Genomic DNA, 54,350 nt, shown 5'->3' with positions numbered 1-54,350 from the left:
TCTCCTTCTCCTTCTCCTTCTAAATTTACACATTAATCACTTCAAAAAGCTGTATCAGGAAATTAGTGAGATCGATAACACCACCAGATTTCTGCTCAAAAAAACTATTTTAGGTCTCGGTTTCACGACATTTTTGTATATTAATATAAATGATAAACTTTCGGCGTAATGGATAATTTCTTAGCGACTTGTATAAAGCAATTTCAATATTATAAATCATTGGGTGATAAAACATTTACTCAACTAAGCACTGAACAGCTCTTTTGGCATCCAAATGATTCAAGCAATAGCATTGCATTAATTGTAAAACATTTAGGTGGAAATATGCTTTCCCGTTGGACGGATTTTCTCAGCACAGATGGTGAAAAAGAAAATAGGAACCGGGATCAGGAATTTGAGAACAACTGGACAGATCGCGACGAGCTTATTACCTATTGGAATGCTGGATGGGCTTGTCTATTTCAAGCAATTGAATCTCTCGGAGAAGAAGATCTCGTTAAAATCATCTATATCCGTAATCAAGGACATACCGTCATGGAAGCGATCTTGCGGCAACTCGCACATTATCCTTACCACATCGGGCAGATTCTCTATATCGGAAAAATATGTTTGGATGATAAATGGTCCACCTTATCGATACCCAAAGGTCATTCGGCTTCCTATAATAGGGAGAAATTTAGCCACGAAAAACAGCAACAACATTTCACCTCCGAGTTTCTAAAAGGAAATCACGAGAATATGTAGTAAATAGGCTTTTACCCTCCATTAGCACGAGTAATTACTTGAATGAAAGCATTGGATTTTAACCTGTTTTTCGCAAACTTTTAAGTATATTTGTCATACATACAACTATTCTTTTTTAGTTGATTTCATTAGTAAGTACGTTGTTTTAAGACTATGAAAAATTCGATTAAGATCATCAACAATTACGAGTACAAAAAGTTATTTCTACCTGATGTTTCTGAGCACAATTTATTCAATGAAAATAAAATTCAAGTCTATCGAATTGAGAATTACCTACGCAGTATCCTGATGCCTGTCATCCCCTATCGTACAACGTTTAATTTTCTCATTTTTGTAACGAAGGGATCCCTAACCCAACATCTCGAAAGCGCATCTTACACATTAACTGAAAATCAAGTCATTAACATCAAACAAGGCAATATCACGGCCACACTGGCAATCTCTGATGATGTAGAAGGTTTTTTTGTGGTCTATGAAAATGAAATTGTGACTGATATTGAACTCGGTATAAACGATATTAAATTTTTCAATTCCCATCCTTTTACCACACTAAAAGCCCATGTAGCACATTGGATCCAACAAATGTTGGTATTATTGGAAGAAGAACTTTTTACTGAGGGCCGTGTGATGGAAGTCTGCATTTCAATGATGCAGTGTATCTTATTAAAGGTGATAAAATCGGATATTGAAACAAAGGCCCCGATGAGCCGACAGCTAGATATTGCTTTCCGTTTTCGCGAATATGTACAAAAATTCCATATCGATCATAAAAACGTATTATTCTATGCCAATTTATTGCATATTTCAGAAAACTACCTCAATAAATGTGTTAAAGAAGCGACCAATAAACCACCGAAGCAATGGATTAGCGAAATAAGTATCTTACATAGCCAGATTCTGCTGCAGGATGCTACGAGAGATATTGCCGGTATAGCCTTTGAATTGAAATTTCAATCGCCTTCGTATTTCACTAGGCTGTTCAAAAAAATCACTGGGTATTCACCCAGTGACTATAGAAAACATAAGTTTATGGCGGGCTAATGTTTTTTACTGTAAGGTAGATTCCAGATTAAATCTACGGCCAAATAATGAACGCCAAAATCTACTTTGTCATAGCCTTTAATTAAGTCGTTCATATACCCCAGATCCAATCGTAAAGGTGTTTTTGGAATATCAGTCATGTAATAGAAACCCAGACGGCTCTCTTTATAATCAAAGCTAGACCATGCACTAGCAGGTTCGTATAGCTTACTGATTGCAAAAAGCCCTTCTGCGCTCAAAGCCAATTCTTGTTTATTTTTAGCCGAAATTTTAAAATTTAGCTGCGACTTCAAGCGGGTCCTAAATTGAAAATTCTCTTCTGTTTTCTGAAAATCAGCTGTAAAGAACTTTCGAAACTCTTGCCTTAAGGTATTTTTCCATTTCAAACGATCATTCAGGGTAAATGTATACGCATATCGTCCATATAACCTAAATTCTTGCTCGACACCTTCATTATGGTAGGGTGCTGCCTCATCATAAACGTTTTGGCGACGATAGCTCAATGCATAGCTATATTGTTGATTTTTGGCAAATTTATGATAGACCTCATGGTTTAACACCCAAATGGCCTGCTTATGAAATGGATTTGAATCGTCAGGCGTACTTTTGGTTCCCAGACCGATGTAGGTTAGTGCCTCTTTGGTTCCCGCACTATCCAGTTTCCGGCGTAGGCCCAGAACAGACCAAGATGCGGTCCTTGCTTTTCCTAATCCCGGCGGACTGACTTGCCCGTAGACCGTATTTACATGAATTCCCAATAAGAGCATTATTGGGAATAGTTTTATTAAACGAAATTTAAACATACATAAAATTTTAGTTCACAAAAAGGACTAGGAGGTCCCTTCGGCTGATGAAAATTTATTCACCAACCATTTATCCACAAGTTTGACCGGTTGCATCGCCCACATCGCAAAAACAAATGGGAAAGTCAATGTCGTCCACCCATGGTGAATCAAAAAGTGATCGAAATATGTGGCGATAATTACAGCAATTAATACATATACGCCATCACGAACACGTGGGCCGCTCAGAGCGATTCCAACCAAGACCGCATTGAAGCTAAAAATGCCATTATTGGTCATATCTGCAGATTCATGGCCATGATGCGAAATATAAACACTGATGATAACAGCAGCGAAACCGTAAAGTGCTCCCATGGGATTGCTCAGGAAAACCCCAATGAAAAAGATCAATCCAGCAATTAAACTACCCTGAAAAATAACCTGACCAAAGGCATGGCCTTCGATTAAGAAATCATCCATTTCCTGAATATCAACAAAATGCTCGGGTACCGTCCGTAAAGCCAATTCTGGAATACTCAACACATACAATGCGATCCAGGTAATTAAGATAAAAGGAAATGTAAATACCGGCAGGTTTTTCTTTAATGCAAAACCCATCAAAATGGTGGTCAACGCAGATCCGACGATTAAAGCTCCCCATACCCAGACGTTTGTCTGAAAATAGAAAACCAAAGCAATACCATAAAGCGTAGCATTAAATCCGAAGAGTCCATCATTGATATGATCCTCATCAAATTTCATCAACTTGGCAGTCAATACCCCGACGATATTGGCGAGGATTCCCGCAAAGCCCATTAGTGCCGAATCATAAATAATGGCGCCTATAAATAAAATACCCGTCCAAATGTTACCCTGTAACATAATTTGCCCAAATCCTTTAAAAAAAGCTTTTACAAAAGCTAGGATGTTATTTTTCATTGGAATATAATTAGTTGTTATTCAAAAATATGTTGTCCCATAATGCGCTCTGCATTTCTTTAAAAAGAAGATAAAGCTGCTCGGCACCGTAACCTAAAACGCGAACCATAAAACCGTCGTGCTGCAATTCACTAATACCAAACGCAACGTCTTTAGTTTCCCCGTATTGTTCATGGAAAGTCTCGATCCAGTCACTTGGATTCAAGCCGGCACTATTAAGGTAGATCAAAGTTCCCTGATGCGTATAGCCTTCCAAAATACCCAAGCCTTGTATAGGCATACGATCTGGCTGCAGCAATACATTATCTTTCACTACAAGCCTACCATTGACATAACATTCTGTCAGATTTTGAAAGTGATTGTACATAAACTCTTCTCCGGACATTTTCCGACCACAAGTCACGATTTCACTAAGCAATAAGTGACAATTAGAAGCAAGATGTACAATGTTATGGCTCAAAAAATGAGACGAATGTTGTGGTACTACAGGATGGGGCACATAAGAAAAAACCGCATTTTCACCGATATTCACTTCCATAGTTTGGGACGAATGGCCTTTCATATGAAACAAACGCTGGTAAGCTTGCGTTTGTAACTGCAGCTTAGCCCCCGGAGCAATATCAACTTGAATACGATGGTCATCTCCATCCAACAAACCAGGCGATGAACTCATAATCATCAGATACGCTGCATTGTCTTTTTGATATTGTCCAACTGGAACGATACGAAACGGTTGTGTCGCATATGCATCTTTTAAAAAGGATTTTCCTTCGCGATGTGCTATTTTAATATCTAAAGAACAGATCATAACTAACGTAGTAAATTAGGTTCCTCAACATCTTGAAGGAGTGCGTATTTTTTAATCCAGCCTACAATCTCTTCCAAACCATCTCCGGTTTTTAGATTTGAAAATAAGAATGGAGAACCTTTACGCATTTTACGTGCATCATGCTCCATTACTTCTAAGCTTGCGCCTACATAGGGTGCCAAATCTTTCTTATTGATCAATAAAAGATCAGATCTTGTAATTGCTGGACCACCTTTACGAGGCATTTTTTCACCTTCGGCAACATCAATTACGAAAATGGTAATATCGGCCAGATCCGGGCTATAGGTAGAAGTTAGGTTATCACCACCACTTTCAATCAAAATCAACTCTAAATCCGGGAAGCGGCTTGCTAGTTCATCTACAGCTTCTAGATTCATACTCGCATCCTCCCGTATGGCCGTATGCGGGCAACCACCGGTTTCTACACCGATAATTCGTTCACGGGGCAGCAAACTATTTTTAGCCATGTACTCCGCATCTTCCTTCGTATAGATATCATTTGTAATTACTGCAAGATCAATTTCATTCATCAAACGTCTGCTCAATCTTTCCAATAATGCTGTTTTACCAGACCCTACTGGTCCACCAACTCCTATTTTAACATATTTTCTATTTTCCATTGTAATTGTTTTTTAAGAAATATAAACTCTAGAATATAATCGTTCGTGTTGCATGCAACGGATGTCAAATCCAATGTTGCATAAGCCCACTAAATTCCGTTCAACTGTTAAGGTCTCTTTGCAGAGATCAAGTATATCATCATGTAAACCAAAAAGTATATCTTGGCCATCCAACTGCCCTAATGGCACCAGTTTAACAGCATTGGTCACCATTGTAATAGCGGCATTATAATAAAAGCCGTGTAACGCTTCTTCCAAAGGAATTGCTAAAAGTGACGCCAACATGCCATACATCAAACAGTAATGACTATCTACTTCCTTCTTTTGGATTAATTCACCCCAGGACAACATAAAATCCTGCTGTTGATACCGACTGAATATTTTATAAATACGGACGCCCAGTTTTTTACTGGCATCGCGAATTTCTCTTGGACTTTTTAATGCTGTACATTCTTGATCTAGGGCGATCAATGCATCCATGTCCTGCGAAGAAGTTGCTTCATAGGCCAATTTCATCAAAGCAGCATCATTGTACTTCAGATTATACCAGAGGTTATGACGCACATAATTGTCCGCCGTAGCCTTATCACAGACCAAGCCCTGTTGCACATAGGTCTCCAGTCCATTGGAATGGGTAAACCCACCAATTGGCAATGTAGGATCTGCTAGATGAAGTAACTTGCCTAGAAATGTATTTTTCATTGACATTATTTTTTATTGTAAGTATATATCTTCAAGGACCAATCAGCCCCTTGCGTAGTCTTCGCTATCATTGGGCATTCAAGCTGACCAAGTTTTTCCTTTGATCCCTATTTTTCCCATTAAGGCATCAATGCGCTCGCTACGTTCGGTTATTGGACAGAAAGGATCTTCAATCTCCGTTCATAGCTGCTGGCCCTTGCGAATTCATGAAGGCTTTATCGCTGATTAAGAGCGGTATATTCTTCGTCGAAAACTTCATCTTCTGATGATGTTTTGGGTCGACATTTGCGTTGAGCTGACGTAAAAGTTGGCGTTCGCAACGTTGCGGGTCAAACCCCTGTTTCGCTAACCACTCGTACATGGACCTTTCATAAGGCATAAGCAATTCATTTGCCTCCACAAATAGAGGCAAATGTTTGTTTCCAATTTCACTGCTTACAAAAGCGATTCGAAGGAAATCAATTGCCATGACACGGATGACTTCACAAGGTTTGATCGTTACCACAACAATTTTCTCTTCATCTTCGTACAAGATATCGCCATCCTGCAAACTGGATGTATTACCCAACAATTTGACGGCAATATCCATTCCCTCCGCTGTACGTAAACGTTGAATACGTTTGGTCGACTCATACCATTCAATAGCGAGCGAATCAAGACGCTTATTGATCTGCTCACCCTGAATATTCCTTGTGATTTCCGTGATTATCATTTTTTAATTTTTAATAAATAGATTTTTAGATAAGCCTAAACCTACTGTAGACCCATTGATTCCCGTAATAACTTCGTGATCACTGGGAATAGCGGCATCTTTACTAGTTTTCTTTTTATAAGACAATTCTGCCACTTTAGCTTTTAATGCCCAACCTTTTCCCAAGGCGATACCCACAAGCGGGTACACCCTGAATAGATACCCATTGTATTTACCATCGACCATAGTACCACCGGTAACGACATGTTGATCGCCCCACAAATAATGCACATCAACCTGGCCAATTAACATGAAATGCTCACTCAGAGGCCAAGTATTACTATAGAAAGGTCCTATTTCATGCGAATGATCTGTAAAATCCAGTGCTTTATCCTTAGCAGAATTGAATCCATAGTTTAGCCCCGCATTCATGTTGTCGGTGAAAAAATAGGCAGCACCTACCGGAGCGGCACTAAATTGATGCCCCGCTGTTGTTTCGTGGTAATTCAGTGACCCATAAACCATGATACCCCCCTTTTGCGCATAGGCCGATTGTATCGTAAAGCATGCTATTGCTATACAACAGCCTAAAAATGTCTTCAAATTTTTCATTAGCGTAAATCGTATTTTAGCAGTAATGAAGCATCATGAGCAGTCATTATTCCCTCTCTTTATGCGCTTTTGATAAGCCCATGATGATTTCATCAACATATTGTTTTTCATAGTTTATGGCGTGATATCGGATCACGCCATAAAAAAGTAGTATAGGGTTAAAACAAGAAGTATCGTTGTCCCAACGAAACTGTATCAACCGGTTTTGATCGCAAGATCTCACCGTCAAGACTTACCTCATAATTCTCTGGATTAACGATAATTTCAGGTGTAGCGTCATTGTGGATCATATCTTTTTTGGAGATATTCCGACAATTTTCTACAGCAAGTAAGGTTCTTTCTAATTTATACTCTTCTTTAATTCCTTTTTCCAATGAAATTTTAGAGACAAAGTCAAAACAAGTTTGGTGAACAGCTTTACCTAAACCACCGAACATTGTTCTTAAAATAATTGGCTGTGGCGTAGGAATAGAAGCATTCGCATCACCCATTTTTGAAGCGATAATCATCCCGCCCTTAATAATCATTTCTGGTTTTGCGCCAAATAAAGCAGGACGCCAGATCACCATATCGGCAATTTTACCGGGCTCGATTGAACCAACATATTTGGAAATACCATGAGCAATTGCTGGATTGATCGTGTATTTCGCTACATAGCGACGTGCACGGAAATTATCGTTGTCCTTGCCTTCGTCTTCAGGTAATGGGCCTACTTGTTTCTTCATTTTGTCTGCAGTCTGCCAAGTCCGTGTGATGACTTCACCTACACGTCCCATTGCCTGCGAATCCGAGCTCATGATACTGAATACACCACGATCTTGCAGTACATCCTCAGCAGCAATCGTTTCTGGACGGATACGAGAGTCAGCAAAAGCGACGTCTTCCGGAATTTCTTTACTCAAGTGGTGACAAACCATCAGCATATCCAAGTGCTCGTCAATCGTATTTTTTGTGAATGGACGCGTTGGATTTGTCGATGCTGGCAAAACATTTGGATACATCGCCGATTTGATGATATCTGGAGCGTGACCACCACCAGCACCCTCTGTATGGAATGTATGGATGACACGTCCATTGATAGCTTGAATCGTATCTTCTAGGAAACCCGCTTCATTCAATGTATCTGTATGGATTGCAACTTGCACATCGTATTGATCTGCAACAGTCAAAGCTCTGTCGATTGTTGCTGGTGTAGCACCCCAATCTTCGTGGATTTTAACGCCTAGCGCGCCTGCTTCAATTTGCTCCACAATAGGTTGTTCCGTACCTACGTTTCCTTTACCAAAGAAACCGAAGTTCATTGGAAGGTCTTCAACAGCTTGCAACATGCGGCGTAAATTCCATTTACCCGGTGTTACTGTAGTTGCATTTGTTCCATCCGCTGGACCTGTACCACCACCAATCATTGTTGTAACACCACTATACAAGGCCGTTTCAACTTGTGTTGGGCTGATATAGTGAATATGGGTATCAATACCACCTGGAGTTAAGATATATCCCGATCCACCATGTACCTCAGTAGAAGCACCGATAATCATATTTGGTGTAATATTGTCCATTGTATCCGGATTTCCAGCACGACCAACACCAACAATTTTACCATCCTTAATACCAATATCACCTTTCACGATACCCCAGTGGTCAATGACGATAGCATCAGTGATCACCATATCCAATGTACCTTCATCACGTGTATGAACTGAAGATTGGCACATCCCGTCACGGACAGTCTTACCACCGCCAAATTTGGCTTCATCGCCGTAGTAAGCATAGTCTTTTTCGACTTCAATAATGATATCTGTATCTCCTAAACGGATTTTATCTCCACTTGTAGGGCCAAAGATGGCGCTATAATTTAATTTGCTAACTTTTAAACTCATGATACTTTGTTTTTAAAGCCTTGTTCTTTTACTTTTTTCATTGCATTTGCTTTCGCAACTTCGGTTTCGGTATCTCCATTTGCCAAATCATTGTGGCCATAGATCCTTCTTGCACCTGCATAAGGGACCAATTCGACGTCTTTTGATTCACCTGGTTCAAAACGAATTGCTGTACTGGCGATAATATTCAACCGTTTGCCAAATGCTTTTTCACGATCAAACTCCATCATTTTGTTCACCTCAAAGAAATGAAAATGTGAACCTACCTGAATTGGTCTATCACCTGTATTTGTCACAGTGATCGTTGTAATTTCTCTACCTTCATTGCAGATAACATAGCCATCTGCAATAAAAAATTCTCCTGGGATCATAGATTATATTTTTAACAATTAGCGAATCGGGTTATGAACAGTAACCAGTTTTGTACCATCTGGAAATGTAGCTTCAATCTGTACATCATGAATCATTTCAGGGACACCTTCCATGACATCTTCACGTGTCAACAACGTTGCACCATACTGCATTAAATCCGCAACAGTACGTCCGTCACGAGCAGCTTCCAAAAGTTCACTACTGATCAATGCAATAGACTCCGGATAGTTTAATTTAAGTCCTCTAGCTTTACGTTTTTTCGCTAGTTCGCCGGCAAGATGAAGCAATAGCTTCTCTGTCTCTCTAGGTAATAAATGCATATAAATATTATTTAAATTGTTGTTATTCGAATTAAAACAAGTCACGGTGAGTACAGGTCACGACAAGGCCATACGACTTAAAAAAATCGTTCAAAATCGTGATGAATAGGACAGATTACACCCCTACGCAGCGTAAGGTCTATCTTTTCTCAACCGTTGTAAGAAATGGAAATTTTTACCCCAGAAACGGGATCTTTAAACTTTGGAAAAGAATATATTTTGGCGGAAGGATCAATCGATCCATATAAGGCCTTCTGTTATTCTGAATTTTGAGACGTACAGGATAGCAGAATACAAAAAGACAAATTGAAAGCACTCCCCAATAGAGCAGCTTGCTCCATTCATCTTTGAGGTCCATCTGTTCGGTGATATCATAGACATCATGATCTTTAACCGCAGCGACCAAATTTTCCCGCTCGGAATTTCCTGAACCTTGTTCTACATGAGTATGGAAAGCCGCCAGGCTTATCCGGAAGACGGGTAAACTTTGGACAGTAGAATGCGTCGGTATAGCTATTCCTTTCATGAGCAGGGTGCTCAAAAGGAAAACTAAAAAGACTAAACTATACCTCATTCTTGTGTTCACAATTCTATTATTTGTTGTTCAAATTTACAACCAAAGCGGGCTACTTGACTAGCACAAATCTTGAATTAAATAGTCCAAATTTGTTGAAAAAGCCCGCTTTGGAGATTTTAGATCAATCTTTCGAATTTAAAAAGAGTAACCAACTGATACCATGATATTTCTCGGTGCACCAGCAAAGGCTCTCGTGTAGTCAAAACCACCTAAAAAGTAATATTTATCGAATACATTGTTCAGGTTTACGGCCATTTTCATAGCACCGATGTGGTAATAGGCCGCTGCATTAACAGTTGTATAAGATGGCCATTGTCCCCAGAGTGCATTTCCATCGCTATCCTTTCCGATACTATTGTCCATCCGCTTACGGTCTACATAATAAACACCAGCACCAAAACCTAAGCCTTTTAAGGTACTATTTGAAAACACATATTTTAACCAGGCACTCGCCATATTTTTGGGTGCTCCCGGCAGGGACTGTCCTATTTCAGAAGGAACCGAGGATGATTTCACCTCCGTATCATTATAGGTATAATTGGCCATAACCTGAAACTCCCGTGTCAACTGCCCACGCACATCGAGTTCAACACCCTGCGATAGCGCTTTGCCGGATTGTCTATATTCCGGCAGCCCTGAATCATTGATAGCCCCTGTGGCAATGAGCATATTCCGTCGTTCAATTCGGAATAAGGATAGATCAACCTGCAATTGTTCCTTAAAGAAACCCGTCTTCACCCCTGTTTCCACCTGGAAACTCCGCTCGGCATCAAAGGGTTTATCAGCACCATAATCTTTATAGTTTTGAATAAAATTGGCGCCTACAGGCACAAACCCCTGTGAATAACTTGCAAAATAGTTAATCTGCTTATTAATTCCATAGGTTACACCAAAACGAGGTAATAAGGCATTTTGTGTCGCATGAAACCGATTTTGTCCATCAAGTGTCTCAGAAGAATAGTGTTCATGACGTAGACCTACAATAAGTTTAAGTCGGTCGTCAATGCTGATTTGATCCTGAATATATTTACCCGTTGTTTTATAAGGGCTCAAAAAAGGATAAGCGACTCCCGTACGCCATACATAATTCGTCAGATCATGAGTCGTATAAGTGGGATTGTTCAAATCAAAAGTCAAAGGAACAACTTTACCATCTATAGTTTGCTGCCTAGCCTCCCGCAATTGGTTTTCTTTGTCGCCCCGATATTGGGCAAAATCAATCCCAGCAACCAAATGATGATCAACTCTATCGCCCAAAAGATCCCACTTGACATAACCGACAACATTATCGGTATAATCACGCCCATGGCGATCAAAAAAGCGCATATTCATAATGGTATTATGTGGTGCATCAGCAAACGTGTTCATTGTCCGGTGTTCATTGACATCCTCCTGATAGATGGATTTCATGTAACTCAGATTCAAACTAACATGTTCTGCCAGACGCTGAGACAAGCGGCCGCTTAACGAAAAAGTTTTGGAATTATAAAAATCGGAAGGCTGGCTCAACGTAAATGATCTGGGCAAAGCATAAAAGTTATTTTCCTTAATACCCATTCCCCGATCAAGATAACCGTTGAACTGATTATAGACCATGTCAATATCAACCACCGTGCCTTCAGCTGGTTTGAAGGTGAAGGAAGGAGCAATCATCATTCGTTTCTGACGATTTACGTCACGGAAAGTCTTCGTATCTTCATAACCCGCGTTAAAACGATATAAAATACGCTTGGCACTATCCAATGGTCCACCGAGATCTACAGTCGTTCGCATCGTTTCAAAACTACCGCCGGCAAAATTCACATGCCCCTTAAAATCTTCCAAAGGCTTCTTTGTCGTCATATTAATTGTACCACCCGGCACAATATCCCCAAACAAAGATGCCCCAGGCCCTTTCAAAACCTCGATATTTTCAAGATTGATCGTTAACGGTGAATTATAATAACTGTTACCATAACCATACCCCGAGCGTAAACCATTGACAAGTCGAACACCCGTTTCGTAACCGCTTTTGAAACCGCGGATAACAACATCATCATAGGAAGATGCTTCTGTCACACCAGCCAGGTCCTGTACCAGCGCTCCAGTAGTAAAAGCCTGTTTATCTTCGATAAATTCCTTACTGAGTACAGCGACAGATTGCGGTAGATCCTTTAATTTTCCTGCAAATTTACCCCCCAGCTCCATATTATTTGTCAGATATGAATTGTTGCGTCTACCCGTAACCAATACTTCATCCAATGTATTATCACCGGCTACCATAAGCAATCGAACTCCCGTTTTTGCATTCCAGTTGGCCGTATTCAAATCCAGCAATACAGGTTTATACCCGATTGCAGCTGCACGTAACTGTACAGGAAAAGATGTTATTCCGGTAAAACTAAATTCGCCCTGAGCATTAGAACTTGTCTGTTGTTGTCGATCTGCCAGAGTTAATGTAACCCCTGAAATTGGATTACCGTTTTCATCCTGGATCTTACCAAATAGTGCCACACCTTGTTGTGCATACACCGCTCCCGATACGGAAGCACTTGTCAATAAAGCGAAAGCTAGCGCTTTCATTACGTTGTTCATTCGAATAAATTATATATTTTTTGGCTTATCCACTTTTAGGGTTAAGCAATACGATCTACGAATAATTCCATGTGTATCGTTGGAAAATTCGATTCATTACAAAAGTTTTTCAATTGAAATCCCTGTTTTCCCCAAAACTCATAGGCTCCAGTCAGGAATGGGTGGGTATGTAAATAAAGCCTTTCAATACTTTTCTCCTTAGCTACAGCCACCAACCCCTTGAATAAGGCCGTTCCCAAACCTGACCTACGGTAACTCGGGTCCACAAAAAGTCGAGCAACTTCCACCGTTTTCCTTTTATCAATATCCAAATGCGGAAAACGGTAGTCATAAGCCAGCATGCCAACGACGCCAATCAGTTTACCCTGCTGATCTTTTGCCTGCAAGAATGCACCAGCTTCAGCCTCAAGATACACGGCTGAAAATGCCAGTAGATCTTTAGGAAGTTTATGTGCATCCAACATCGGGAACAACTGTTTTCGAAATTCAATGACATAAGGTAATACCACATCAATATCTTCCTTTTCAACACGAGATATGCTGATATTTTTCAAATGGGGCTGCGTGGGAAAACATCGTTTGCTTATCAGTTGATTATTAATCAATATATTGCCGCTGTCTTTGATGGTATTCATATCGTTATAGCTATTTTTAAAATATTTGCACAGTAAACTGAGCATCTCAGGTACAAACCATGATTTTTCATTAAGACACCTATTTAGGCAGCTTAGTCATGGCGTATTCATTTCAGTTTTGGCTTCGGCGTTATGCGCTGAACCCGCAATGGTGTCAAATGCCCTATCCGCACCCAGCATCGGAACAAACATCCATTTCTTTTGATTTTCTAAACTGATCAAAGGAAGTTGATAGGTCTGTTCCAATAATTCCCGTACTTGCTCCTGCTCCAGACCGTGCAGATCCACGAGCCTATTGTCCTTCATCAGATAAAACTGATCACCAAAAAGATACGCCATGTTGGGGTCGTGCATCACACATAACACGGTTGTCCCCTCTTTGACCAGCTCCTTGGCTGTCTGCAGAACCGCAATCTGGTATTTCAGATCCAAGTGATTGGTGGGTTCATCAAGCAATAATAAATCGGGTTGTTGTACCAACACGCGACAAAGTAATACCAATTGTCGCTCTCCTCCAGACAAAGAGGTATAGGGTTTGTCTTTTAAATGTGTGAGGTTAAATCTATCCAAGATCTGTTCAACTGCCTCGAAGTCTTCCTTACTTGGTGAAAAACGAGAAAACGAGGCTCGTCCCGTCAGAATAACATCAACAACGCTAAAAGGAAATGTGGTCTGATGGAACTGGTTGAGAAAACCCAATTTCAATGAATTGGCCCGACCAACCTTCCAATCGCGACGTTCCGTTTCACCGATAAGAACTGATCCATTATATTTTTTTTCCAGCCCGGCAATAATATTAAACAGAGTCGATTTACCACTTCCATTTCGACCAAGAATAACAGAAAGCTTTCCTTCCGGAAATGACATGTTTACATCATTTAAAATGATATCCTTACCATAGGCAAAAGAAAGTTTTTTGATATGAATCGAATTACTCATGAATTCCAGTTGATTTCGTTACGGCGCATCAGATAAATAAACAAGGGAGCACCAATAATCATTGTAAAAACACCGATCGGAATTTCAAATGGCATAACAGCCCTAGAAAAATCATCGATAAGTAATAAGAAAGTACCTCCAATACTGATATTTGCCCACACAATAATATTGTTATTGGGTCCAAAGATCATGCGGCTGATATGTGGTACAATTAATCCAAATAAACTAATTACGCCTACAGCTGCCACGGCCGACGCTGTAATTAGTGTTGCTACAGCAATGAAGACCAATTTCAATATTTTCGGGTTAACGCCAACAGCAATTGCTTCTTGATCACCAAGAGCGAGAAGATTCAGCTTCCAGCGCAAAAGGATCAGGATCCCCAATCCTATTGTGATCGGCAGGAACGCTTGCTGTACTTTCGACCATGATGCTGTATGTAGGTTTCCCATTGTCCATTGCACAATAGCTTGTAATTTATAGGGATCACTAATGTATTGTAACAGGGTTAACATTGCTGTAAATACACCGGAAATAACCATTCCAGCTAACACCATCCCAACAATCGAGGTTTTCAAGCCCGCATTTGAAACAAAATAGGTCAAACCTACAGCACATACACCGAACAGAAATGCCGATAGATTGACTGACAATAAAGGGAACAACATGGCCAATGCGGCCCCAAAAGCAGATCCCGAAGAAATACCCAATGTAAAGGGATCAACGATTGGATTCCTAAAAATGGCCTGCAAAATTCCACCAGAAGACGCTAAAGCAGCTCCGACCATAAAGGTCAACAGAATCCGTGGTAAACGTACCTGCCACAATATTGTGTCCATGTTATCTTTCAATACAGCATTATGGTCTCCGATATAAATCCCCACTTCCAATCCGATGCGTTGACAGAGCTCGACAAAACCAATGTGCTGACTCGATCCTACAAGTAAGGAAAGCAATAAAACCAACAGTGGTAAAACAACTAGCAGAAACAGCTTTTTTAATTGATGTATCATTGAAGTAGTCCTTCTTTACCGTATAGTTTTTCAAAAGCTATGGTCATATCCTGATCAAGCTGCTGTTTCGTATAATCCGAAAAACACCAATGCCTAATTTGTTTGGCAAAAAGCATAAATTTGACGGTATGTGGATCGTATGGGAACGACGGTGACATCACAAATACCTGTTTATTTTTCACTGCAGGTAATGCCGCGAGTTCCTTCAGATTATATACGTCTGCCAGTTTAGAATTCCAAAGAATAATGAGGTCCGGATTCCATTTATAGATCGTTTCTGCACCGACATTAGGGGCTTCCATTTCCAACGGGCAGGCATTAGCTGCGCCCGAAAGCCGGATCGCCATATCAATCAAACTACCACGACCGGATGTCGAAAGTACTCTACCTTTAGACCAGGCATAATAAACCTTCTTCTGTATTTGATCCTTGGGAGCAGTCATTTTTTTGATCTCCGCCGAAACAAATTGAACAATTTCTTCCGCTCGCGCTTTCTTTCCGAGTAAGGCTCCCATCCCTATCAGTTCATTAAAAATACTTTTTTCATCCTGCGAAGAAAAAGTAAAAACGGGAATTCCAAGATCTTCTAATTGAGAAATATTATCCTGATCGGTATTGAACGTCAAAACAAGATCAGGGTTCAAGCCAACTATGCTTTCCACATTATTTGCCTGGCCAGCGAAGGTAGGCGTTGCCAGTTCTTTTTTTGCAATTCTTTGATCCAATTTGGATAAAAAGCTATAGGTATCTTCGAGCTGATAAACCTGTTCAGGAATACCTACAAGGCTATTTTCAGCGCCCAACATATACACTTCATCAACAAGCGAAGGGAATAAAACAACCACACGCTTTGCCACATGCGCCAACACAACTTCCTTCCCTCTACTATCGACTGCTTTCACTTGACTGTTGAGCGTGTCGGATTGCCGATTTTGGCAGGCACTCCATATACCACAACATACCAAAAGCAATACAACTATAATTCGATTCACTTTCATTTAATTATTTTTTCGAACTTGTTCACCCAAACTGATATGCCCGTCTATTCTTTTTAAATCTGGATTCTTCATATTTTTAGCCTGCAAACGAATCAAATCTTCGGATAACAACAAGGCTTCCTCCAACTGAATCGACGTTCCATATTTTGCTAGAACCTGTTCATAAAGTCGTCCATCGTAAGGAAGACGAAGCGATTCGGCATCTGTTACGTTGAATATCGGCAGATGTCTATTTCCGATGAAATAACCGAAATCTGCAAGCTGAACCAAATCCGTTGGATTAAATCTTATCGTCAACGAAGGCTTGACAAACAGGATCGCTTGTAACGCTTCCTCATGAAATAAACCATCACCATGGTGCCATTCCGCACCCTGGTCCAATTGCATAAGGATTGCTTTTCCGTTTATTGTATTGCGCGTCAGGCGTCTTTTATGGACTTCATACCACTCAAGATGCACTTGATCGACGTCGCTAAGGGCAAACGCCTTGTTTGCGACAATTTTATCTATTGGTATAGGCAGCTTATTCATTTTTGTAAACTTATCTTCATCACACGTTAACAGCACTATTTGGCTTTGTTTTCAGTGCTATTTATTTCCTCAAAAAACAGCACTATTGCGTCAACATTGAACAGGATAACAATAAAACATGGATCATTATTATCCTATTCATTTTATCTGTTGTTCACTATTTTACTTCAAGCGCTTTATATTGATCTTTTTTTGCCTGAACTCTTTCTTTCAACCAATCACACCAGGTATCAAGGCCGTCACCATTTAATGTACTGATTGTAATAACTTCCAGATTGGGATTTACCTCGCGGGCGTCTTTCGTGACCGCATCTACCGAGAAAGGTACATATGGTAATAAATCCGCTTTGGAAACCAACATCAATTCGCTTGTTAAAAACATACGTGGGTATTTTTTTGGTTTATCATCCCCTTCTGTTGTCGCCAATAAGGTTACGCGGTAATCTTCACCCAAATCAAATGCTGATGGACACAATAAGTTTCCGACGTTCTCAATAAACAACAGATCTATTCCTTCAATATCAATATGATCCAGGGCTTGTAAGATCATTTGTGCCTCAATATGACACATTCCTCCAGTGACAATCTGCAAGGCATTGATGCCTACATCGCGCATACGTACCGCATCGCGTTCAGTTTCTGGATCGCCCACTAAAACAGCAATATTCAAATCCTTCGACAAACGTTTACCGGTTTCTTGCATCAAGGTTGTTTTGCCCGAACCCGGGGAAGAGCATACATTGATCACACAGACATCTTTCAGTCTATCGCGGATGGCTTTTGCGACGAAATCATTTGCTTTTAATAAATGTAGTGTTGTATTTTCACATTGAACCGAACCTACACGGTTACCTAAACTTTTAGGATTTGGAGTATTGTCTGACATGATAAACGATTTTTTAGTCTTGTTTAAAAATTACTTTTGAAATATAGAGTTCATTTCCTTGAACAATTGTGCTGGAGGGTTGTCCGCAGTCACAGACAAATCGATGAAAATGAACAGGGAAATTTTTCTGACAATGTTCACAATATGCAATGATATCGTTTACAACGACCTCCATTTCCATATCTTGATATTGCGTATTTTCAGCAATAAAAGCATCAAATGCATTTTGAATCAATACAGGCTGAACGTTGGATAACAATCCTGCTGTAACCTGAATTTTTTGAATATCATCTACCCTAGCCTCATAATGCGAGGTCAGCGTATCAAAAATATCCTTTACTATACTTAGCTCGTGCATTGGTATATTTTAAGAAATAAATAAATTGAGAAAAGAAATGGCAGATTTCTTTGCCGGTCTGATGTGAAGAAAAGCTTACGCTTTAGCATGGAATTTTGATTTGCTCAAACAGCAAAAATCGAGCTATGGGTATAGGCTCTAGATCTAAGGTATGTTCATACCGATAGTCTTTCTGCAATGGGGATGGCAGTAGTTCATGCCAAAGCAAATCAACAGTTACCAACCAACGGTCCATTAACCAATCTTGTGCCACTTCCACGTCCATTTCCGCAACAATGGATTGAAGCGATGGGTAGAGCGAACAAAAGTGACTATGATCTTTTGGAAAATGGGTTATGCGTGAATCTCCCGCGTTTTGTGAAGGACTTTTTGAAGATAAATACGAGGATTTAAAACTATCACTTTTCAGTACAAGACTGTTTGCATTTAAAATTTTAAATGATATTAACAGTGCTGCAAACAGAAAAATAAAGTGCTTCCACATAGCTTTAACCTAACAAAGTAGCAAAGATTCCTTTGAAACCAATACAAAGTTACTACCGATCAAAGAAGAAAAAGTAGCACAAATCTTGAATTTTATTTCACAAAATAGGAAACACCCAAAGAAAATTCCATAATTCTATATATATTAAATTAAAATTTGGTTAAAGTGAGATTAAAATGATATTAGAGGCAAAAATTGGGTATTTTTTGTCGCAGCTAAATACAAGATATTTTCTCCTATAGCAAAATCATAAAAAGCCAGCCTCGATAGGAGACTGGCTTTTTGAAAGGCTTAATTTTTATTCATTAACGATGCAAATCGAAGCGATCCAACTCCATCACTTTATTCCATGCCTTCACAAAATCTTGTACAAATTTTTCGTTTGCATCGGCACTACCATATATTTCGGCAACGGCTCTTAGTTCAGCATTTGAACCAAAAACAAGGTCTGCTCTTCCTGCTTCCCATTTTTTAATACCAGTTTTACGATCTGATCCTTCAAAAACTTCCCGATCCGGAGAGATTGCTTTCCAAGCTGTTCCCATATCCAATAGATTAACAAAAAAGTCATTGGTCAGTTGGCCAGGTCGGTCAGTCATTACCCCTAGTTGAGAACCATCAAAATTGGCTTGAAGAACACGCATACCGCCAATAAGGACAGTCAATTCAGGAACCGATAAGGTCAGCAACTGCGCCCTATCAATCAATAACGATTCCGTAGACACGGTATAAGCCCCTTTGCGATAGTTTCTAAATCCATCCGCAATTGGCTCAAGATAGCCCATGGATTCCACATCCGTTTGCTCCTGTGTAGCATCCATACGTCCAGGATGGAACGGTACTTTGATATCATGTCCAGCAGCACGGGCTGCCTGCTCTATCGCGGCAACACCGCCCAAGACAATTAAGTCTGCCAATGAGATCTTCTTTCCGCCCTGTTGCTTTCCATTAAAATCCTGCTGAATCTGTTCCAGCGCAGTAAGAACTTTTTGCAATTGCGCCGGATTATTGACTTGCCAATACCGCTGCGGAGCCAGACGAATTCTAGCACCATTTGCACCACCTCTCATATCCGACCCACGGAATGTAGAAGCTGACGCCCAAGCTGTCGTTACGAGCTCGGCAGAGCTTAGTCCCGCGTTCAATAGGGCGGATTTCAATGTACTAATGTCATCCGCATCGACCAAAACATGATCGACAGCCGGAATAGGATCTTGCCACAATAATTCCTCAGCAGGAACTTCAGCACCTAAATAACGCTCTCTTGGCCCCAAATCACGGTGTGTTAATTTAAACCAGGCACGAGAAAATGCATCAGCAAACGCATCTTGATCTTCGTAAAATTTACGGGAGATCTTTTCATAGATTGGATCAAAACGCAACGATAAATCTGTCGTCAGCATCGTTGGCCTACGCTTTTTATTTGGATCAAAAGGATCTGGAACATTCGAATCGGCTCCTTTGGCGATCCATTGGTGTGCTCCTGCAGGGCTTTTTGTCAATTCCCATTCATGCTCAAACAGATTCTTAAAAAAGAGGTTGGTCCATTCCGTTGGTTTTTGTGTCCAAATGACCTCCAGTCCACTAGTAATCGCATCAGCACCTACTCCACTGCCGTAAGTACTTTTCCAACCTAATCCTTGTTGTTCTATACCGGCAGCTTCAGGCTCTTTTCCGACATTGTCGGCAGGTCCAGCTCCGTGAGTTTTTCCAAAAGTATGCCCACCTGCAATCAAAGCGACAGTTTCCTCATCATCCATAGCCATCCGACCAAAAGTATCTCGTATATCTTTTGCAGCCGCTATAGGATCAGGGTTTCCATCCGGTCCTTCTGGATTAACATAAATTAACCCCATCTGTACCGCTGCCAACGGTTTTTCAAGATTACGTGAGTGTTGCTTACCATCTGCATTATCATCGGCAGACAAAACACCATGTGCTTCAACTACGCCTTCTGAACCATGTGCATAACGAATATCACCGCCTAACCATGTTGTTTCAGAGCCCCAATACACGTCCAATTCTGGTTCAAAAGCATCCACCCGACCACCAGAATAACCAAAAGTTTTGAAGCCCATAGACTCCAAAGCGACATTACCGGTTAAGATCAATAAATCTGCCCAGGAGATATTTTTACCATATTTTTGTTTGATAGGCCACAACAGGCGACGCGCTTTATCTAAACTCACATTATCAGGCCAGCTATTCAAGGGTGCAAAACGTTGCTGACCAGACCCAGCTCCGCCTCGACCATCACTTACCCGATAGGTACCGGCACTATGCCAAGCCATCCGGATGAATAATGGTCCATAATGACCAAAATCTGCCGGCCACCAATCCTGTGAATCGGTCATCAATGCATGCAAATCTTTTTTTACAGCTTCTAAATCCAACTGCTTAAATGCTTCTGCATAATCAAAGCCTTCGTCCATCGGATTTGACTTGCTCGCATGTTGTCTCAACAGATCTACACGAAGTCTATTTGGCCACCAATCCTGATTCTGAGTTCCCCCTCCCGCAACGGCGTTGCGCATAGTACCATTGTGAAATGGGCATTTGCTAATGTCTTTTTCGTTGTTGTCCATATGAAAAGAAAGTTTATTTATATAATACCTTAAGTGATCAAATTGTTTGACTTCCACTTTCATAAAATTACACAAATGCGCTCCCACTTGTACATCGAATGATTTGATACACTATAATCAAAATCTATATACACCATCATCAGGTATATAAAAACTTGAAAATCATCTTTTAGCGAGAATCCAGAAAACGCGGATTTTTAGCATTGCTAAAACAAAAGCCATTCTTTTATTATTCTACAATTAGGTTGTATCAAAAAATATCGGCCATGAGTGAACTTTCTACATTTTTGGTGAGTGCATTTATAGGAGTGAGTTTGGCAGCAGCCACTGGCTTCCGAATTTTCATGCCCTTATTTTTATTGAGTCTTGGCTGTCGGCTGGAATTGTTCCAAGTCGGCAATGAATTAGCCTGGGCGGGTTCTCCTCTTGTTTTAGCGGCAACAAGTATAGCCATGATTTTGGAAATAGCGGGGTATTACATCCCTTTTATAGACAACATATTGGACAGCCTATCCATCCCCTTAGCGACCATAGCCGGTACTTTACTTTTCGCTATACAGTTTACAGATATTTCTCCTTTTTTCCGCTGGGCTATGGCCATAATCGCCGGTGGCGGTACTGCAGCAACCATTAGCACGGCCCTGGCAGGCACCCGAGCTGCCTCTTCGATAGGAACGGCCGGTTTTGGTAATTTTATGATTTCGACAATGGAAACCATCGGTTCTACGATCTTAACTATACTCGCCATATTTGTGCCTTTTATGGCTATAATCGTTGTTATTGGCTTGTTTTACTTCTTTTGGCGATTTGGCAGAGAACAACTACATAAAAAACTTAAAAGAACTGAATAGCTGTCATAACATCTAAATAAACTTGACACAGCGCTATACAATCTACAATAACAGCAAGCCTCACCTACACAGGCAGAAGCCAATTTAGCAGATGCACAAACCAACTAGGAATATTGTCTCCATCTTAATAGACCTAAGCTGATCAATATCTGCATAAAATCATAATCCCTAACCTTTATACCTGTCAATCAAACGAAGATATGATGGTAATCAAATTATATCTTTCAACAGTACTTGTTCAGTGCTCGTTCAGTGCTTGCTCAGTGATTACTCAGTGTAGACTGAATAAATAGTGACTAATTACTGTCTAAAAACTGATTAAAAATTGTTATTAGGTATAATTTCGTATTAGTTTTTTTCCATTTAGTAAATATATATGCTGCTTTGGGTGGAGGCCGGAGGTAAACCATAAAAAAAGGACAGCAAAATTCGATGCTGTCCTTTTTCAAAATTAGCCCTTATGCTGATTTAAGTTTACGCACATAAGCAACCTTTACTTTGATGTGCGCCCAAATCAAAAACTGGCTTTTACTAATCAATAGCAACTTCTTGTGGTCGTATTACTTTTTCAAGATCTTTTGGAAGAATGACAGTCAATACCCCATCCTCGAAGCTCGCATGCACATTATCTGTAAGCACTTGTTCATTCAATTGGAATTCACGTTCAAATGCCATTCCATCGTACTCTTTATAAATATAATCTATGGCATTGTCCTGTGCATTCTCTGTACATGAAATTTTTAGTATTCCGTCATTTATACTGACTTGGAATTGTTCCTTCTTACGGCCAGCAGCAAAAAGCTGTACTTCATAGAATTCTTGATTCTCTACAATATTTACAGGAACAGATTGCTGTCCGCCACCACTGTGTGCGGTTTCATCTTCAAAAAAATGTTGTTGAAATTTTTCAAAACGGTCTTTAAAATGTTGTCCGCAAAATTTGTTATGATTTGAATATCCTCTGGTATAATGATCTCTTTTAAACATGTCTTTAATTTTTAATATTGAATAATACGTTGAACTAATACATGACGAATTGCTTCGTCTTTGCAGTTTTTTAACCTTAATAAACGGGAACTATCGTTGCTTTCCTAGCACGTTTTTGTCCTTGTAATGGTACGATAGCGACCGCAGTGTTGTAATGACGGTGAACATTCGGATATACCGGAGTCCTATCCATTTTGAATGCTTGTCTATCTCTCCTACGCATTCTTGCTGCCGCGAAGCTTCCTATTCCGAAGAGAACTGTCCCAAACAATAAGAGTTTAAAGATCGTCCCAATAATCAAGGTTGCTAATCCAGCTATTGCCGTAAGCACAATCAGGCGAGGCAATATAAATCGAAGTTTATTTTTCATTTGAATACATCTTTTTTGTAAAATGGTTGCTGGCTTCCTCCATTTTCATCTGATTGAAAACGACATTCTCCTTGACCATTCGTATTTTGTAACTAATTATTATTCTGTCCAACATCCATTCTGACAGAACATCGCGTTCTGCTATTCCCTTAGAATCAGGATACCGGCATAAAAAAAGGCGCCTTTATAGAAGAAGACGCCCAACAACAGTTTTTACTTTAAAATTTTTATTCTTTTTTTAGAATCCACATCGTCCTCCAAAACGACGCTTCCATTCTGCCCTCAAACGTTCCCTTTCCTCATCGGAGAGATCTTCTCCTTTTTCCATCTGACGCGGAAAACCTTTTCGAAATCTCCCCCCTCCAGGTTTACCAAACCCCCTGCCGAACAGAATTCTTGACAAAACAAAGAGTCCCAATGCCTGCCAATAGGTAATTGTTTTTAAATTGAAAATATCAACCATTAATGTATTCCATAAATATTGTAGTAAGGCTACCAACAAAAAAACACCAATGGTAATAGCGACAAACATAAAAGCGAATTTACCCTTCCGCTGTCTATTCATTCTTCCATTCATAGCTTAATCCTTTTAAAATTTTAATTCTTCATACAAACTTCGCAACCGTACCCGCAGGTGCTTCACGGCATACCCTTTTCGACTGATAATCGTCTTGAGGTTCTCATTTTCCATAACGGCAATTTCTTGAAGTGTTTTCTCTTCCAGCTCATTCAGCACAAAAACCCGACGCTGCTTCTCCGGCAATTCCTCCAATGCTTTCATCAGCTCATCCCAAAAAATATCCTTAAATAATTTTAGCTCGGGATTATTGGAGTCGTCGGCCAAAAGGAACTGACGAATAGGGAAAGTACTTTCACTATCATCATCACCTGCTATCATATCATCAAGTGATTCATTTTTCTTTTTCCGATAACTATCGGTAATCTTATTCCGTGTGACAGCATAGAGCCATGCTCCCGCATTCTCCAGTTCGTCCATATTGGTCAAACGGCTAAATTGATACCAGACTTCCTGTAAGATATCTTCTGCATCCTCCGTTTTCTTTACTTTCCCCTTAACAAAACGTAGCAGTTGACTTCCATAAGTCTTAACGATATCCGTAAATGATCTGGAATTTTTTTCTGCCATATGATTTTGGTATGCAATGTCCATAGCAGCATAGACGAACTAGTCGAACTTTTACTTTAAATTATTTTCAAGGATCTACTTTCTTGCTGACTTCCAACGGATGAACAACATCACACATTCTTTTTTCGTCGTCTTTCGTATACGCTTTGTTCGCATAAATATACTAGATAATCAGCTAATAGGCTATGCTTTCTATACACTTTATGCAACATAAAAAAGTAGTTCCATGGTTTAAGATTTCCGGCGCTGCTGAATGACCTTACCTTTATCGGTAATAAAAATATAATGGTATGCTGGAAAACGCTGAATCAATTTTTTTCCTTCTTTCTCGCCCAGTACCATTATTGACGTACTGAGTGCATTTGCGACTTCCGCTGAGGGTCCATAAATCGTCACTGAAGTTAATCCCGTAGCTGGGTAACCTGTCACCGGATTTATAATATGTGAATAACGTTTTCCATTAATCTCCGCATATTTCTCATAGCTGCCCGAAGTTGCTACGGCCATTTCATTCAAACGAAGAACTTTGACCATTCGATGGGCTTTGAACGGATTGTTTACGCCCACTTTCCATGCATCGTCCTGGGGTGGGCTTCCCCAAGCCGACAGATCACCAGAAGCATTCACTATACCTGCTTCAATCCCTTTTGCTTTCATTATTTCCCTGCCCCTATCTGCCGCATAGCCTTTCCCAATAGAGCCGAAACCGATCTTCATACCCGGTAACTCCAGAAAAATTGTCGAAGCCGCACTATCGAGGCGAATGTGTTGATAACCAACTTTCTCGACAGACCTCTTAATCACTTCTTCCGAGGGCATTGTGGTCATGCTGCCATCAAATAGCCAAACTTTATCTAAGGCAACAATACTGATATCAAAAGCACCACCTGAATTTTGAGCATATTGGATTGCACGTTGTGTTAGTTCAAACACTGCTCTATCCACCTTAACTGGCTTAATCCCTGCATTGCGGTTTACCGCTGCTATTTGGGTTTGCGGACGCCATTCTGAAATCAGATTTTCTATTCGATCTATTTCGGAGATGACTTCATCGATATGCTGATTTGTAATCGAGCTATCCCGATCTACCAAACTAATTTCGAAAACAGAGCCCATAAGGGTAACCTGTCGCTTTACCAATACCTGCGCAATCCCTGAAGTAATGGATACAAAGCAGAGAATTAAAAGCAGGCCACAGTGTTTATTGTTCTTCATGAGATTGATCTGAAAAAGGGATTAAAAAGTCGATGCGTACCAAAAGCAGTTTTACCGATGGGATATACTATTGTACCACCAATTTACTAATAACAATCGGTTAAGATCTGTCCATTTTCTTTATAGACTGCAATAGTTTTGCCGACATGTTCCAAAAGTAGCTCATTTAAAGTATGTTCAACATCATGCTGCATACGCAATGCTCCACAAAGCAATATACAACCTCCTTTATCAAGCAATTCGACAAAATATAGCGCATCCCGACGAATCAAATCCATGACATATTGTGCATTTTCCTCGCGTGAAAAAGCCAGTTCAAGCTGTTTCAGATGTCCCAGCTTTATCTGCTCATCAGCAAAATCTATATAGTGTGCTGTCATTTCATTTCGATGGCGAAAACCAGCATACAGACGCAAAGGTGTCATACTTTCATTCGCTGAAATCATGCCTAGAAAAGGTGCTACCCCTGTACCATTCGCAATTAAAGCAACGGCATTTGCCGCTTTCGGAAAATGAAAACTTGGATTAACCATGACACGTGCCTGCAGGGTTTGATTCGGTTCCAATCGATAAAGGAAGCTCGAGCCAAATCCATCAGGAAACAATTTCACCACAAGCTGAACCATACCGTCTTTGTAACCTATCGAATAAAAACGTTCACGTTGATCTTGCGCGGGATAGATTGCCAGTAAATCCCCCGATTGCATTTTAATTTTACCTGAAGGTTTCAGGACTAAAGTAAAGGTCGTGTTACTAGCTGAAACAGTAGACTTCGCTATTACCTTAAATTTCGTCAATCCGACGACTTTAGCACTATAAATAGCCGGTGCAGAAGCTAATGCAATATTGGTCTGAGCAGACCACTGATGTATCCATGAAATAAGCTCATCAACATTCTTATCATTAACTGTGTGTAAATCTGTTAGTCGAGAAGCCCAGGCTTGTTTTTCTAATAAATGATCAATTTCGCGCGCATAGGCACAAAAGTCGGGATAGGCTTTTGAACCAAAGCCCAGAACTGAAAATTGTACGTCTTGTTCTTGCGGATGGCTGTTGAGCTTATGTTCAAATTGAAGTGCATTGGATGGTGCAGTTCCTAGCCCGTATGTTGAGGTAAACACAAGCAAGTGTTTTGCCTTTGGAAAGCATTGATATTGATTCATTCCGAGCAGCAACGATTTTTGCCCATCCGCTAAGAGTTGTTTATGGATCTGATTGGCGAAAAACAGCGTGCTTCCATTTTCCGTTCCGAAAAGAATAACAATCTCTGCTTCTTCAGGTTTATATTTATTCTTGATTTTAGTACGCCTGCGCTTGAATGTGATTGCAAAGCCCGTGTAAATAAAGAACACAATATTCAAAGATGCGAGCCCCAATATAATGGCCCATATGATATTGGTCTTGCCCGTATGGAGGTCCAAAGAAAACTGTTCGGCCAATGCTGTAAAGGGATACTTTACTTCTTTATGCAAGCTTCCATTCAACTGATTTATGGTCAATTCCCGATCGCGAAGCTTCAATATAAAAAACTCGTCAGGATCGTCTTCCATAAACGGAAACTCCAACGTCTTCAAATCGACAAGTTTTGTATTTTGGAATATTGAAAATTTTGCCACCTCCAATTGAATATCTTCCTTCATCTTATTGGGATATTCAATTGTTTGGTTCGGCTTTTTTAAGATTTCAATACGCACCAGAAATAAATAGGTACCTGTTAGGGCCAATATCAAAATTGGTATCAAAAATAGACGTCCTGAAACAACATGGAAATACTGTGCGAAAAAGTCCCGGTTGATTTTAGCAAAGAAATGTCGAACGCCCTGTTGACGCTTGACAATCAGAATAATTCCTGAAATAGTAATAAGAAACAACAGAAATGAAACCACACCAATAATCACCCGACCGGTCACTTTAAGAAAGAGTGAGCGGTGTAAAGCTGTAATCCATTGAACAAATTGGGACTTATTCAATTGGGGACCCAGCAGACGCCCCGTATTCGGATCGATATAACCTTTCACGGTGTTGCCATCTGCGTCTATGGCATCAATGCTCACGAATTGATTGTGATCTACCGAGATCGCTATGATTTCAGGATAAACCTTGCGCAAAGCTGTTACTGACTGCGCAAGGTTTAACGTTTCAATATGTTCAACCCGATAAGGCGGAATTTTTTCGTTAACGGCGTCAATGGCCAATATTACGCCAGTTATCGATAATAAAAGTAAAAAGATAGAAGAAACAATAGCTAAGGCTAAATGTGCATACCTCCAAATAGATACCAGCATTTTTACCCCTTTTCTTATTGTACTTTATTTAACTTAACAAGTTTGATATATCCCTTGCCATTAGCTTTTTCAGTGATAGCCTCCTTTGTCAAAGGAATTTCAACATCAGCAGTATGGTATTTTTGTTCCTCTACAGCAGATTCAAAACGGAGTTTATACCCTTTGTTAAACTTCGTTTCATCAATATCCAATGTCCGCATGGCACGGTCACCGCCACCAACTGACGCGCCCGTCACCGCATTTAGCTTTTCTTTGGTTTTATTTTGGAACTTGTACCATTCCTTGATTGTATTATACCATTGTTTATCAGATCCCAATACGGCGAGTGTTTTTTCGTAAGCTCCACTAGGATTAATCAGTGAAATCACCACGTAGGCTTTCTCACCTTCATAGGCATTCATTTGGATCATACACTTATATTTAGCTGCCTGTGCAAAAGAGCTTAGGGCTGCCATCGAAAATAAAAGGGTGGCTATCGTGGTTTTAACTATGTTATTCATCTTCAGTTGTATCTAATTTTATTTCAAAAAGTCAAGCTGCACATTGGATTTAGACAAGAAATCGTTTTCTTTCGCCAAATCATAAGCCGTTTCATCGAATTCTGTTTTCAATTCCTTCTTTGCACCAAGGGAAACCAATGTTTTTAGCAAGGAATCGTCTTTCGCTATGAGAGCTGCCTTATGTAGTGCCGTCGTTCCCTCTTTATCCTGTGCATTAATATCTGCTCCAAGTTCGCTGGCTTTCTGGATAAGCTTCACATTCTCTTTCGCTACTGCCAAATGATACAATGTGCTACCATTTTTTTGCGGAGCAACAACGTCCAATCCATTCGTCTTAAGGATCGTTAATTTTTCTTTAAACTCATCCCCTTGTGAAGCATTTCCCTGTCCACCGGGTCTGCCGCCCTGAGGCAATTCTCTGTAGGAATTAAACCAGTAAAAGGCCAAGTTATTACCTTCCTTATCCAATAGCTTGATATCGGCTCCATCTTTAATCAACAATGCCACGATTTCGGGGGCCCCATTCGCTACAGCCCTGGTCAATGCAGATTCGCCTTTTTCATTTACTGCATTTACGTTCTTCGCTTTAGTAAGCAGCAGCTCGACCAATTTAGCATCCTTACCACTAGCAGCCACCATAAGCGCTGTATTTCCTTCGTTGTCAGCTTTTGCGACATCTACACCTTTATCCAAAAAATAATTGATCACGGCCATATCTGGTCTGCGAACTAAAGCATGCAGCACTGTCGCTCCTTCTTTATTTACAGCCTTGGGATCCAATTTGAACTTTTCAACCAAATAGGTATAAACCGACAAACCATTCGATGCTTGTCTGGAACCCTGAGTCGCAAAAAATAACGCATTATTGGTTGGTTTTACGCCACGGGCGATGAATTTCTCCATGAGCTCGGTATTTCCAAGTTTAGCCGCATAATCCGTCACTGTGCGGCCCGACTCGTCTTTATCTTGAATAGATAATCCTTTTTTAATGAAATAATCCGTCAATGCAAGGTCCTTGTCTGCAGAGGCTGCAAGCATCATTAATGTAGCACCACCTTCATATTTTTGCTTGGGATTCACACCTGCTTTAAACAAAGCATCATAAACGGCAGTATTTGTATTTCCTGTCGAAGCTGCATAAGCAATAATTGGGTAACCATGGCTATCTTGGTAATTGACATCCGATCCTTTTGCAATTAAAAACTCGACAAGCTCCGCATTTCCACTTGACGCTGCCCAGTGTAAATAACTACGGCTGTGATGCGTCTTCTTCGTTACGCTATTCCCTTCTTGTTCGATCATAAACTTGACAACATCCGTCGGAGCGCCATTTAATATCGCCATTGTGACTGGATCAAAGGATGCCGCATTAGGCTGAGAAGGGCTATTTCCTTTGCTGATTTCTTCTTTAACAATTGTCAAGGTAGGTTTACCTTTCCAAAACTCGCCGTTCATTAACGAATTTGTTTGTGCCTGTGCATAAGTTGCAGCGAATAATAAAGCTGCTAAAAGTGTCTTTTTCATCCTTTTATTTGTCTTTTGAAGTTGATGAAGTAACATGGCCTATTCATTCCCACTCAATTATTCGGCAAATTGAGCTACAGTCATACGATAACTTGGGTCGAAATACATCGTGCTGGTTTCATCAGAATATAAGTGTAAATGCGTATATTTTAAGAACAAGGGAGCTTTCCGAATTAGATTTTGTACAACAATTTCTGCATACAGAGAAGCCTATGTTTAAAATAGAATAACTACTTTATTTAAATTAATTCTAAATTAATGCAAATCTAAAAAATATTCCCAAACCACAAAAATTAATCGTGCTAATTTTCATTGATCAACTGCCCTTAAAGCCTTTCGGTCTCATCCGAACAAAATCGGAAAGAAGATTGTTAAACTTGCAAATGCACTAAAATTATCTTAGTTTACTTAAAATAAAGAGGTATAATGAGTAAGGTAGCATCCAATTTTTATACAATCAGCGCGACGACTGAAAATGAACATAAAATTTTCTATCGTTTGTATGTACCCGACGACAATCAGATAGTGGCGACAATACTCCTGGTACATGGCATGCAGGAGCATAGTGGTCGGTATGAAGAATTGGCCAATTATCTGACTAAACAGAATTTTGCGGTTTTAACCTACGATCAAATGGGCCATGGAAAGACAGCTCTAGATGCCGATCAATTGGGGTATTTTAAACAGCATGAGGCTAAAGAACAACTCATTGATGACGCCATTACAATGAGTAATTTCTTGAGAAAAACATATCCGCAACTGCCTCAATTTATTTTAGGGCATTCCATGGGATCCTTTGTCACACGCTGCGTTTTACAAAAAATTGGCCAGCAATTTAAGGGGGCCATTATCGTGGGGACAGGCCAACGCCAAAAAGGTTCCACAGCTTTTCGCCTTTTACTCACGCTGCTCAATAGTATTGCCCCCAAAAGAAGAAGTAAATTGATCAACCGTATTTTTGACAAACGTAATAATGCTCGATTTAAGAACGAGCCCAACCAAAATAACAGCAATTGGTTAAGCGTAAGCAAGACAAACCGTATTTCATTTTTGGAAGATCCACTTTGTGGGGGATTGTTTACCAACAATGGATTTCATACCGTGTTAGACCTTTCCTTGCAAGCGACAGATATCGAAGCTACCAAGAATATCCCAAAAAATCTTCCAATTGTATTTATCAGCGGACAGGATGATCCAATTGGAGATTTTGGAATGGGCGTTGAAAAGAGCGTAGCGCAATTAAGTGCACAGGGGCAGACCGACATAACCATTAAATTATATCCAGGCATGCGGCATGAAATTTTAAATGAAGACTGCAAAATGGAGGTATTCCAGTTCATCAGTACCTGGCTTCATCGCCATTTAGTTTAGTTTCCGGCTGTAATATTTCCGAATAGGCTCATCTAAATATTTAAAGACCAATAAAGCTAAAAAAATCAACGACAGCATTCCAATTATAATAATCACTGCCATTTGCTTATTCGATGGGTGATGGAGTTCCACATAGCTCATAAAAATCCAGATAAATGGATAATGAATGATATAGAGCGGATAGGAAATATCACCTAAGAACTTGCATAACTTCTTGACCCCTCCAAAAACAGGTAGTCCGCCTATCCCCAGCATGAGCAATAAAGGAAAATAAAAGATAACGACAATAGGATCGATGTACTTACCATAAACTTCAGAAAACGGAATGAAAAATACGACAGCAAGCAGACCAAGAACACTGAAAAAAGGAAGCTTGTTCGAAATAGTCCAGTTCGACCTAAAAATAAGTAGTCCCATTGAAAATGAAAACCATAAACGGATTCCCCCAGCCCAAAAATTATCTGCCCCAAAACCTACAGCTAAATAGCCGGAACGAAATGATTCGGCACATAGCGCTGCCGCACCGAGGAGCACTATTCCCCAAAGAACCTTTTTTGGAATCCGTACCAGTATCAAAGCATAGGCTATATTGGCGATATATTCCCAAAATAGCGACCATGTAGGTGGGTTTAAATGAAAAAGATTAAAATATCGCTCTGGTACAGCTGGGTATGGAATCAACGTTATCCCACTAATGAACATCCCTATCTTCTGTAAGACGGAAAATGAGCTGGCCAAATTACTGAATGGGTCGTAAATAAATGCAAATAAACCAATTAATGTACCGATTATAACCAATGGGTGCAATCTTAGCAAACGCAAAAGAAAGAATCGTTTTAGACCAATTGTAACCAGCTTCTGATCGTAGGCATAGGCAATTACAAAACCCGATAAACAAAAGAAGAAATCAACGGCTAAATAGCTATGTGGAATAAAACTATTGCGATAATCCGGTTGTGCAATTTCCATAAAGTGAAACAGTACGACTGCAATTGCGGCCACCCCACGCATGGCGTCAAGAAGTTCAAAATGTTTCTTCGTTTGATGTATCATATTTTTTATGGACAGCGAAAATCCAGGCCCACAAAGGTAGGCCTCTGCTGCTAGCTATTGAAAATTCTATTTAAAATTAAACGTTGGGGCCCGTTGCGCTGCAACACTGCTGGTTGCCCCTTCAATTTTGGGCCAGTCCTTATCCCAGATAATCTGATCCAAAAATAGCATCCGACGATTTCCCCCCGTCGCAACACGAGGCTGCTTTGGGTCCATGCCATGATAGAGTATCCAATCTTTTCCCTTATCGTCTGTAATAATGCGCGAAGTATGACCTGTCCCCACAAATTGATCATTTCCCTTTAACAACAACGTTCCACTCCCCCGCTGTGTAAGATTACGCCCCTCTTGATCGGTATAAGGTCCCTTCAGCTTGCGAGAGCGACCCACAAGAACATGATAACTGCTTTTTTCTCCTTCACAACAGGAGCCTTTGGATCCGATAAAGTAGTAATATCCTTTCCGTTTATGGATCACCACAGCTTCAAAATCCCCAGCAGCAACTTTAAATTTTTTATTTAAATCGGGTACCGCGGTCCCATTTTCATCGAGTTCAACACCATATGTACCCTGCGTATTCGCATCACTAAAACTACCCCAGAACAGATAATTTTGCCCATTTTCTGTAAAAAAATAAGGGTCTATTGAATTCGGTACATCGATCTCCTTGCTATCAAAAAGTTTACCTTGATCGATAAAGGGGCCTTCCGGTCTATCGGCTAGGGCTACACCAATACCGGGGTTGGGGTCTCCCCATGTTGAATAAGCATAATATAAGATATACTTACCATTTAACCTCACGACATCTGGTGCCCAGATTCCCCCCTCGGCTTTCCAGCTCGGTTTTGAACTGAAGGCCGTGCCAATCCAGGTCCAATGAGCAAGATCAGCCGATTGTAGAATAGACACCAAACGCTGTCCCTTTCCATCGCCCCAATTGTCGGCTGTCCCGTATGCGTAGAACATTTTGCGCTGAGGATCTCTAACGACTGTAGGATCAGCAAGTATAGGCTCAAAAACCGGATTGCTGTAGGTCTTATGCTGAGCCGTAGCATTTGTTATTTGACCCGACTGCTTAACTGAACCTGTAGAGCTTCCGCAGGAGCTCAACAAGTTCAGTACGGCAACTCCGCCGATCCAATATCTGAACAACATTGCATTCAACATCTTATTATTTTTTTATATTATTTTCTTCATCACAGGAAAAGCTATTTTGCTTTTCCCAATTTCTCTTCCAACATTTTGATAAAATAGCCCCCGACAACGGATCTTGCTTTAAATCCAGCTCTCTTAGGACGGTCTGTATACGTCCAATCCGACATGGGAACACGATCTGTTGTTTCGTTCATAAAATGGTAGACTGGCTTTAAAAATGCCTCAAAGGTAGGCTTGTCATTTGCCATGGTCGCCGTCCAAATAATCCAATCGGTTTTGGTATAAGGCTGACGATTGTCCAGGGGAAGTCCGTATTTATTTTGTTTGCCGAGATAGTATTTAATTTCAGTTTCACGAATAGAGGGGTCAAAAATATCCATCTTAAGCAATTTATCCCAGACCATATTATACTTTTGGCTCCAGGTTCCGGTTTTATCAAAAGTCAACTTATAGTGATCCCCATCTTCAGCCATCTCTTTCCATTTCATAGCCATTGCTTTTGCTTCGGTCAGATACTTTTTCGCCGTAGCCTCTTCACCAAGCATTTGGGCTAGATAACCGTAAGATGCAATACCTAAAATAGCTTTAATTGATAAATTGGCATTATGTGCAAAATGGCCCGCGAAATCATCTGTGCACAACTGATTTTCGGGGTCAAGGCCTTTATCTACTAAATAATCTACCCAGGTAGACAACACTTTCCAATGTTTTTTGGCATAAGCTGCATTTCCTTCGACCTTTGCTAAAGCATAAGTTAATATCAACATATTTCCCGATTCTTCGACAGGCATATCTCCACCGTAAGTTTGGCCATTCGCCAAAGGGTAGGTCCCAACATCATGCGCAGCAAAAGGTTTTGTCCATTTATTGCTTTCACTATAATAAAAAATGGCGTTCATTAGTGCTTTTGCCAATTCTGGATTATAGTAAAGGAAAATCGGAGCCGAAGGATAGGTTACATCAACAGTTCCTATTGACCCATTGCTATCATTTTCTTTGGACAGTAAAAGCAGATCGCCATTGGGTGCTTTTACAAGTTTATGAGCGGCGATTGCCTGCCTATAGGCCAAGGCACACAATGCAGCATAGTCCTCACCTCCGTTGCGCAAAGCTGTACCCCATAATTCGGCATCAAATTTATCAGCAGCCTTTTTGAGAGCCGTATACTCTTTGTCGGCCAGTTCAAATTGTTTCTCAATGGAACTATTTCCATTGGTATTCCAATAAGGTCGTAAATTTTGTCCAAAATATTGGATGGAGTACAGGTCATCATACCCCAACAAGATCTTATCCTGGTAGCTTGATGAGACATCAAAAGTTTGCATCAGCGCCAATTGTTGTCCTCCATTTGAAGAAGAGCTATTTTCACTCTTCAGAAAATTAGACCGTAATTGATGGCTACTTCCGACCGCGGACTTTGTCTTTGATTTTGCACCAGCCATATAGAAATACCCCCAATCTATCCGTAGGTCGTCACCTTTCCTTCCTAGAACCTGCTGGCTTTTGCTTCCTGTCTTTACAAACTGGAGATTTCCTGAAACAAAGGAACTGCTTGCAGCATCTTGAAGTGGAGAATTCAGTGCCCAATTTGGTGCTGCCTCCAAATAAAGTTGTACCTGGTGTTTCTTGCCATCCTTCGCATGGACCGTATAGGAAAGATAATTTACGGGTCTAGCCATTAAGTCCAATTTATCCAGAAACATCGGTGCAGTAAATGTAATATTTAAATCGACCGGCCCGCAGTTAAACGAATAATGTGTTTGTGTTGCCTGCACATTGGAAGCGATCTGCTTCGCTTCATTGTCGAATTGAATACTACCTTCTTTTTCTGTAAAGAGTCCAAAATCAAAATATCCATTAGCTACCCTATTATAGCAATAACCCGCGAGTATATTTTTTCCTTTCTTCAATGTTTTTACGACATGATCGGGCAGCTTGACCCGACTATTTTTACCTGTCGAATTGCCTGTATTAGCAACCTCAATACCGTTGACGTACAAAATAGCGTCATCGTCATGTGTAAATTCGATATATACGGATTTGCCTGTAAGATCCTCACTCAGGTCAACTTCTCTTCTAATCCAAATTTTAGGTTCCTGCCAATCAGTCTCCACATTGGGTTCTTTATCCTTGGTACCAAATGGCGCTACCCCCGTCTTCCATTGCCGTGCATCAAATGAAGGTTTCATCCAGTCTGGGGCGGGTTCATTGACAACATAACTTCCGGTCCAAGCCGCATGTTCACCCATCCGCGCCAAAGGCAAGAGTTCAACTTCTTCTTTACCTAAGAAGCGATAGGATTTCCCATCCACTTTAAGGACGCCCAATAAGGGGAAGGATTTTCCGGTCCAATGGCGTACAACATCCGCATTCAATTCGTTGCTATACGACCAGGCACTTGTATTGGGGTCAATTGTTACTAAAGGATAGGCAGGCGCGCGAAGATCATTCTTAAGGATTTGTTTTTGTGCAAACGACGATACCGATTGACATACAATAGCCGTTGCAATTAGTAATTTTAATTTCATTGATTTTGTATAAAACAGGTTTAGGTTGACAGGTATACTTTCAGCGATAAATTTAGGCCGCAACCCGAGTTGCGGCCATATCGCTATCAATTATTTGGTAGGTGCATTATAAAGCGCCTGATGTGCAGCTTTTAATTCTGCTTCAGGCATTTTGACAACTTTACGATCATAGGTCATCAAACCATTTGTTTCTACTTCCACATCTGTTGTTTGTGTATAAACAGCGGCAGACAATCCCATAGGAATTAGACGTGTCAAGTCATGGATCAGACGTTTATAGCGCTCCAATAATTCCGTTTTATTTTTAAAACTTTGGTATCCCCAGTTGTCTTTTTGTTGCCAGGAGTGCCCATCGATCGGTAATCCCAGACCACCAAATTCACCCAAAGCAAGCACTTGTTTAGCGCCGAATAAATTTGGATCAGGCATGGCTGCATCGGGATAATTGTGGATATCCAAGATATGTCCAGTTTCCATAAAGTTACCACCGCTGGCACTATTTACGAGTCTTGAAGGGTCATTAGCCATTGTCCATTCCGTTATTTCCTTCGTTTTGAATTGCCCCCAAGCCTCATTAAAAGGTACCCAAATGACGATGCTTGGATAGTTGTGCAACACTTCCATAATGGTTTTCCACTCTTTTCTGTAATACCCTTCAGATTCCTGCGAACGTACTTTATCCCTATTTCCTCCCGAAATCTTTCCCGGTTGCATATCCCAATGATTCCCCCCAAGATCGCCGCTAGGCATATCTTGCCAGACAAGCATACCTATACTATCGCAGTAACGGTACCAGCGCGCCGGTTCAACTTTGATATGTTTACGGATCATATTGAATCCCATTTCCTTTGTTTTGACAACATCAAACTTCAGCGCTTCATCCGTTGGTGCTGTATGTAGACCATCTGGCCACCAGCCTTGATCCAATGGACCATATTGGAAAGTAAACTTATTGTTTAGCATTAAACGTTGAACGCCATTTTCGTCTTTCTGCATGGCTATTTTCCGCATGGCAAAATAGCTTTTCGCCTGATCTACGACTTTTCCTTTTCGAATCAGCTGAATTTCTAGATCATAGAGCTTAGGGTTACTTGGGGACCATGGCTCCAGATTAGGTACCGAAAGATCGAACGATGTATTCGGTTGTCCTGTTTGTTCTTTAATAACCTTTCCGCCATCCAATGCACGCACCTTTATTTCGTCACCGGCTTGACTTCCTTCTACGGAAGCCTGAAAGGCCAAGACTCCATCATCCAAACGCGGAGTCTGTTTGGTACTCACGATGTAAGTTTGGGGGACACTTTCTAACCAAACGGTCTGCCAAATTCCCGTCACTGGTGTATACCATATACCATTCGGCTTATTCACCTGTTTACCCCTGGGTTGTGGACCATCATCAGTCGGATCCCATACCCGAATGGCTATTTCCTGTTTTGCGCCTTTCTTTAGAAAGCTTGTCACGTCCATCGAAAATGGATCAAAACCACCTTCATGTCTTCCGACCAATTGGTTATTTACATACACATCACATTGCCAATCTACGGCACCGAAATGCAACAGGACCTTATTTTTGTTGACAGACTTGTCCAATGTTATGGTATTATTATACCATAACGCTTTATCTTTTCCGACCTCTTTACCAACACCGGACAATGCCGATTCAATAGCAAAAGGAACAAGGATATTGCCGTCCCATTGACGAGGAATCTCTTTAGTACCTACTGGAGTGACAGCATATTTCCATAGTCCATTTAAATTCTGCCAGTTATTGGTTCTGGTTAATTGCGGTCTAGGATATTCAGGATGTGGCTTTTGTGCCGTTACTTTCTCGCCCCAAGGGGTTAATATATGTGACCCTGCGGGTTTCCAATCCTGAGCAAAGTTCAATTGTGCTGCCATCATCAAACTGGCAAAAAGTAAGGTTTTCTTCATCATAAAAAATCGTTAAGTCATTAATTTATATATCGTATTTACATTATTTCACAGTTGGAAAAGCAGCAATGCGCAAACGTGCTGCTCCCATGGGAATCAATTCAACTTCCTGCACCTCGCCCTTGCTTTCCACCGGACTCAGGGGCAATACGCCCGTTAGTCCATTTTCATCAATTTTCCATCCATCAACACGTTTCGCTTTCACAAGAATCGAAATAGGTACTGCTTCTGCGTCGAAAGGAAATGCATCTTTAGGCCATGGTCGTTTGACCACTTTTAGTTGGTCAACAGCTTGTAGCTGATTTTGTACAAGTCCATAATTCCAGTCACTTGCAGGAAGGATTTCATAGGATGGCCATTTTGATGGATCTGCAGTCTCCTGCCATTTAGAATCCCCAATTGCCGAAGCCTTACTATCCTTTTTCACATAATTCTCTTTGATTTTGAGTGCATAGGTCAGTGGTCCACGCTGGATACTAACTGAATTTTTATTGGCAGTCCATGTTTTCAGATCTATGGTCATCGGCAAGGAGAGTTCGACCTTGTCGCCGTCTTTCCATTTCCGTTCAATCCGAATATATTTTGCTCCAGCTTCTATAGCCTGACTTTTACCATTAACCGTTACTTTGGCTTGTTTCGCCCAGGCAGGTATACGGAGATAAAAGGGAAAATCAACCGTTTTAGCCTGTGTTCCTATTTCAAATCGCAGCGATTCTTCAAACGGATAATTGGATTCTTGTCTAATCTGAATGGCTTGATTGTTTCCGACTTTGATTTCAGCTTTTGATGCGGCATAAAGTACTGCCGCAACACCATTATCATTTGTTGCCATATACAGATGCTCCGCGTAATATGGCCAGCCCTGACTGTGGTTATGTTGACAACAACGTGAACTGAAAGGGTTCATCATTAAAAATGGCCCATTATTATCAATCCCGGGAGCATGATTATGGCTATCGCTGATGGTCATATTAGGGCTCGTGATATAGCGTAATGCTTTAAAATCGGCTGTCACAGCGGCTGGGTAGGTATTAAAAGCAACTTCCTCCGCATGATCCGCCCAAAAAGGATCGCCTGTTATCCCGAGAAGGATTTCATTGGAAGCCATCTGCTCCACCATTCCACAGGTTTCCACTCCCTGACGGGGATCGGTATATCCCGGACGTGCATTTTCATCGGCACCGAACATGCCGCCCGGAACCTGACCAAATACTTGTCTGACAAAATGAAAATTATCGTAGGTTGCATTAAGATCTGTAGTCGACTGGCTTTTCAGATAATAGGTTGCTGGCTCTCTAAAACACTGCGCTACGTTGACATTATGCCAATTGGGCAAATCATCTTTCTGCCGCCAATTGGCTGTATTCCGATGGATTTTATCCGCTAAATCCATCAACCATTCATTACCTTGTGTTCTGTTATAGAGCCAATATACGGATAGCAAATTGTCACCACCACGACTGTTTTCCCAATAATCCTTGAGAAAAAAACTATCCGGCAAATTGGCCTGCCATTTAAAATAATTGGTCATCAACGTTAAAACACGCTGGTCACCGCTATATTCATAATAGGACTGCAAACACCATAGCATCAACATATTCCCCCAAAGATCCGGCTTGTTATTACGCAGGATCAATGGTCCAAAGTATCCATCAGGACGCTGGCTTTTTAGCGCGGCCTCTAACCAGATTTTTGACTCTGCTATTATCTTAGGATCTTTCAGTATGTAGCCCAAATTAGCGTAGCCTTTTAACCAATAAGGAACTTCTTCCCAGCCATAATCTCCTTTCCCATCTGTACTTAACCAAGCATTATTTTTTTTGGACAACCAAGCACTAATTTCTCCCAAATGGCCTGTAAGACCATCTTTTTGCAACTCGAGATACTTCCCTAACCAGCCTTCAGGCACGATACTACCCACCGGCAATTTCAGCAAGACATTTTGTTTTAACGGAGCCCTATTGTTTATATATTGTGAGTTCTTACCTGTTAAGGGCAATTGGTTTACGGAAGTCGCAATTCCGGATTGCGCCGACGCAGCTAAACCAAGCCCCATCAATAAGTTTAAAAAGCCAATTCTTTTAATCATTGTTATTTCAATTTCTTAGGTGAACTATCGTATAGCGCCTCGGTGATACCGCTTATCTTCAAGCCCACACGCGCATACACTGCAGCACTCTTGGTCAAAATATCTTTGATATCAAGTTCCAAGTCAACATGCCCCGAACTAATTCCAGTTTTTTCCATCTTATAGGTATATTGGCCCAAATCCACGAATTTTGTATCATTGATCAATAAAGTCGCAAAATCAATCGTTCTTGAAGCATCTATCGTCTTGACATCAAAAGAAGCTTTTAGCATATTCCCTTGGACATCATAGGTAATATTACTCATGGTATAATAAGGTTTAACTGGGTACTCGATACTTGTATTCCCCCGCACATCAACCAGCACTGTATCCGCACTATTCAACCAGGGGCCATTTCCGCTGGTTGCTACCAATTTGTACTTTCCATCAAACAGCTTTGCAGCAAATGAACCGTCCTGCGTCACATACACATTAATAGCAGATCGAAGCGGAAAACCATCTTGCCATAGTTGAAGTGAAACGGACTGGTTTGATCCTCTTACTCCTAGAGGTTCTGAATTGTAGGTTACACGACCGTTCAGTGTACTTTTAGGGGCATCATAATTATCTTTGCCACAAGCAAAAACACCCAAGAGCAAACACAAACTGACTATTAATTTACAAAAAAAAGTTTTCATAAGGATAATGCTATTGATAAGGATTTCGGACTAACTTCGGATTGTTATTAATCCAATCTTGATCGATGAAATTATAATAGTTCTGATATTTAAAATTTCGTGGATAGAGCGTATGACTCGATTTCTGTTTCTCAAAAACCCATTTACCATCGTTCGGATCCCCCGGAGCATATATTTTGTATGGAAATAGGGCATAGTGTACCGCATTGTAATTATCAGCGCTTCCGTTCCAGATTTCATGGGCAATTCGCAAACGCTTCAGATCCCAATAACGATGATCTTCGAAGGCAAATTCAACCCGGCGCTCCTGAATAATATCATTCAGGGAAATGGTTGTCAATGCCTGTATCCCCGCACGCTCCCTAATCTTATTGACATATCCCGTCAACTCGGCTTGCGGTTTACCAAGTTCAAGCCCCGCCTCTGCGGCAATCAGCAGAAATTCAGCATAACGGAAGCGCACAAACCAAATATCCGACCCACGCCCACGAGTAGAGGCATCTTTATTTTCGTCGATAAACTTCCGGATATTAAATCCAGTTTTGTTGACATACATATCGTTGGAAGTCGTAGGTCCGTCTTTGCTTGTAATAATTCCTCCGAATTTGGAATCTGAAGTACCGGGTATTGCGGTCATCGTCTTCCAAACACCTCCTTCTTTATATCTAACGCCTGCTTGGTAAGTGATTTTGGTACCAGCAAAATCAGCACCAGAGTAAATTACAGTACCATACAGACGCGCGTCCTTATGGGCGAATATCTCTTCGGGATTGTTATAGTAAATGTAATCTCCCGTAGCAGTCTTCGTTTTCAATGCTCCATTTCGATCATCTGTATATTCAAATGCTTCCACCAAATTTAAAACAGGCGTAACAAAATTGGCATCAATATCTCCACGGACGGATGAGGCAATGTTATTGTTGGTGAAAAAATGTGTTTCACCTGGATACGCATAATCCTTGGCCCAAATAACTTCATTGCTACTTGATTTTGAACTTACAGCAAGATAGAAGTTCTTTCCTTTATCGGCATTTCCATTATAGAGGGCATAAGGGCTATTATTGATAATATCCAATGCTGATTCGTAAGCAATCTCGTAATATTTATTGGCGTCCGCCGCAGGGATTCCCACCTCGTTGCCTGCTGTTTTGACGTCTGGCGTTTTATAGTTATACTTCGCTATTGAGGCGGCGTACAGACTTGCCCGCGCCTTAAGTGCCAAAGCTGTCCATTTATTAGCTCTAGCTGAATTTATGGTTTTCTCTGTACCGAGCATTTTAGCGGCTTCGGTACATTCGTTAATCACGTAATTATAACTCTCTGCTTCTGTTGATCGCGGTGTCTGCAACTCTGCTGGATCCATGCCGCCCGTATAATCATAGATCTTATCACCCACCAAAGGAACTCCGCCCAAACGCTTGATCATATTAAAGTAGGTCCAAGCACGAATAAATCTGGCCTCGCCTTCGATGCTCTTTTTATTATTTTCGTCCAATGATGATTGACGAACACCTACGATAAATTGATTGAGATTGCGAATCAGTTCATAATCGTACATACGCCAAAAGTCATTCGGAAATTCCTGCATCGTATTGGGGCCACCGCTTGAAAATCCTGCCTCATCTAACATCGCAAAAGATCCATTGTCTCCAAATTGCTGTCCCCAGCTAATCCGCCCATAATAATTCGCTAGAACAGATTTTATCATATTCTGATCCGAAAATATCTGATCGTCGGTAAAAATAGCCTGTGATTCCCGTTCCAAAAATTTATTGCAGCTTGAAAATGTACATACGAGACATACACCCAATAAAATAACGTTCTTATTTATCATCTTATTAAAAAGTTAAGGTAACACCAACGTTTATAACTTTGTTTGTTGGGTACTGAACGCCCGAATCACTTGTGATTTCTGGATCGATCTTCATATCACCCAAATTATCTATGCTAAACAGATTCTGCATCATGGTATATATCCTCAATTTCTGAATTCCTCGAGGTTTCATCCATTTCTCCGGTAAAGTATATCCGATCTGCAGGTTTCTTAATTTCAAATAGTTGACATTGGTAAGCCAGAAGTCGCTATGCCAATAATTACTATGATCTCTATTTCCTTTAATTAATGTAGGGTACTTTCCTGGGATCAAGGCACTATTTGGATCCGTAATATCGCTCAGCATCCACTGGTTTTCCATATAGTATTGCGGATTGTTGCCACCATCATGGAAAGGGAAAACAGCTTCATAACTGGGATTAAAAGAAGCAAAAGCTGCTCCGGTGAAATCCATTGCCAAATCAAATCCCTTAAATTGGCCGCCAAGGTTAATTCCGTAATTGAAATAAGGAAGACCGCCTTGTCGATATCCGATTGGCCGTTCATCCAGCTCATTGATCACTTTATCGCCATTAATATCTTCATACTTAATATCACCCGGCCGTAATGATGAGTTGCCTTTACGGTCATTGTCTATATCATAATTGGCAATTTCTTCCCACGACTGGAATTGTCCAATGGAATGTAATCCCCAATTGAGAAAGGCATAACGGTCATAGATCGATTTTCGATATTGATCCAAAGAGTTTCCAAAACGTGGTTTATATTGTTCGCCGTCAGTTTGCCGTGCGAAAGTGAAATTACCGCCTACGAAATAGTTAAATCCATTGACGCTACTCCGCCACATTAATGATCCATCGATACCTTGATGAATATCCGAATTCAGATTTTCATAAGGTAAACTAAAGCCTACTTCATTCGGTATCAATACATCTTCTCGCTTGGCAGGCAGCCCTGTTCTTTTTCGACGGAAGACATCTACCGAACCTGTTAGTTTACCTTTTAGTGTACTAAAGTCCAAACCAACATTTAGCATATGGGCCTGAATCCAAGAAAGCGTTTTAACGGGAAGGCCACGTGCTTGAGAACCGATAACATACTTCCCGTCAATTGTCGAACCGACGATATTTTGATAGCCATCACGGACTGGTTTTCGGAAATAATTATATCCACTTAGATAACCAAAAGCAAAATATTCCCAGGCATCCAAATTATCATCGCCCAATACACCGTAAGATCCCCTTAACTTCACATCGTCAAATACCTTTCTCATACCTTCAGACCAGAACTTTTCAGATGAAACACGCCAGCCTGCAGATACCGAAGGGAAAAATCCCCATCGGCTTCCTGGCGCGAATTTCCATGAACCGTCATAGCGCGAAGAAAGCTCCAAAAGATACTTCTGGTCATAATCATAATTGACCCTGCCTGCAAAACCGGCTCTCGCCTGGGTATTTACCCCGGTATCATTGTAGGTATCCATCGTCTGAAAATAGATCAAACTCAAGGCATTAGAGGCTGGACGATCGTGTACATAAACATCTGGATTATCCCTTTTTATGGACTCAGCAGCAAGCACGGCATTGATTCCATGTTTACCGAATCGCTTGTTATAATTTAAGGTAAATTGGGTTGAGATTTCTTCAACCTGCGAAATAGATCTCTCCCGCCAAGGGTTGTCCATGCTAAAAGTTACCGGGTACGTATCTGTCTTCTCATCGTAGCCATATAGTTTATAGGTAAACTCCTGATTATCCATCCATTTATTGGCCAGATAATAGCCTACTGTTCCCTTAGCGATCAAATCATTTGTGATCTTATATTCCGCATTAAAATTTAACTGCATCACCCGCCATTTTTCCTGATAAGTACCGGACAGATCATAATTCAGCATCGCAAAGTTAGTTTCCGCATTGGGCGATGTCTGCGTTGGATATAAAGGATTGTCGTTGGCAAAAGGCCGTGCAGTGGGCAGGTTGCGATATATCGCAAATAAAGCCTGCCAAGTATCGTCAGCACCAGGTACGCCCGGTTGTTTGCGCTGTTCGATCCGCCCATTCAAATTGGCACCAATCTTTAATCGTTTTGATACATTCGCGTCAATATTCATCTGCACGTTGGTACGATTGAAGCCGCCGTAATTACGGATGATGGACTGCTGGTCCAGATGCCCTACACTCAGGTAATAATTAATTTTTTCGGACCCACCACTGACATTACCCGAGATATAAGTTTGTGGGCTAGTTTTGAGAATATAATCATACCAATCAAAAGGACGATATCCCTTCTCGGTACCTTGTTGCCATTTTTCGAGATCTGCCAACGTATATTGTGGATGTTCAGTTCCGAGAATAGCATCAGACTGAATATAGCTTTTGATATAAGTACTGGCATCGGCTGGCTTGGGAAAACGAAACATACTCTGCCAGCCATAATATGAATTGATATTAAAGGTATTATTATCGCCACGCTTCCCCTTCTTTGTCGTCACCACAACAACGCCGTTGGCAGCACGCACACCATAAATAGCAGCAGACGCATCCTTTAATACCGAAACCGATTCAATATCATTGAAATCTAAATTATTGAACTGCCCTTCATCCTTTTGAACACCGTCGATCACATATAAGGGTGTCCCCATATTGCGGATACTAATTCCTGTTGGAGCTCCAGGACGCCCATCCGACATCCTGCTGTTAACACCGGCGATCTTCCCTACTAAGGCTCCAGACGTTGTTGTAGCAACAGATCTGGAGATATCCTGAGAAGAAATTGCAGTGATTGCACCGGTAACGGATTCTTTCTTCTGCGTACCGTAACCTACAACGACCACTTCATCAATGCGCGAATTTTCATCTTCCAAAGTGATTGCCAAGTCAGCGATTGCCATCACTTCTTTGGAAAGGTAGCCTACAGATCTTATGGTCAAAAGTTCACCGGCATTGACACCTGTCAAGTTAAAATTACCTTTCGCATCTGTTGAGACTGCAATATTGGGTTTTGATTTCAATGCGACCGTCGCTCCTACAATAGGATTGCCATCCTTATCCTTAACAACCCCTTTTATTGCTTTTTGCAACTCGATCCCTTCTGAAGAAACTGGAATTAAATTAGCTCCCTTTGCTAAGGGGATAAAACTGCTCGCACAGCAGAGCAATGTAGCAGATATTGGCAGACATTTAAGACCCTTAAACATACCTAGATTGATTAGTTTGTATAATTGATTTGTCCAAAATTAAGGTATATTCAATCGTACAGACTTTCGTTTTTTCTCAAAAAACTGCCTATTTGTATCAAATAAATAAAATAGACCTAAAACGTTTTAAAGTCTATTAAAAAGAGAAAGTACACCTCTTTTCAGTGGTGTACTTTCAAACCAATCATTATTAAATATGTATTATTTCACCGAAAAACGATACAGGGATTTCGTTTGATAAACTTGCCCGGGGTTTAGGACGGTTGTTGGAAAATTAGGTTGGTTTGGGGCATCCGGAAAATGCTGCGGTTCGAGGCAAAAGGCGGTACGAAAGGAGTCTTTTTTCCCGTTCTTCAATTGCACTTGTTCATTCATAAAATTACCGCTATAAAATTGTATTCCAGGTTCTGCAGTCAGAATATCCATAACAATACCCGATTTATCTCCAATCACATGGGCTGCTTTGTACCAATCGCCATCTTTCTCCTTGCTTAAGACAAAGTTGTGATCATAGCCCTTTCCAAAGCTCAGTTGCTGATCATTGGCATTAATATCTTTTCCTATTGGTTTCAAGGTTGTAAAATCAAAAGCTGTTCCCTTTACCGGTGCTAATTGCCCTGTTGGTATTAGTGTACTATCCACTGGTGTGTATTCATTCGCAAACAATTGAAGCTGATGATCCAGAATTGTACCGCTTCCCTCACCATTTAAATTAAAGTAAGCATGGTTGGTCAAATTGATCACCGTCTTTTTATCGGAAGTAGCACGATAGGCAATCATCAATTCATTATTATCGTTAAGCGTATAAGTCACTTCCATTTGGATGTTTCCTGGAAACCCCTCGTGTCCATCAGGTAAGGTGTAAGCAAAAGTAAGAGACGATTTATCTGACGATTTTAATGTCCAATTGGCAAAATGCACACCTTTAAAACCTCCATGCAGTGTATTAGGACCGTTATTTACCGCCAATGTATAGGTTTTATCATCCAACTTAAATTTTCCCTTAGCAATCCGATTACCAAAAGGCCCTACAATAGTACCAAAAAATGGTTCTTTGGGATTATTATAATCAGCCGCTTTAGAAAAACCCAAAACAACATCGCATAACTCCCCCTTATTGTCAGGTACCCATAATCCCACTAAACGTGCACCAAAATTGGTAAAATAAGCTTGTACGCCATTTTTATTGCTCAGTTCATATAGATAAGCCTGTTTTTGATCAATAGTTCCGCTGAACTGTGCGGTATCCATGTAGGCCGATAAAGAATCTGCTTTTGAAGTTTTGGAACCAGTCGATTGCTGACAAGACACACAAAATGCCAGCATTGCAGAAAGACCAAGCAAGGTCAATTTTCCTCTCATTCGTAATATTTTAAATGGTTTATAATCTTTGTTTAGATAGAACATACGTCCTTTTCTAGATTTTTTATAATTTTAACGCTTACAATATATAAGCTAAAGTCTCAAATTTTTCAGAAATTTTAAGATTAAATTGTTTCATTTTAGCACTATTTTGTATCAATAACCAAATGATCATGATCAACCTAAAGCCTTTACGTCTTCTATTTTTTCTGTTGCTCCCCTCGTTGCTCCATGCACAGCCCTATTATTTCAATCATTATCAAATCAATGAAGGATTGTCTAACAATGCTGTCATTTGTAGTATGCAAGATAGTCAGGGCTTTCTTTGGTTCGGTACAAAAGATGGGTTAAATCGTTTTGATGGTAATAATTTCAAACATTTTGATGCATCAAAATCCGGAAAAAATAGTCTGGGGGGCAATAATATCATTTCATTAAAAGAAGATTTTCGAAAGAGAATTTGGATTGGTACAGATCAGGGAATCTATTGTTACAACCCCGTCGATGAACAATTTAGACTGCTGAGTAAACAATTTGAAAATGCGGACGTCCCTGTTATTATTACCGATCAACGCAAAAGGATCTGGTTTATATCAAATGGAATGCTCTATTGCCATGATTTAGTTAGTCATGCAATTCAACAATTTACAAAATCAGATCTCTATATTACGTCCATCAGCTGCACAAAAAATGGAGCTGTATTTTTTGGAACTCCTGAAGGCAAAATCTTCCAAATAGGTCCTTCCGGAAAACCCGTACTCATGCTTGACTTTCAAGCAAAATATGGTGCTAAGGATTGGTTTAGTATTGAGAAAATAATGGAAAACCGCGACGGAGACTTATTGATTGGTACTTCAAAAACTGGTGTTTATTGCTATCGCTTTCAAGATAAATCCCTTAAGTCTATCCTTGGACCAGATCAACTGCATCAATTTCTCTATGTCAGAGATATTATACAGCCAAATGATCATGAATATTGGTTTGCAACGGAGTCTGGCCTCTTCATTTATCAAATTGCTAGCCGACGTTACATCAACATTCAGAAAGAACAAGAAAACCCTTGGGGTATATCTGACAATGCCATTTATAACATCCTACAGGATAAGGATGAGGGTATTTGGCTGGGAACCTATTTTGGTGGGATCAACTATTATCATAAGAACAATAGTATCATCGAAAAATTCCTCCCACAAGATCGCCACGGGAGCCTAAAAGGCTCTGTTGTACGCATTATCAAAAAAGATATCGATCAGAATATATGGATAGGCACCGAAAATGGAGGACTATCTAAACTGGACCCTAAGTCGGGTAATATCCAAAACTTTTCCGATAAGCAGGGGAATCTGGCAAACAATAATATCCATGGCGTTCTTCCTATTGGTGATAAACTACTGATCGGCACCTTCGTCAATGGCCTGGACATATTTTCGCCAAAGCTTCAAAAAGTCATTTATCATATCGATCGCAATAACAATGCAACCCCTTCTGATCTACAAAGCAATTTTCTATTTTATCTCTATAAAACTCGAAAAGGAGACATTATAGCTGCATCAACTCGTGGCTTATACCGGTTTAACTTTGAAAAAAAGTCTTTTCACCTCATTGATAATGTCCCCGAATACATGTTTTACACGACTATTTTGGAAGATAAAGAGGGAAATATCTGGGTAGGTACATGGCGCGATGGGCTATTTTGCTATAATCCGACCACACGTTATTTCAAACATTATACACATCATCAGAATGACCCCAATTCTTTGCCTAACAATAGGGTCAATAGTCTATTTGAGGATTCAAAAAATCAAATTTGGATCGCCACTGAAGGTGGAATGGCTAAGAAGAAATCAAATCAGGACAGTTTTGAAAACATTGGCTTGGAAGAAGGAATGCCCAGTAACGTAACGCTCGCATTTTTAGAAGACAAACAACAGAATCTCTGGGTAAGTACCTCTAAAGGGCTGGTACGCTATCATCTGCCCAATGGCAGAAAACGGATCTTCAACTTGGAGTCAGGCCTACCGACGATTCAGTTCAATTACAATTCATCTTTTGATGACGACAATGGGAACTTCTATTTCGGTACCATCAATGGTCTTATACGTTTCAACCCGGAAAAACTAAACCAAATTAACTATAAGAATCAAATACCGATTTATATCACTAATTTTTACATCAACAATAGAGCGATCAATCAATATACCGATGCAAGTATTTTATCCAAATCAATCTTATTCACAAAAAATATCAAACTAAAACACGACGAATCATCCTTCAGTCTTGATTTTGCGGCATTACACTACCAAGCCCCCCACTCTATTCACTATAGTTATAAAATGGATGGTCTTGACGACAATTGGATAGACATTACAAGCAATCAACGTGCTTACTTCACCAAACTTGCGCCTGGGAACTATGTTTTTACCGTAAAAGCGGAGGATCCAAATGGTAATACAATACCCACCTTTGCTAGTCTTAAAATCACGATTCTTCCTCCTATATGGGCAAGTATACCGGCTTTTGTTTGCTACGCACTAATCCTTGTGGGGCTCATTGTATTTGTTATTCATCATTTCAATGAAAAGATCAAACAACGCAATCGACAACACCTTCTAACCGTACAAAATCTACGTGAGCAAGAACTCTACCGCTCAAAAATCAATTTTTACACCGATGTTGCCCATGAAATACGCACACCATTGACATTGATCAAGGCCCCATTAGAGAAGCTTATGGATAAGGTAGATCACAATCCTGTAACAGACAAGCTATTATTGACCATGCAGAACAATACGGAGAAGTTGATTGCGCTTAGTAACCAATTACTGGATTTTAGACAGGTTGAAACGGAAGGATTCAAATTACACTTTGAGTCAGAAAACATAAGCCAAACGGTTCAGGAAATCATCAACAATTTTACGGTCACACTCCAGGCACAGGGAAAGCAGATTGTGTCGCACATTATGCCGGATATTATAGGTCAAGTCGATATCGACGCATTCGACAAGATTTGTTACAACTTATTGAATAATGCCCTTAAATATTCCTCATCCTATATTGAAGTGAATTTGAATATGGATAAACAGAAAAATATCTTTATATTGACCGTGAAAAACGACGGAGCTTTAATTCCTTCAGAAGAAAGGGAAAGAATTTTTGAACCATTCAATCGTTTAAAGCAAAATAAGAATGTTCCCGGAAGTGGTCTAGGCTTGGCATTGACAAGATCCCTAACCTTAAAACACCAAGGTACCTTGTTATATAGTACAAACGACCTCCAATTGAACGTATTTAGCTTGACGTTACCTTTGAATCACAATACAAACCCATAATTATGAATGCCAAATCCAATTTATTATTAGTAGATGATCATACTGAACTGCTTGAATTTATTGCGGATGATCTCAATGAGGATTATCAGATAACGACGAGTTCTAATGGAAGGGAAGCCCTAGATTTATTAGCCTCTGAATATTTCGATCTGATCGTAAGTGATGTAATGATGCCAGAAATGGATGGTTTTGAGCTCTGTCAAAAAATTAAGGAGGATATCGCTTATGCACATATTCCAGTTATACTTTTGACAGCAAAAAATAGTATTGAATCAAAAATTCAGGGTTTAGAATTTGGTGCCGACGCTTACATTGAAAAACCTTTTTCGCCCGCTTTTTTAAGAGCACAAATAGCCAGTTTATTAAAGAATAGAGTTAAGGTCAAGGAGTTTTTTATTAAAAATCCGATGTCACAAATCCAACAGATCGGGCAAAATCAAAGTGAACAAGAGTTCTTGCTGAAGATTGAAGAAATCATTATGCAACATCTCGATGATCCCCAGTTTAATGTCGATAGAATGGCCGATATTCTCTGCATGAGCAGACCTACACTCTATCGCAAAATCAATGTGGTATCCAGCCTATCACCCAATGAACTGATTAATTTAACTCGGCTCAGAAAAGCAGCAGAACTGCTTATTCAAAAACAATATAAAGTTTACGAAATTTCTAATTTATTGGGCTACAGTTCCGCTACTCATTTCTCACGTAATTTTCAAAAGCAGTTTGGCCAAAGTCCTACCGAATTTCAGGACGCTCAAACTGCTTTATCTAAATCTTAACCGAGCAAATAATCATATCTGAATAAAAATAGGTGTCCGTCCAAGCGTGCACCTATTTTGTTGATTCAACTTGGGCAAGTGTTGCATACTGTGCTGCATAAGTGAACATAAACATTCCTTCCAAATCATTCTTACTTTTATCATTTGCCCAGCCTCCAAGCAAGTCATTCGGCAGAAATCCATCTTTCAAGAAGTGGGTATAGCCATAATCCAAATTATCCTGAAAAGATTTTGCATACAGTCCAGCCTTGCTATAATTGGGAAATATAGCGGTATATCCTCTTAACAACACGCCGTTAAACCAATTATTAAAACCATCTGTCGCATAGGTATAGTGCTCAGGAATCTGCTGCCCTAACTTTCCAAAATAAGTAAAAGTCGCATCGGCCAGTTTCTTGCCATCTTCTAAATAGCTTTTTGCTTTCGTAACACGATATAAGTCGGCGGCTCCAGAAATCATCGTTCCACTGTTATAGGAAAATGCAGTGCCGACCGCTTTTCTGAGCTCGGTATTTTTTCGGTATTGTACACCGTTGACCGTTTCATAAGCTATCGAACAATCTGGAAAACAATCACCCATCATATCCGCATAAACACCCTTTTCATTAAGAAGATATGCCTTTTGCCAGTCATAAATCCTTTTAGCATAACGGAGATAAAAATCGCTCTTCTTCTCTTTTTCTGAAATACGAGTTAGTTTATCTTTCGGATCAATGGAATGCGCAACGATTTGATCTCCTTTCTTTTTATAGATTTCATACAATGCAACAAGCGGACTAATAATCGGTGCATTACTACAGGCATGCTTAGTTACATATCCTGGGCCCCATGGGATTCCACCATGCTCTTTCCCTTTCTCATCCAAAGTACAATCCCAACCATCAAGAACATAGGCAGTAAGGTATTCAGCTTCTTGCAAATAGCGTTCTTGCCCAGTCAAATGATAAGCTTCCAATAATTCCCGTACTAGCCACATCTGATCATCATAGACATTCAGTACTCCCGTTACATTTGCTTTTCCTTTTTCTCGGACGCGATCGACAGCATACACCGTCCATTCTTTATGTTGTGTAAAAGATGTTAGCGTAAATGTCCCTAAATAATAAGCTGCATTTGCATGAAGCTTAGCCAATAAATCCACATAGCGGGAGTAATACTTTCCGTAAAGCTCGCTATTACCTGCCTTTTGTTGCTTTTTCAAGCCGCTCAACACAGCATTTACAGCTTCTATGGAAGCAGAGTACATCCATACACTCGCTTTTTCTTCGGATCGAACCTGCGTAAATGGATTATAAAAACGATGCATTTTGAAGTCTTCACCAGAAAAATAAACTTCCATTGACCGATCAATCAATTGGATCGCCCGTAAAAGATTCTGTTGGCTTTTATTTTGATCATGTACTGATCTTTGGCTGTGCAATTCTTGCGCACACACCTGTTTTACACAGAGGGGTAATACTGACAGAGAAATTAGAGAGAGTGCCCAAAAAGGCCGGATGGAAAAGAATTTGATCATGATACGGTTTTAAATTGATTAAGTAGTCTTTCATGCGCTTTGGTAGAGCGTGATAACCGAGGTTGAAGATAAGCATTTTTTGTCCAAAAAAAATCGCATTTTTTGAAATGCGATTAAACTCTTTGCCCTTTTGCTTAGTTAACCAAGAACTTTCTCGGTCAACTAAGCTGCCACTGGCTGACGATGACGATTCACAAATTGCTTTTTCAACAGATACAATTTGTAGTGGTCGTACAAACCAATGATTAAAAGAACAAAACAAACCACGTAAAATGTCTTATTCGATAAATAGGTGAATGAAATACCGCTCACAAGCCCCCCCATGACATAGGCTCCCACGATACTCAGCAGTAAATGGAATTTGTCGACCAATGCCTTATTGCTTCGGTTCGACTCCTTAGTGAACATCGAAATCAATATTGCTAAATCTGTCGTTAGCCCTGTCAAGTGTGTCGTTTTCACAACAGAATTCGATATGCTCGCTGTTAAACCATTTTGTAATCCCATTGCAAATAGCAATGCACCGACAAGTATCTCTGTTTCTTTCAAAGAATCTTCATAAAATACATCAAGATATATCCCGACAAACAATATACTCAGTATTTCCAATGCCAAGGGAATGGAATGTGTCAGATAGGAGCTAAAACGTCCTTTACCATGAATGATGATAAGATTCGAAAGCATACTCCCCACTAGAAAAAGTAAAATCCAAAATAGCACTACTGCACCTTGATACCAATTTCCTTTCGCAATCTCTTGCGCAAAAACCGCATAATAACCTGTTACATTGGATGTAAACGAGAAAAAGACAATGACAGATGCAACATTGACCATTCCCGCAGAGAATGCAGTTATTCCCCCTAATTTGATATTATCTTGAATCGTTCTATGATTGCTATATTTTCTCAGCATATTTTTCCTTTCCTCCTTTTTTCAGCACAATTCGTGCGATTCCTTTCGTCTGCATATCCAAGTTAAGATGCAGTATCAATTGGTTTTTATTCAATTTTTGTATGACAAAGCTCTCTATAAGCTCATCATTTTTCCGAAGCTCAAGGATATGGCCTCGTCCCTTCAAAAACCAATTGTATTGTTTGTCCTCATGATGGGCAATAAAATTTTTGTCACCCATTTTTTCAAAATGCCATAATCCATCCTGCAAGGGTGGAAGGTGAGCGATTGCAGCATCTTTTATTCCCTCATGGATAACCGCCTGTTTTTTGAACGTTGGAGACTTCTCCACTTTCTCAAAGTACCAACCTTGCTCTTCCCACTCTCCTTCTAAAAGCCGCTCGGGGTTTTCATAAAACATAACCATTGAACTAGCTCCTAAAAGCAAAAAGGACAACAAGACGAAGTTGAACCTTGCCAATATTTTTCTCTTAATAGTTAACATCCCATTTCTTGTTAAAAAATAAATCCGCCAAGACATTTCCTCCTGTTTTGTTTGTCCCAGGTCTTGCGACAATCGAGACATTCTTCTGTTTACTTTTACTCAAGTGAAGCAAAGCCTGTCCGACGTCGAAAAAATGCCG

The 54,350-nt window shown here is 40.3% G+C and carries 46 protein-coding genes and 1 pseudogene (1 of these 47 running past the window's edge); 7 read left to right on the top strand and 40 right to left on the bottom strand.

Annotated features, from left to right (window positions below; genetic code table 11):
- The first annotated feature begins 168 nt into the window (after positions 1-168).
- On the top strand, positions 169-744 hold the full coding sequence (locus tag B4N43_RS11885; RefSeq protein ID WP_286734860.1) for a DUF1572 family protein: 576 nt from the start codon (positions 169-171) through the stop codon (positions 742-744).
- A gap of 153 nt (positions 745-897) precedes the next feature.
- Positions 898-1,785 carry a helix-turn-helix domain-containing protein gene (locus B4N43_RS11880; protein ID WP_075993432.1) on the top strand — a complete coding sequence of 296 codons (888 nt, stop codon included), beginning with the start codon at positions 898-900 and terminating at the stop codon, positions 1,783-1,785.
- On the opposite strand, the gene B4N43_RS11875 is transcribed toward B4N43_RS11880, so the two are convergent.
- From B4N43_RS11875 to B4N43_RS11785, 19 genes and pseudogenes are all read right to left on the bottom strand, one after another.
- Entirely contained in the window at positions 1,782-2,588 is an 807-nt protein-coding gene (locus B4N43_RS11875) for a DUF2490 domain-containing protein (RefSeq protein ID WP_286734857.1), read from the bottom strand. The two genes, B4N43_RS11880 and B4N43_RS11875, sit on opposite strands and share 4 nt — an antisense overlap.
- Before the next feature lie 27 nt (positions 2,589-2,615).
- Positions 2,616-3,506: an urea transporter gene (locus tag B4N43_RS11870; RefSeq protein ID WP_120332584.1), complete on the bottom strand. Its 891-nt coding sequence runs from the start codon at positions 3,504-3,506 to the stop codon at positions 2,616-2,618.
- Between the two features lie 10 nt (positions 3,507-3,516).
- Positions 3,517-4,314, bottom strand: coding sequence for an urease accessory protein UreD (locus B4N43_RS11865; RefSeq protein ID WP_075993435.1), 798 nt, complete (start codon positions 4,312-4,314; stop codon positions 3,517-3,519).
- A gap of 2 nt (positions 4,315-4,316) precedes the next feature.
- A complete protein-coding gene (ureG, locus tag B4N43_RS11860; RefSeq protein ID WP_075993436.1) occupies positions 4,317-4,955 on the bottom strand; it encodes an urease accessory protein UreG in 639 nt (212 codons plus the stop codon).
- Positions 4,956-4,967: 12 nt separating this feature from the next.
- A complete protein-coding gene (locus B4N43_RS11855) occupies positions 4,968-5,657 on the bottom strand; it encodes an urease accessory protein UreF (RefSeq protein WP_075994884.1) in 690 nt (229 codons plus the stop codon).
- 169 nt (positions 5,658-5,826) lie between these two features.
- Complete coding sequence (locus B4N43_RS11850; protein ID WP_286734853.1) at positions 5,827-6,369, bottom strand: urease accessory protein UreE; 543 nt, start codon at positions 6,367-6,369, stop codon at positions 5,827-5,829.
- Positions 6,370-6,372: 3 nt separating this feature from the next.
- Complete coding sequence (locus tag B4N43_RS11845; protein WP_286734852.1) at positions 6,373-6,960, bottom strand: hypothetical protein; 588 nt, start codon at positions 6,958-6,960, stop codon at positions 6,373-6,375.
- Between the two features lie 158 nt (positions 6,961-7,118).
- Positions 7,119-8,840 carry an urease subunit alpha gene (gene ureC, locus B4N43_RS11840; RefSeq protein ID WP_070567879.1) on the bottom strand — a complete coding sequence of 574 codons (1,722 nt, stop codon included), beginning with the start codon at positions 8,838-8,840 and terminating at the stop codon, positions 7,119-7,121.
- A 65-nt stretch (positions 8,841-8,905) separates the two neighbouring features.
- Positions 8,906-9,211: pseudogene (gene ureB / locus B4N43_RS11835) on the bottom strand (urease subunit beta); the annotation flags it as partial.
- Positions 9,212-9,229: 18 nt separating this feature from the next.
- Positions 9,230-9,532, bottom strand: coding sequence for an urease subunit gamma (gene ureA / locus B4N43_RS11830; RefSeq protein ID WP_075993440.1), 303 nt, complete (start codon positions 9,530-9,532; stop codon positions 9,230-9,232).
- Positions 9,533-9,707: 175 nt separating this feature from the next.
- Complete coding sequence (locus B4N43_RS11825; protein WP_075993441.1) at positions 9,708-10,058, bottom strand: hypothetical protein; 351 nt, start codon at positions 10,056-10,058, stop codon at positions 9,708-9,710.
- Between the two features lie 186 nt (positions 10,059-10,244).
- On the bottom strand, positions 10,245-12,683 hold the full coding sequence (locus tag B4N43_RS11820) for a TonB-dependent receptor (RefSeq protein WP_286734849.1): 2,439 nt from the start codon (positions 12,681-12,683) through the stop codon (positions 10,245-10,247).
- Between the two features lie 41 nt (positions 12,684-12,724).
- Positions 12,725-13,318 carry a GNAT family N-acetyltransferase gene (locus B4N43_RS11815; protein ID WP_286734848.1) on the bottom strand — a complete coding sequence of 198 codons (594 nt, stop codon included), beginning with the start codon at positions 13,316-13,318 and terminating at the stop codon, positions 12,725-12,727.
- A gap of 96 nt (positions 13,319-13,414) precedes the next feature.
- Complete coding sequence (locus B4N43_RS11810) at positions 13,415-14,257, bottom strand: ABC transporter ATP-binding protein (protein ID WP_286734847.1); 843 nt, start codon at positions 14,255-14,257, stop codon at positions 13,415-13,417.
- Positions 14,254-15,270, bottom strand: coding sequence for a FecCD family ABC transporter permease (locus tag B4N43_RS11805; protein ID WP_286734846.1), 1,017 nt, complete (start codon positions 15,268-15,270; stop codon positions 14,254-14,256). Before B4N43_RS11805 ends, B4N43_RS11810 begins: the two co-directional genes overlap by 4 nt.
- Entirely contained in the window at positions 15,267-16,268 is a 1,002-nt protein-coding gene (locus tag B4N43_RS11800) for an ABC transporter substrate-binding protein (protein WP_286734844.1), read from the bottom strand. Before B4N43_RS11800 ends, B4N43_RS11805 begins: the two co-directional genes overlap by 4 nt.
- Complete coding sequence (locus tag B4N43_RS11795) at positions 16,269-16,799, bottom strand: hypothetical protein (protein ID WP_286734843.1); 531 nt, start codon at positions 16,797-16,799, stop codon at positions 16,269-16,271.
- Between the two features lie 157 nt (positions 16,800-16,956).
- On the bottom strand, positions 16,957-17,685 hold the full coding sequence (gene hypB / locus B4N43_RS11790; RefSeq protein WP_075993447.1) for a hydrogenase nickel incorporation protein HypB: 729 nt from the start codon (positions 17,683-17,685) through the stop codon (positions 16,957-16,959).
- A 13-nt stretch (positions 17,686-17,698) separates the two neighbouring features.
- Positions 17,699-18,043 carry a hydrogenase maturation nickel metallochaperone HypA gene (locus B4N43_RS11785; RefSeq protein ID WP_088162260.1) on the bottom strand — a complete coding sequence of 115 codons (345 nt, stop codon included), beginning with the start codon at positions 18,041-18,043 and terminating at the stop codon, positions 17,699-17,701.
- Positions 18,044-18,226: 183 nt separating this feature from the next.
- Between B4N43_RS11785 and B4N43_RS11780 the strand changes: the two genes are divergently transcribed.
- Positions 18,227-18,436: a hypothetical protein gene (locus B4N43_RS11780; RefSeq protein WP_286734841.1), complete on the top strand. Its 210-nt coding sequence runs from the start codon at positions 18,227-18,229 to the stop codon at positions 18,434-18,436.
- Between the two features lie 396 nt (positions 18,437-18,832).
- Here the strand turns inward: B4N43_RS11780 and katG are convergent, their stop codons facing one another.
- Entirely contained in the window at positions 18,833-21,112 is a 2,280-nt protein-coding gene (katG, locus tag B4N43_RS11775) for a catalase/peroxidase HPI (protein WP_286734839.1), read from the bottom strand.
- 266 nt (positions 21,113-21,378) lie between these two features.
- Here katG and B4N43_RS11770 point away from each other — a divergent pair, with 266 nt between their 5' ends.
- Complete coding sequence (locus B4N43_RS11770; RefSeq protein ID WP_088162262.1) at positions 21,379-21,963, top strand: DUF4126 domain-containing protein; 585 nt, start codon at positions 21,379-21,381, stop codon at positions 21,961-21,963.
- 531 nt (positions 21,964-22,494) lie between these two features.
- Here B4N43_RS11770 and B4N43_RS11765 read toward each other — a convergent pair.
- The 7 genes from B4N43_RS11765 to B4N43_RS11735 form a co-directional block, all read right to left on the bottom strand.
- Positions 22,495-22,950 (bottom strand): Hsp20/alpha crystallin family protein, encoded by a 456-nt coding sequence (locus B4N43_RS11765; RefSeq protein WP_088162263.1) that lies wholly within the window; start codon positions 22,948-22,950, stop codon positions 22,495-22,497.
- A gap of 608 nt (positions 22,951-23,558) precedes the next feature.
- Positions 23,559-23,897: a hypothetical protein gene (locus B4N43_RS11760; protein ID WP_201667731.1), complete on the bottom strand. Its 339-nt coding sequence runs from the start codon at positions 23,895-23,897 to the stop codon at positions 23,559-23,561.
- A 12-nt stretch (positions 23,898-23,909) separates the two neighbouring features.
- Positions 23,910-24,467, bottom strand: a complete 558-nt coding sequence (locus B4N43_RS11755) for an RNA polymerase sigma factor (protein ID WP_198385939.1) — start codon at positions 24,465-24,467, stop codon at positions 23,910-23,912.
- 231 nt (positions 24,468-24,698) lie between these two features.
- Positions 24,699-25,682, bottom strand: a complete 984-nt coding sequence (locus B4N43_RS11750; protein ID WP_286734836.1) for an FAD:protein FMN transferase — start codon at positions 25,680-25,682, stop codon at positions 24,699-24,701.
- An 86-nt stretch (positions 25,683-25,768) separates the two neighbouring features.
- Positions 25,769-27,967, bottom strand: coding sequence for a PepSY domain-containing protein (locus B4N43_RS11745; protein ID WP_286734834.1), 2,199 nt, complete (start codon positions 27,965-27,967; stop codon positions 25,769-25,771).
- A 14-nt stretch (positions 27,968-27,981) separates the two neighbouring features.
- Positions 27,982-28,467: a DUF2271 domain-containing protein gene (locus B4N43_RS11740; protein WP_075993457.1), complete on the bottom strand. Its 486-nt coding sequence runs from the start codon at positions 28,465-28,467 to the stop codon at positions 27,982-27,984.
- A gap of 18 nt (positions 28,468-28,485) precedes the next feature.
- Positions 28,486-29,991 carry an ankyrin repeat domain-containing protein gene (locus B4N43_RS11735; protein ID WP_286734831.1) on the bottom strand — a complete coding sequence of 502 codons (1,506 nt, stop codon included), beginning with the start codon at positions 29,989-29,991 and terminating at the stop codon, positions 28,486-28,488.
- Positions 29,992-30,417: 426 nt separating this feature from the next.
- Here B4N43_RS11735 and B4N43_RS11730 point away from each other — a divergent pair, with 426 nt between their 5' ends.
- Positions 30,418-31,362 carry an alpha/beta fold hydrolase gene (locus B4N43_RS11730; protein WP_286734828.1) on the top strand — a complete coding sequence of 315 codons (945 nt, stop codon included), beginning with the start codon at positions 30,418-30,420 and terminating at the stop codon, positions 31,360-31,362.
- On the opposite strand, the gene B4N43_RS11725 is transcribed toward B4N43_RS11730, so the two are convergent.
- The 9 genes from B4N43_RS11725 to B4N43_RS11685 form a co-directional block, all read right to left on the bottom strand.
- On the bottom strand, positions 31,354-32,415 hold the full coding sequence (locus B4N43_RS11725) for an acyltransferase family protein (protein WP_286734825.1): 1,062 nt from the start codon (positions 32,413-32,415) through the stop codon (positions 31,354-31,356). The genes B4N43_RS11730 and B4N43_RS11725 overlap by 9 nt on opposite strands.
- Before the next feature lie 66 nt (positions 32,416-32,481).
- Positions 32,482-33,582, bottom strand: a complete 1,101-nt coding sequence (locus B4N43_RS11720) for a family 43 glycosylhydrolase (RefSeq protein ID WP_286734824.1) — start codon at positions 33,580-33,582, stop codon at positions 32,482-32,484.
- 41 nt (positions 33,583-33,623) lie between these two features.
- Complete coding sequence (locus B4N43_RS11715) at positions 33,624-36,098, bottom strand: glutaminase family protein (RefSeq protein WP_286734823.1); 2,475 nt, start codon at positions 36,096-36,098, stop codon at positions 33,624-33,626.
- 90 nt (positions 36,099-36,188) lie between these two features.
- Positions 36,189-38,033 (bottom strand): glycoside hydrolase family 2 protein, encoded by a 1,845-nt coding sequence (locus B4N43_RS11710; RefSeq protein WP_232475567.1) that lies wholly within the window; start codon positions 38,031-38,033, stop codon positions 36,189-36,191.
- A gap of 40 nt (positions 38,034-38,073) precedes the next feature.
- The gene (locus tag B4N43_RS11705; RefSeq protein ID WP_286734820.1) at positions 38,074-40,119 is read right to left on the bottom strand and encodes a beta-L-arabinofuranosidase domain-containing protein; all 2,046 of its coding nucleotides are present in this window, start codon (positions 40,117-40,119) and stop codon (positions 38,074-38,076) included.
- A gap of 2 nt (positions 40,120-40,121) precedes the next feature.
- On the bottom strand, positions 40,122-40,796 hold the full coding sequence (locus B4N43_RS11700) for a DUF3823 domain-containing protein (RefSeq protein ID WP_286734818.1): 675 nt from the start codon (positions 40,794-40,796) through the stop codon (positions 40,122-40,124).
- A gap of 10 nt (positions 40,797-40,806) precedes the next feature.
- Positions 40,807-42,630 carry a RagB/SusD family nutrient uptake outer membrane protein gene (locus B4N43_RS11695; protein ID WP_088162270.1) on the bottom strand — a complete coding sequence of 608 codons (1,824 nt, stop codon included), beginning with the start codon at positions 42,628-42,630 and terminating at the stop codon, positions 40,807-40,809.
- A 4-nt stretch (positions 42,631-42,634) separates the two neighbouring features.
- Positions 42,635-45,826: a SusC/RagA family TonB-linked outer membrane protein gene (locus B4N43_RS11690; protein ID WP_286734816.1), complete on the bottom strand. Its 3,192-nt coding sequence runs from the start codon at positions 45,824-45,826 to the stop codon at positions 42,635-42,637.
- A 201-nt stretch (positions 45,827-46,027) separates the two neighbouring features.
- Positions 46,028-47,188, bottom strand: a complete 1,161-nt coding sequence (locus tag B4N43_RS11685; protein WP_286734813.1) for an aldose epimerase family protein — start codon at positions 47,186-47,188, stop codon at positions 46,028-46,030.
- 173 nt (positions 47,189-47,361) lie between these two features.
- Here B4N43_RS11685 and B4N43_RS11680 point away from each other — a divergent pair, with 173 nt between their 5' ends.
- Both B4N43_RS11680 and B4N43_RS11675 read left to right on the top strand, forming a co-directional pair.
- Positions 47,362-50,517 carry a sensor histidine kinase gene (locus B4N43_RS11680; RefSeq protein ID WP_286734810.1) on the top strand — a complete coding sequence of 1,052 codons (3,156 nt, stop codon included), beginning with the start codon at positions 47,362-47,364 and terminating at the stop codon, positions 50,515-50,517.
- A 2-nt stretch (positions 50,518-50,519) separates the two neighbouring features.
- On the top strand, positions 50,520-51,299 hold the full coding sequence (locus B4N43_RS11675) for a response regulator transcription factor (RefSeq protein ID WP_075993465.1): 780 nt from the start codon (positions 50,520-50,522) through the stop codon (positions 51,297-51,299).
- Positions 51,300-51,351: 52 nt separating this feature from the next.
- On the opposite strand, the gene B4N43_RS11670 is transcribed toward B4N43_RS11675, so the two are convergent.
- From B4N43_RS11670 to B4N43_RS11655, 4 genes are all read right to left on the bottom strand, one after another.
- Positions 51,352-52,815, bottom strand: coding sequence for a glycoside hydrolase family 76 protein (locus tag B4N43_RS11670; RefSeq protein ID WP_286734807.1), 1,464 nt, complete (start codon positions 52,813-52,815; stop codon positions 51,352-51,354).
- Positions 52,816-52,977: 162 nt separating this feature from the next.
- Positions 52,978-53,727: a YoaK family protein gene (locus tag B4N43_RS11665; RefSeq protein ID WP_075993467.1), complete on the bottom strand. Its 750-nt coding sequence runs from the start codon at positions 53,725-53,727 to the stop codon at positions 52,978-52,980.
- Positions 53,711-54,211 (bottom strand): hypothetical protein, encoded by a 501-nt coding sequence (locus tag B4N43_RS11660; protein WP_075993468.1) that lies wholly within the window; start codon positions 54,209-54,211, stop codon positions 53,711-53,713. Before B4N43_RS11660 ends, B4N43_RS11665 begins: the two co-directional genes overlap by 17 nt.
- Positions 54,198-54,350, bottom strand: the 3' portion of a protein-coding gene (locus B4N43_RS11655) for a hypothetical protein (RefSeq protein ID WP_075993469.1). It continues 366 nt past the right edge of the window; the window shows 153 of its 519 coding nt (coding positions 367-519); its start codon lies off the right edge, out of view; it ends in the stop codon at positions 54,198-54,200. The genes B4N43_RS11660 and B4N43_RS11655 overlap by 14 nt, the downstream gene beginning before the upstream one ends.

Origin of the sequence: Sphingobacterium sp. UBA1897 (genome assembly GCF_002337775.1) — a bacterium.
In the GTDB taxonomy this organism is placed as follows: Bacteria; Bacteroidota; Bacteroidia; order Sphingobacteriales; family Sphingobacteriaceae; genus Sphingobacterium; species Sphingobacterium siyangense.
The sequence above is the reverse complement of the archived record's forward strand: the minus strand, read 5'-3'. Positions and strand labels throughout refer to the sequence as shown.

Bases quoted from the DNA above. Each gene is read 5' to 3' on its own strand.
- B4N43_RS11795 (WP_286734843.1), bottom strand. From the start codon at position 16,799: ATGAATAAGCTGCCTATACCAATAGATAAAATTGTCGCAAACAAGGCG.
- B4N43_RS11850 (WP_286734853.1), bottom strand. From the start codon at position 6,369: ATGATAATCACGGAAATCACAAGGAATATTCAGGGTGAGCAGATCAAT.
- B4N43_RS11800 (WP_286734844.1), bottom strand. From the start codon at position 16,268: ATGAAAGTGAATCGAATTATAGTTGTATTGCTTTTGGTATGTTGTGGT.
- B4N43_RS11885 (WP_286734860.1), top strand. From the start codon at position 169: ATGGATAATTTCTTAGCGACTTGTATAAAGCAATTTCAATATTATAAA.
- B4N43_RS11705 (WP_286734820.1), bottom strand. From the start codon at position 40,119: ATGATTAAAAGAATTGGCTTTTTAAACTTATTGATGGGGCTTGGTTTA.
- B4N43_RS11810 (WP_286734847.1), bottom strand. From the start codon at position 14,257: ATGAGTAATTCGATTCATATCAAAAAACTTTCTTTTGCCTATGGTAAG.
- B4N43_RS11805 (WP_286734846.1), bottom strand. From the start codon at position 15,270: ATGATACATCAATTAAAAAAGCTGTTTCTGCTAGTTGTTTTACCACTG.
- B4N43_RS11730 (WP_286734828.1), top strand. From the start codon at position 30,418: ATGAGTAAGGTAGCATCCAATTTTTATACAATCAGCGCGACGACTGAA.
- B4N43_RS11675 (WP_075993465.1), top strand. From the start codon at position 50,520: ATGAATGCCAAATCCAATTTATTATTAGTAGATGATCATACTGAACTG.
- B4N43_RS11870 (WP_120332584.1), bottom strand. From the start codon at position 3,506: ATGAAAAATAACATCCTAGCTTTTGTAAAAGCTTTTTTTAAAGGATTT.
- ureA (WP_075993440.1), bottom strand. From the start codon at position 9,532: ATGCATTTATTACCTAGAGAGACAGAGAAGCTATTGCTTCATCTTGCC.
- ureG (WP_075993436.1), bottom strand. From the start codon at position 4,955: ATGGAAAATAGAAAATATGTTAAAATAGGAGTTGGTGGACCAGTAGGG.
- B4N43_RS11680 (WP_286734810.1), top strand. From the start codon at position 47,362: ATGATCAACCTAAAGCCTTTACGTCTTCTATTTTTTCTGTTGCTCCCC.
- B4N43_RS11720 (WP_286734824.1), bottom strand. From the start codon at position 33,582: ATGTTGAATGCAATGTTGTTCAGATATTGGATCGGCGGAGTTGCCGTA.
- B4N43_RS11855 (WP_075994884.1), bottom strand. From the start codon at position 5,657: ATGAAAAATACATTTCTAGGCAAGTTACTTCATCTAGCAGATCCTACA.
- B4N43_RS11735 (WP_286734831.1), bottom strand. From the start codon at position 29,991: ATGAAAAAGACACTTTTAGCAGCTTTATTATTCGCTGCAACTTATGCA.
- B4N43_RS11715 (WP_286734823.1), bottom strand. From the start codon at position 36,098: ATGAAATTAAAATTACTAATTGCAACGGCTATTGTATGTCAATCGGTA.
- B4N43_RS11880 (WP_075993432.1), top strand. From the start codon at position 898: ATGAAAAATTCGATTAAGATCATCAACAATTACGAGTACAAAAAGTTA.
- B4N43_RS11660 (WP_075993468.1), bottom strand. From the start codon at position 54,211: ATGTTAACTATTAAGAGAAAAATATTGGCAAGGTTCAACTTCGTCTTG.
- B4N43_RS11820 (WP_286734849.1), bottom strand. From the start codon at position 12,683: ATGAACAACGTAATGAAAGCGCTAGCTTTCGCTTTATTGACAAGTGCT.
- B4N43_RS11865 (WP_075993435.1), bottom strand. From the start codon at position 4,314: ATGATCTGTTCTTTAGATATTAAAATAGCACATCGCGAAGGAAAATCC.
- B4N43_RS11815 (WP_286734848.1), bottom strand. From the start codon at position 13,318: ATGAATACCATCAAAGACAGCGGCAATATATTGATTAATAATCAACTG.
- B4N43_RS11780 (WP_286734841.1), top strand. From the start codon at position 18,227: ATGGCAGTAGTTCATGCCAAAGCAAATCAACAGTTACCAACCAACGGT.
- B4N43_RS11875 (WP_286734857.1), bottom strand. From the start codon at position 2,588: ATGTTTAAATTTCGTTTAATAAAACTATTCCCAATAATGCTCTTATTG.
- B4N43_RS11665 (WP_075993467.1), bottom strand. From the start codon at position 53,727: ATGCTGAGAAAATATAGCAATCATAGAACGATTCAAGATAATATCAAA.
- B4N43_RS11690 (WP_286734816.1), bottom strand. From the start codon at position 45,826: ATGTTTAAGGGTCTTAAATGTCTGCCAATATCTGCTACATTGCTCTGC.
- B4N43_RS11825 (WP_075993441.1), bottom strand. From the start codon at position 10,058: ATGAAAGGAATAGCTATACCGACGCATTCTACTGTCCAAAGTTTACCC.
- B4N43_RS11740 (WP_075993457.1), bottom strand. From the start codon at position 28,467: ATGAATAACATAGTTAAAACCACGATAGCCACCCTTTTATTTTCGATG.
- B4N43_RS11685 (WP_286734813.1), bottom strand. From the start codon at position 47,188: ATGAGAGGAAAATTGACCTTGCTTGGTCTTTCTGCAATGCTGGCATTT.
- B4N43_RS11755 (WP_198385939.1), bottom strand. From the start codon at position 24,467: ATGGCAGAAAAAAATTCCAGATCATTTACGGATATCGTTAAGACTTAT.
- B4N43_RS11725 (WP_286734825.1), bottom strand. From the start codon at position 32,415: ATGATACATCAAACGAAGAAACATTTTGAACTTCTTGACGCCATGCGT.
- B4N43_RS11745 (WP_286734834.1), bottom strand. From the start codon at position 27,967: ATGCTGGTATCTATTTGGAGGTATGCACATTTAGCCTTAGCTATTGTT.
- B4N43_RS11760 (WP_201667731.1), bottom strand. From the start codon at position 23,897: ATGAATGGAAGAATGAATAGACAGCGGAAGGGTAAATTCGCTTTTATG.
- B4N43_RS11770 (WP_088162262.1), top strand. From the start codon at position 21,379: ATGAGTGAACTTTCTACATTTTTGGTGAGTGCATTTATAGGAGTGAGT.
- B4N43_RS11710 (WP_232475567.1), bottom strand. From the start codon at position 38,033: ATGATGAAGAAAACCTTACTTTTTGCCAGTTTGATGATGGCAGCACAA.
- B4N43_RS11765 (WP_088162263.1), bottom strand. From the start codon at position 22,950: ATGTTTAAAAGAGATCATTATACCAGAGGATATTCAAATCATAACAAA.
- B4N43_RS11785 (WP_088162260.1), bottom strand. From the start codon at position 18,043: ATGCACGAGCTAAGTATAGTAAAGGATATTTTTGATACGCTGACCTCG.
- hypB (WP_075993447.1), bottom strand. From the start codon at position 17,685: ATGTCAGACAATACTCCAAATCCTAAAAGTTTAGGTAACCGTGTAGGT.
- ureC (WP_070567879.1), bottom strand. From the start codon at position 8,840: ATGAGTTTAAAAGTTAGCAAATTAAATTATAGCGCCATCTTTGGCCCT.
- B4N43_RS11845 (WP_286734852.1), bottom strand. From the start codon at position 6,960: ATGAAAAATTTGAAGACATTTTTAGGCTGTTGTATAGCAATAGCATGC.
- B4N43_RS11750 (WP_286734836.1), bottom strand. From the start codon at position 25,682: ATGAAGAACAATAAACACTGTGGCCTGCTTTTAATTCTCTGCTTTGTA.
- B4N43_RS11670 (WP_286734807.1), bottom strand. From the start codon at position 52,815: ATGATCAAATTCTTTTCCATCCGGCCTTTTTGGGCACTCTCTCTAATT.
- B4N43_RS11700 (WP_286734818.1), bottom strand. From the start codon at position 40,796: ATGAAAACTTTTTTTTGTAAATTAATAGTCAGTTTGTGTTTGCTCTTG.
- katG (WP_286734839.1), bottom strand. From the start codon at position 21,112: ATGGACAACAACGAAAAAGACATTAGCAAATGCCCATTTCACAATGGT.
- B4N43_RS11695 (WP_088162270.1), bottom strand. From the start codon at position 42,630: ATGATAAATAAGAACGTTATTTTATTGGGTGTATGTCTCGTATGTACA.